General features: G+C 65.0%; 54 protein-coding genes (2 of these 54 cut by a window edge). 25 read left to right on the top strand and 29 right to left on the bottom strand.

Annotated features, from left to right (window positions below; all coding sequences use genetic code 11):
- The 10 genes from ftsA to IEX41_RS03805 form a co-directional block, all read right to left on the bottom strand.
- Positions 1-204: the beginning of a cell division protein FtsA gene (ftsA, locus tag IEX41_RS03850; protein ID WP_188788880.1), read on the bottom strand. It extends 1,128 nt beyond the left edge of the window; the window shows 204 of its 1,332 coding nt (coding positions 1-204); its start codon is at positions 202-204; its stop codon lies off the left edge, out of view.
- A complete protein-coding gene (locus IEX41_RS03845; RefSeq protein WP_188788879.1) occupies positions 201-1,091 on the bottom strand; it encodes a cell division protein FtsQ/DivIB in 891 nt (296 codons plus the stop codon). Before IEX41_RS03845 ends, ftsA begins: the two co-directional genes overlap by 4 nt.
- Positions 1,088-2,002, bottom strand: a complete 915-nt coding sequence (locus tag IEX41_RS03840) for a D-alanine--D-alanine ligase (RefSeq protein WP_188788878.1) — start codon at positions 2,000-2,002, stop codon at positions 1,088-1,090. The genes IEX41_RS03845 and IEX41_RS03840 overlap by 4 nt, the downstream gene beginning before the upstream one ends.
- 194 nt (positions 2,003-2,196) lie before the next feature.
- Complete coding sequence (gene murB, locus IEX41_RS03835) at positions 2,197-3,150, bottom strand: UDP-N-acetylmuramate dehydrogenase (protein ID WP_188788877.1); 954 nt, start codon at positions 3,148-3,150, stop codon at positions 2,197-2,199.
- A 43-nt stretch (positions 3,151-3,193) separates the two neighbouring features.
- Complete coding sequence (locus IEX41_RS03830; protein ID WP_188788876.1) at positions 3,194-3,475, bottom strand: DUF2484 family protein; 282 nt, start codon at positions 3,473-3,475, stop codon at positions 3,194-3,196.
- A 154-nt stretch (positions 3,476-3,629) separates the two neighbouring features.
- Entirely contained in the window at positions 3,630-5,030 is a 1,401-nt protein-coding gene (murC, locus tag IEX41_RS03825; RefSeq protein ID WP_188789245.1) for a UDP-N-acetylmuramate--L-alanine ligase, read from the bottom strand.
- Between the two features lie 116 nt (positions 5,031-5,146).
- Positions 5,147-6,271, bottom strand: a complete 1,125-nt coding sequence (locus IEX41_RS03820) for a UDP-N-acetylglucosamine--N-acetylmuramyl-(pentapeptide) pyrophosphoryl-undecaprenol N-acetylglucosamine transferase (protein WP_188788875.1) — start codon at positions 6,269-6,271, stop codon at positions 5,147-5,149.
- Between the two features lie 108 nt (positions 6,272-6,379).
- Positions 6,380-7,546 carry a putative lipid II flippase FtsW gene (gene ftsW, locus IEX41_RS03815; RefSeq protein ID WP_188788874.1) on the bottom strand — a complete coding sequence of 389 codons (1,167 nt, stop codon included), beginning with the start codon at positions 7,544-7,546 and terminating at the stop codon, positions 6,380-6,382.
- A gap of 175 nt (positions 7,547-7,721) precedes the next feature.
- Positions 7,722-8,801, bottom strand: a complete 1,080-nt coding sequence (locus IEX41_RS03810) for a GT-B fold glycosyltransferase domain-containing protein (RefSeq protein ID WP_229672912.1) — start codon at positions 8,799-8,801, stop codon at positions 7,722-7,724.
- A gap of 68 nt (positions 8,802-8,869) precedes the next feature.
- Positions 8,870-9,562 carry a metal-dependent hydrolase gene (locus tag IEX41_RS03805; protein WP_188788873.1) on the bottom strand — a complete coding sequence of 231 codons (693 nt, stop codon included), beginning with the start codon at positions 9,560-9,562 and terminating at the stop codon, positions 8,870-8,872.
- Between the two features lie 356 nt (positions 9,563-9,918).
- Between IEX41_RS03805 and IEX41_RS03800 the strand changes: the two genes are divergently transcribed.
- The 6 genes from IEX41_RS03800 to IEX41_RS03775 all read left to right on the top strand — a co-directional run bounded on the left by IEX41_RS03800 (position 9,919) and on the right by IEX41_RS03775 (position 17,567).
- Positions 9,919-10,275, top strand: coding sequence for a hypothetical protein (locus tag IEX41_RS03800; protein ID WP_188788872.1), 357 nt, complete (start codon positions 9,919-9,921; stop codon positions 10,273-10,275).
- A 93-nt stretch (positions 10,276-10,368) separates the two neighbouring features.
- Positions 10,369-12,336, top strand: coding sequence for a dynamin family protein (locus IEX41_RS03795; protein ID WP_188788871.1), 1,968 nt, complete (start codon positions 10,369-10,371; stop codon positions 12,334-12,336).
- Positions 12,333-13,580, top strand: a complete 1,248-nt coding sequence (locus tag IEX41_RS03790) for a P-loop NTPase family protein (protein ID WP_188788870.1) — start codon at positions 12,333-12,335, stop codon at positions 13,578-13,580. Before IEX41_RS03795 ends, IEX41_RS03790 begins: the two co-directional genes overlap by 4 nt.
- Entirely contained in the window at positions 13,577-15,697 is a 2,121-nt protein-coding gene (locus tag IEX41_RS03785; RefSeq protein ID WP_188788869.1) for a dynamin family protein, read from the top strand. Before IEX41_RS03790 ends, IEX41_RS03785 begins: the two co-directional genes overlap by 4 nt.
- A 13-nt stretch (positions 15,698-15,710) precedes the next feature.
- On the top strand, positions 15,711-17,141 hold the full coding sequence (locus tag IEX41_RS03780) for a dynamin family protein (RefSeq protein WP_188788868.1): 1,431 nt from the start codon (positions 15,711-15,713) through the stop codon (positions 17,139-17,141).
- Between the two features lie 147 nt (positions 17,142-17,288).
- A complete protein-coding gene (locus tag IEX41_RS03775; protein WP_188788867.1) occupies positions 17,289-17,567 on the top strand; it encodes a hypothetical protein in 279 nt (92 codons plus the stop codon).
- Positions 17,568-17,594: 27 nt separating this feature from the next.
- Here the strand turns inward: IEX41_RS03775 and IEX41_RS03770 are convergent, their stop codons facing one another.
- The 6 genes from IEX41_RS03770 to IEX41_RS03745 all read right to left on the bottom strand — a co-directional run bounded on the left by IEX41_RS03770 (position 17,595) and on the right by IEX41_RS03745 (position 23,742).
- A complete protein-coding gene (locus IEX41_RS03770; protein ID WP_505952485.1) occupies positions 17,595-18,332 on the bottom strand; it encodes an N-acetylmuramoyl-L-alanine amidase in 738 nt (245 codons plus the stop codon).
- Positions 18,293-18,988 carry a hypothetical protein gene (locus IEX41_RS03765; RefSeq protein ID WP_188788865.1) on the bottom strand — a complete coding sequence of 232 codons (696 nt, stop codon included), beginning with the start codon at positions 18,986-18,988 and terminating at the stop codon, positions 18,293-18,295. Before IEX41_RS03765 ends, IEX41_RS03770 begins: the two co-directional genes overlap by 40 nt.
- Before the next feature lie 35 nt (positions 18,989-19,023).
- Positions 19,024-20,511 carry an Asp-tRNA(Asn)/Glu-tRNA(Gln) amidotransferase subunit GatA gene (gatA, locus tag IEX41_RS03760; RefSeq protein WP_188788864.1) on the bottom strand — a complete coding sequence of 496 codons (1,488 nt, stop codon included), beginning with the start codon at positions 20,509-20,511 and terminating at the stop codon, positions 19,024-19,026.
- Complete coding sequence (gene gatC / locus IEX41_RS03755) at positions 20,508-20,795, bottom strand: Asp-tRNA(Asn)/Glu-tRNA(Gln) amidotransferase subunit GatC (RefSeq protein WP_188788863.1); 288 nt, start codon at positions 20,793-20,795, stop codon at positions 20,508-20,510. The genes gatA and gatC overlap by 4 nt, the downstream gene beginning before the upstream one ends.
- Before the next feature lie 220 nt (positions 20,796-21,015).
- On the bottom strand, positions 21,016-22,407 hold the full coding sequence (locus tag IEX41_RS03750; RefSeq protein ID WP_188788862.1) for a helix-turn-helix domain-containing protein: 1,392 nt from the start codon (positions 22,405-22,407) through the stop codon (positions 21,016-21,018).
- Positions 22,408-22,521: 114 nt separating this feature from the next.
- Entirely contained in the window at positions 22,522-23,742 is a 1,221-nt protein-coding gene (locus IEX41_RS03745; protein ID WP_188788861.1) for a multidrug effflux MFS transporter, read from the bottom strand.
- Positions 23,743-23,936: 194 nt separating this feature from the next.
- On the opposite strand from IEX41_RS03745, the gene IEX41_RS03740 reads away from it, so the two are divergent.
- The 8 genes from IEX41_RS03740 to IEX41_RS03705 all read left to right on the top strand — a co-directional run bounded on the left by IEX41_RS03740 (position 23,937) and on the right by IEX41_RS03705 (position 30,531).
- Entirely contained in the window at positions 23,937-25,469 is a 1,533-nt protein-coding gene (locus tag IEX41_RS03740) for an acyl-CoA carboxylase subunit beta (protein WP_188788860.1), read from the top strand.
- A gap of 21 nt (positions 25,470-25,490) precedes the next feature.
- Entirely contained in the window at positions 25,491-25,829 is a 339-nt protein-coding gene (locus IEX41_RS03735) for a hypothetical protein (RefSeq protein ID WP_188788859.1), read from the top strand.
- On the top strand, positions 25,826-26,251 hold the full coding sequence (locus IEX41_RS03730; RefSeq protein ID WP_188788858.1) for a DUF6497 family protein: 426 nt from the start codon (positions 25,826-25,828) through the stop codon (positions 26,249-26,251). Before IEX41_RS03735 ends, IEX41_RS03730 begins: the two co-directional genes overlap by 4 nt.
- A gap of 214 nt (positions 26,252-26,465) precedes the next feature.
- A complete protein-coding gene (locus IEX41_RS03725; RefSeq protein ID WP_188788857.1) occupies positions 26,466-26,606 on the top strand; it encodes a hypothetical protein in 141 nt (46 codons plus the stop codon).
- 162 nt (positions 26,607-26,768) lie between these two features.
- Entirely contained in the window at positions 26,769-27,131 is a 363-nt protein-coding gene (locus IEX41_RS03720; protein WP_188788856.1) for a hypothetical protein, read from the top strand.
- 352 nt (positions 27,132-27,483) lie between these two features.
- Entirely contained in the window at positions 27,484-27,693 is a 210-nt protein-coding gene (locus tag IEX41_RS03715; protein WP_188788855.1) for a hypothetical protein, read from the top strand.
- Between the two features lie 153 nt (positions 27,694-27,846).
- Complete coding sequence (locus IEX41_RS03710) at positions 27,847-29,847, top strand: acetyl-CoA carboxylase biotin carboxylase subunit (protein ID WP_188788854.1); 2,001 nt, start codon at positions 27,847-27,849, stop codon at positions 29,845-29,847.
- Between the two features lie 156 nt (positions 29,848-30,003).
- Complete coding sequence (locus tag IEX41_RS03705) at positions 30,004-30,531, top strand: hypothetical protein (RefSeq protein ID WP_188788853.1); 528 nt, start codon at positions 30,004-30,006, stop codon at positions 30,529-30,531.
- Positions 30,532-30,799: 268 nt separating this feature from the next.
- On the opposite strand, the gene IEX41_RS03700 is transcribed toward IEX41_RS03705, so the two are convergent.
- Entirely contained in the window at positions 30,800-31,294 is a 495-nt protein-coding gene (locus tag IEX41_RS03700; RefSeq protein WP_188788852.1) for a DUF4174 domain-containing protein, read from the bottom strand.
- A gap of 136 nt (positions 31,295-31,430) precedes the next feature.
- Between IEX41_RS03700 and IEX41_RS03695 the strand changes: the two genes are divergently transcribed.
- The 6 genes from IEX41_RS03695 to IEX41_RS03670 all read left to right on the top strand — a co-directional run bounded on the left by IEX41_RS03695 (position 31,431) and on the right by IEX41_RS03670 (position 37,442).
- Positions 31,431-32,351: a hypothetical protein gene (locus IEX41_RS03695; RefSeq protein WP_188788851.1), complete on the top strand. Its 921-nt coding sequence runs from the start codon at positions 31,431-31,433 to the stop codon at positions 32,349-32,351.
- Complete coding sequence (gene scpA, locus IEX41_RS03690; RefSeq protein WP_188788850.1) at positions 32,314-34,443, top strand: methylmalonyl-CoA mutase; 2,130 nt, start codon at positions 32,314-32,316, stop codon at positions 34,441-34,443. The genes IEX41_RS03695 and scpA overlap by 38 nt, the downstream gene beginning before the upstream one ends.
- 141 nt (positions 34,444-34,584) lie before the next feature.
- A complete protein-coding gene (locus IEX41_RS03685; RefSeq protein WP_188788849.1) occupies positions 34,585-35,205 on the top strand; it encodes a VOC family protein in 621 nt (206 codons plus the stop codon).
- 36 nt (positions 35,206-35,241) lie between these two features.
- Complete coding sequence (locus IEX41_RS03680) at positions 35,242-35,748, top strand: GNAT family N-acetyltransferase (protein WP_188788848.1); 507 nt, start codon at positions 35,242-35,244, stop codon at positions 35,746-35,748.
- Between the two features lie 14 nt (positions 35,749-35,762).
- Complete coding sequence (locus IEX41_RS03675) at positions 35,763-36,446, top strand: molecular chaperone DjiA (protein ID WP_188788847.1); 684 nt, start codon at positions 35,763-35,765, stop codon at positions 36,444-36,446.
- Positions 36,447-37,442, top strand: a complete 996-nt coding sequence (locus IEX41_RS03670; RefSeq protein ID WP_188788846.1) for an endonuclease/exonuclease/phosphatase family protein — start codon at positions 36,447-36,449, stop codon at positions 37,440-37,442. It abuts the gene before it with no gap.
- Here the strand turns inward: IEX41_RS03670 and hisA are convergent.
- Positions 37,432-38,154 (bottom strand): 1-(5-phosphoribosyl)-5-[(5-phosphoribosylamino)methylideneamino]imidazole-4-carboxamide isomerase, encoded by a 723-nt coding sequence (gene hisA, locus IEX41_RS03665; protein ID WP_188788845.1) that lies wholly within the window; start codon positions 38,152-38,154, stop codon positions 37,432-37,434. The genes IEX41_RS03670 and hisA overlap by 11 nt on opposite strands.
- Positions 38,155-38,292: 138 nt before the next feature.
- On the opposite strand from hisA, the gene IEX41_RS03660 reads away from it, so the two are divergent.
- Positions 38,293-38,709 (top strand): DUF2147 domain-containing protein, encoded by a 417-nt coding sequence (locus IEX41_RS03660; RefSeq protein WP_308421486.1) that lies wholly within the window; start codon positions 38,293-38,295, stop codon positions 38,707-38,709.
- 10 nt (positions 38,710-38,719) lie between these two features.
- Here IEX41_RS03660 and IEX41_RS03655 read toward each other — a convergent pair whose 3' ends face one another.
- The 9 genes from IEX41_RS03655 to urtA form a co-directional block, all read right to left on the bottom strand.
- A complete protein-coding gene (locus IEX41_RS03655) occupies positions 38,720-39,742 on the bottom strand; it encodes an ABC transporter ATP-binding protein (RefSeq protein WP_188788844.1) in 1,023 nt (340 codons plus the stop codon).
- 29 nt (positions 39,743-39,771) lie between these two features.
- A complete protein-coding gene (locus tag IEX41_RS03650) occupies positions 39,772-40,974 on the bottom strand; it encodes a carbohydrate ABC transporter permease (protein WP_188788843.1) in 1,203 nt (400 codons plus the stop codon).
- Positions 40,975-41,071: 97 nt separating this feature from the next.
- Positions 41,072-42,322, bottom strand: coding sequence for a sugar ABC transporter permease (locus tag IEX41_RS03645; RefSeq protein WP_188788842.1), 1,251 nt, complete (start codon positions 42,320-42,322; stop codon positions 41,072-41,074).
- A gap of 84 nt (positions 42,323-42,406) precedes the next feature.
- Positions 42,407-43,756, bottom strand: a complete 1,350-nt coding sequence (locus IEX41_RS03640; RefSeq protein ID WP_188788841.1) for an ABC transporter substrate-binding protein — start codon at positions 43,754-43,756, stop codon at positions 42,407-42,409.
- A 367-nt stretch (positions 43,757-44,123) separates the two neighbouring features.
- On the bottom strand, positions 44,124-44,819 hold the full coding sequence (urtE, locus tag IEX41_RS03635) for an urea ABC transporter ATP-binding subunit UrtE (protein WP_188788840.1): 696 nt from the start codon (positions 44,817-44,819) through the stop codon (positions 44,124-44,126).
- A gap of 73 nt (positions 44,820-44,892) precedes the next feature.
- Positions 44,893-45,633, bottom strand: coding sequence for an urea ABC transporter ATP-binding protein UrtD (urtD, locus tag IEX41_RS03630; protein ID WP_188788839.1), 741 nt, complete (start codon positions 45,631-45,633; stop codon positions 44,893-44,895).
- Positions 45,630-46,874, bottom strand: coding sequence for an urea ABC transporter permease subunit UrtC (gene urtC / locus IEX41_RS03625; RefSeq protein WP_188788838.1), 1,245 nt, complete (start codon positions 46,872-46,874; stop codon positions 45,630-45,632). Before urtC ends, urtD begins: the two co-directional genes overlap by 4 nt.
- A 196-nt stretch (positions 46,875-47,070) precedes the next feature.
- Complete coding sequence (urtB, locus tag IEX41_RS03620; RefSeq protein ID WP_188788837.1) at positions 47,071-49,032, bottom strand: urea ABC transporter permease subunit UrtB; 1,962 nt, start codon at positions 49,030-49,032, stop codon at positions 47,071-47,073.
- Positions 49,033-49,171: 139 nt separating this feature from the next.
- On the bottom strand, positions 49,172-50,461 hold the full coding sequence (gene urtA, locus IEX41_RS03615) for an urea ABC transporter substrate-binding protein (protein ID WP_188788836.1): 1,290 nt from the start codon (positions 50,459-50,461) through the stop codon (positions 49,172-49,174).
- A gap of 490 nt (positions 50,462-50,951) precedes the next feature.
- Here urtA and IEX41_RS03610 point away from each other — a divergent pair, with 490 nt between their 5' ends.
- From IEX41_RS03610 to IEX41_RS03595, 4 genes are all read left to right on the top strand, one after another.
- Positions 50,952-52,376: a circularly permuted type 2 ATP-grasp protein gene (locus IEX41_RS03610; protein WP_188788835.1), complete on the top strand. Its 1,425-nt coding sequence runs from the start codon at positions 50,952-50,954 to the stop codon at positions 52,374-52,376.
- 18 nt (positions 52,377-52,394) lie between these two features.
- Positions 52,395-53,348, top strand: a complete 954-nt coding sequence (locus IEX41_RS03605) for an alpha-E domain-containing protein (protein WP_188788834.1) — start codon at positions 52,395-52,397, stop codon at positions 53,346-53,348.
- Positions 53,345-54,172, top strand: a complete 828-nt coding sequence (locus tag IEX41_RS03600) for a transglutaminase family protein (RefSeq protein ID WP_188788833.1) — start codon at positions 53,345-53,347, stop codon at positions 54,170-54,172. The genes IEX41_RS03605 and IEX41_RS03600 overlap by 4 nt, the downstream gene beginning before the upstream one ends.
- 93 nt (positions 54,173-54,265) lie before the next feature.
- Positions 54,266-54,988: a proteasome-type protease gene (locus tag IEX41_RS03595; protein WP_188788832.1), complete on the top strand. Its 723-nt coding sequence runs from the start codon at positions 54,266-54,268 to the stop codon at positions 54,986-54,988.
- Between the two features lie 495 nt (positions 54,989-55,483).
- On the opposite strand, the gene IEX41_RS03590 is transcribed toward IEX41_RS03595, so the two are convergent.
- Positions 55,484-56,014 carry a chemotaxis protein CheD gene (locus IEX41_RS03590; protein WP_188788831.1) on the bottom strand — a complete coding sequence of 177 codons (531 nt, stop codon included), beginning with the start codon at positions 56,012-56,014 and terminating at the stop codon, positions 55,484-55,486.
- Positions 56,011-56,248: the 3' portion of a CheB methylesterase domain-containing protein gene (locus tag IEX41_RS03585; RefSeq protein ID WP_188788830.1), read on the bottom strand. The gene runs 830 nt beyond the window's last position; the window shows 238 of its 1,068 coding nt (coding positions 831-1,068); the start codon falls outside the window, past its right edge; its stop codon occupies positions 56,011-56,013. Before IEX41_RS03585 ends, IEX41_RS03590 begins: the two co-directional genes overlap by 4 nt.

Here is a 56,248-nt window from a genome sequence, read left to right as displayed (position 1 = left end):
GGTGGCGGCGCCGATCACCCGGAAGCCGGACTGCCCGGCCAATGAGCCGATGCCGTCGTCGCTCATCTTCTCTGTGCCGTCGAAACGCAGCACGAGGCAGGCGATCTTGGAACTGCCCACGTCGAGGATCGCCACCACACCGCGCTGCATCGCCGCCTTGCGCATGTGACGCATGGTGCGCTGGGATTCATAGAGCTCGATCATCGTTGTGCCTCTCCGGTCTCCAGCGCTTTGATCCGCCAGTAGTTTTCGCTCGCCTTCTCGGTCAGTCTCAGGGTCGGGCGCCAGGACAGCCGCAGGTCGATCGCGGCAATGTCGCGATCGAGCATGTCCACCGCCTCGTCCATGGCGATGGCGCGCTCCAGCGCGCGCACCGCGCCCTCCTCGGGCAGCATGATGCGCTGACCCCGGTCCAGGACCACGTCCCAGCGCCGTTCGCCGATGCGTTCCAGCCCGCGCAGCCGCCCCGCAAGAGGCGCCGCGGCTTTCACGAGGGACACGGCCTCTGACACTTTTTTCTGTGCGCCGATCCCGGCGATCACCGGCAGGGCAGGGCGGTCGGCTCGCGCCGCCACCGGCCCCACGGGGACGCCTTCGGGGTCCAGCATCTCGATCGCGTCGCCCAGGCGCCACAGCACTGCGGGCACGCGTTCGGTGACATCCACCTGCAGCACGCCGCCCTGGCGCACCCGCAGGTCCACCTTCTTGACGGCATCAAGCTGCGACAGCTGCACGCGCAACAGGTCGAGGTCGAGATCGAAGGAACTGATCGGGAAATCGAGGCCGGCCACCTCGCGGATGTCATCCGCGACCGTTGGGCTGGCGCCATCGATAGCCATCAGGCCGACCATGAACTCAGGACGTGATTGAATTTCGTCGCGGATGTTCGCGTAAGTGTCGAACACCATGGCGCGGTTGGATTCATAGGAGAAATACCAGCCTGCACCGCCGGCCACGATCACCGCCGGCAGGCCGACGCGCAGGGCAAAGCGGAAGATCGGGGTGAGCATGAGCCGCTCGATGCGGTATTTCAGCCGGGACGGGGCGGGATCGGCGCGGTGAACCTGCGATGGCGTCTCGGAAATGGTCATGCTCTCTCCAGCGCGTCTTCGACCATCCAGCGGCAGAGCGCGCCAAAGGTCATGCCGCAGGCCATGGCCTGTTCGGGCACCAGCGAGGTGGGCGTCATGCCCGGCTGGGTGTTGGTCTCGAGCAGCACGAGGCCCGCAAGGCCGCGGCTTTCGTCCCATCGGAAATCGGTGCGGCTGACGCCGGCGCAGCCAAGCGCCTCATGGGCGCGCAGGGCGTAATCGAGGCAGGCGTCAAAGATCTCTTGCGGCAGCTCGGCGGGGCACACGTGCCGCGATCCACCGTCGGAATACTTGGCGTCGTAATCGTACCAGCCCGAGGTGATGATGTCGGTGACTGTGAGCGCGCGTCCGTCCATCACCGATGTGGTCAGTTCGCGCCCGGGCACATAGGCCTCGACCATGAGCGTTTCAGGCATCTCGGGGGACAGCTTCGGTGGTGTGTTGGCGCCTTCGGTCACCAGGTAGACGCCGACGGACGAGCCCTCGTTGTAGGGCTTGACCACGTAAGGCGGCGCCATGACGTGGGCGGCCTCGATCTCGGCCTTGGTGGCAAGGTGGCTTTCGACCACCGGCAGTCCCGCCTCGCGGTAGACCTGCTTGGTGCGTTCCTTGTCCATGGCCAGCGCCGAGGACAAAATGCCCGAGTGGGTGTAGGGCAGGCCCAGCCATTCCAGCAGGCCCTGCACACAGCCGTCTTCGCCCCAGCGCCCATGCAGGGCGTTGAACACGACATCCGGCGCGATCTGCGCAAGCTGCTGCGCCAGATCGGGGCCGGCATCGACCTCGGTTACGGTGAATCCTTCTGCCCTCAAAGCGGCGGCACATTCTTTGCCCGAGCTGAGAGACACGTCGCGTTCCGCCGACGGCCCGCCCAGCAATACCACCACTTTCGGGTTTGCCCTGCTCGACATCCCCAAAACTGCCTCGAAATAATGGGGCTTTTTGCCCCTTGTTATAAATTACGGGGCCTGTCCCCGCTTCTTGTTATAGGTGCAAGATCAAGTCTTGCCACACTTTATTCTGTTAGGTCCGCGAAAATCCACCTGCCTGTCCAAGGCTGCCTGCGATGTCTTGCGGATCTCAAAGGCCCGGCGCCTGGACGGCGTCAGGAAGATGCAGGTTCTCCGACCCGCATGATTTCCCAGTGTAGCTCTATTCCGCTGTTTTGAAAAACCCTTTTTCGCACTTCCTCGCCAAGCGCCTCAAGCTCCGCCGCCGTTGCATTTCCGGTGTTCACAAGGAAATTGCTGTGCTTGGGGCTCATCTGCGCACCGCCGATGGTGGCGCCGCGCATTCCGGCGTCGTCAATGACCTTCCACGCCTTGAGCTCGTGGGTGTCGTCGTCGCGCCCGGTAGAGCTGAAGCCTGCAGGGTTGCGGAACGTCGATCCGGCGGTGCGGTCCTTGCTGGGCTGGGTCTCGTCCCGGCGGCGCAGCTGGTCTTCCATGCGCTGCGCCAGCGCGTCTGCGTCGCCCTGCGGCGCGTCGAAGGTGGCGTCGACGATGACATGACCCTCGGTGAGGGCGCTCTGGCGGTAGGCCATGCCAAGATCCGCCTTGGGGATGGTCACGAGATCGCCGCTGCGTGTGACGGCGCGGATCTCCACGAGATGGTCGGCGGTATAGGTGCCGTAGCAGCCCGCATTCATGCGCACGGCCCCGCCGATGGAGCCGGGAATGGTGCGCAGGAAGGTCAGGTCGAGCCCCGCCTGCGCCGCCTTGCGTGCCACGTGTGCATCAAGCGCGGCGGCCCCTGCGGTGACGCGGGTGCCGTCCGTCTCGATTCCGTTGAAGCCGCGCCCAAGGCGGATCACCACGGCCCTGAGGCCACCGTCCCGGACGATGAGGTTCGACCCGACACCCATGGGGAACACATCGTAGGTTCCGGGCAGTCCGCGCAGGAAGTCCTGCAGATCTTCGACGTCGGCGGGCTGGAAGAACAGGTCGGCCGGGCCGCCCACCCGCAGCCAGGTGATCTCCGACAGCGCACGCGCGGCGCTGAGTCGGCCGCGCACCTGCGGCAGGTCGGAGGGAAGAGCGGAAGAGAGCGTGTCGGTCATGGCGTCTTGGGGCCCTGTGGTACGAGAGTGGCGGGAGGGGGCGTCAGGCGCCGGTTCGATTCGCGCGGCTCGGGCGGTTGCGGAAGAGCCGGGCGCGTACCCAGCGCAACAGGTAGCGCACGGGCCAGCGCAGCACGCTGATCCCGGCAATCATCACCACCAGGCCCACCCAGGGGCCGTTCTGCCAGGTGACATAGCCCAGGATCGGGATGCCGATGGCGATGAGGATATAGGCCCGGGTCCATTGGTTGTCCTTCGACGGCAGCATGGCCATGAGATTGGCCGCCACCGCCCAGCCGCAGGCGAGAAAGAGTGAAACTGTCATGTATCTGCCCCTCGGCTTGGCCCCCACACAGGCGTCGTCAGTGTGTCCTGCGCGGGGCCGTCCCGCAAGCCCCGGCCCTCTGGCCGGAACTGCCATGCGGCGCTTGCAGCCGACGCGGGGCCAAGATTTTTACTGAAAAATCTTGGCGTGCGGCTCAGTCCTTCAGCCGCTCGGGCAGATTGTTCGCCCATGCCGAGATGGTGCCCGCCCCGAGGCAGACCACCATGTCGCCGGGCTGCGCCTGTTCGCGCACGAGGCGTTCGAGGTCTTCCTCGCAGGTGATCGCCCGTGCGTGGCGGTGGCCGTGACGGATGAGGCCTGCCACGAGGTCATCGCGCGACGCGCCTTCGATGGGTGTCTCGCCCGCACCGTAGACCTCGGCGATGGCGACCACGTCGGCTTCGTTGAAGCAGGTGCAGAAATCCTCGAAAAGGCTCGACAGGCGCGAATACCTGTGCGGCTGATGCACCGCGATGACCCGGCCCTCAGAGGCCTGCCGCGCAGCCTTGAGCACGGCGGCGATCTCGACCGGGTGGTGGCCGTAATCGTCGATGATGGTCACGCCGTTCACCTCGCCCACGCGGGTGAAGCGCCGGTTGACCCCGCCAAAGGCCGTGAGCGCGCCGCGGATCTCGTCATGGCTCATGCCGAGGTGCAGCGACACCGCCACCGCCGCCAGAGCGTTCGACACGTTGTGATCGCCGGGCATGGGCAGGGTGCAGCCTTCGATCTTCTCGCCTCCGGCCTGGAGGACGATGTCGAAATGCGCCACGCCCTTCTTGTAGGTCAGGTTCACCGCGCGCACGTCGGCCTGCGCGTTGAAGCCATAGGTCATCACGCGGCGGTCGGTGACCCGGCCCACCAGCGCCTGCACCTCGGGGTGGTCGGTGCAGCAGACCGCGAGGCCGTAGAAGGGGATGTTCGACACGAACTGGTAGAACCCGTCGCGCAGCGCCTCGATGCTGCCCCAGTGCTCCATGTGCTCGGGGTCGATGTTGGTGACGATGGCGATGGTGGCGGGCAGGCGGTTGAAGGTGCCGTCGCTCTCGTCGGCCTCGACGACCATCCATTCGCCAAGGCCGACGCGCGCGTTGGAGCCATATGCGTGGATGATGCCGCCGTTCACGACGGTGGGGTCCAGCTTGCCCGCGTCCAGAAGCGTCGCGACCATGGTGGTCGTGGTGGTCTTGCCATGGGTGCCGCCGACGGCGACATTGGACTTGAGGCGCATGAGCTCGGCCAGCATCTCGGCCCGGCGCACCACGGGCATGCCGCGGCGGCGCGCCTCGTCGAGCTCGGGGTTGCCCGGCTTGATCGCGGACGAGATCACCACCACCTCGGCGTCGGCAAGGTTGTCGGCGCTCTGGCCCTCGAAGATCGTGGCGCCCATGCCCTCGAGCCGGTCGGTGATCTTGGACCGCTTCAGGTCCGAGCCCTGCACGGTGTAGCCATGGTTGAGAAGAACCTCGGCGATGCCCGACATGCCGATGCCACCGATGCCCACGAAATGGATGGCGCCCACGTCGCCCGGAAGTTTGGTTGCCGCCATCTTCATGCCTTTCCCGGCTGCCAGTCCATCTTTCATGCTTTGCCCGTCCCCATCGTTCTTGGTGTTGTATTCGGTCGTGATGATATGTCGATCTGCGGCTTTGTCCTGCCTTTTGGGCAAGACTATTGTTCTTCGCCGGTCGGGGGCGACATGCCCGCAAGTTCTTCGACCAGCGCTGCAAGGTGCTCCGCTGCATCTGGACGGCCCACCGTGAGCGCGGCGCGGGACATCTGCGCGGCGCCCTGCGGATGGGTGAGGACCGAGGTGATGGCCTCGGCCATGTTGTCGACGCTGAGCTTGATTTCGGGGATGCGGATCGCCGCACCCGCATCCACCAGCCCTTGCGCGTTGACCGTCTGGTGATCACCCGCCGCCACCGCGTAGGGGATCAGGATCGAAGGCCGCCCGATGACCGAGATGTCCGCCACGCTGGACGCGCCTGAGCGCGAGATCACCAGTTGCGCCTCGGACATGAGGGACGGGATGTCGTGGAAGAACGGCTGCACGTCGGCGTCAATGCCGTGTTCGTAGTAGTATTTCGCTACCCGCTCGCCATCCTCGTCGCGGGCCTGGTGGCTGATGCGCAGGTTGCGCAGCAGCTCCATGGGCAGGCGTTCGATGGCGGGGGGCACGATGTCCGACAGGATGCGCGCGCCTTGGCTGCCGCCGATGACAAGCACCGACATGGGGTAATCCCCGGGCGGGATGTAGCCCGCACCCGCCCGTTCATGCACCGCGCCGCGCACCGGGTTGCCCACGTGGATGCCCTCAATCCCTTCAGGCAGCTTGGTAGGCCATGTGCCGCAGGCGAAGATGTCTACCTTGCTTGCGAATTTCTCGTTCACCCGCCCCGGTACACCATTCTGTTCATGGATCATGCGCGGCAGCTTCATCATCCACGCAGCCCCGATCGCGGGGATGGACGGGTAGCCGCCAAAGCCCACCACCACGTCGGGCCGGTCGCGGCGAAAGTCGAGCATGCTCGAGATCACGCCGCCGAGGATGCGGAAGGGGGCTGCCATCTTGGCGAAAATGCCGCCGCGCGCGAAGGTAGCGCTGCTGACCTGTTCGATCTCGGTGGTGTGGGGGAAGCCCCCGGTGTAGCGCGCGCCACGCGCGTCGGTGGACAGCTTCACGCGCCAGCCACGCCGCAGCATGATCTCGGCCAGGGCCTGGGCTGGGAACATGTGTCCGCCGGTGCCGCCTGCAGCGATGACTAGGAGGGGGCGCCGGTAGCGTTCTGACATGTGTTCCTAAACTCCCTTGGGCCGGGTCGATCACGGTCTCGTGGTCGATCCGGCGCCTGTTAACGCAGGCGGGGCAGGGGCGAAAGCCCTGCCGCCCCGCGCGTCGGCTCAGCGGCCTCGGGCGCGCAGGATCTCGCCGATCTCGCCTTGCGGACGGCTGCGGGTCAGCGCCAGCAGCATGCCCACCGCCAGCCCGCCGGCGATCAGCGACGAGCCGCCGTAGCTCACGAAGGGCAGGGTCATGCCCTTGGCGGGCAGCAGGCGCACGGCAACGCCCATGTTGATCATCGCCTGCACGCCGAACATCGCCGCAAGGCCGGTGCCCGCAAGCCGGATGAAGGGATCGCGCTCGCGCATCAGGCGCAGGAAGGACCGCACCACCACCACGGTGTAAAGTGCGATGATCACAAGCACGAGGATGAGGCCGTATTCCTCGGCCGCGACGGCGATGATGAAGTCAGTATGCGCGTCCGGCAGGGACCATTTCACCTGGCCTTCACCGACGCCCACGCCGAAGAAGCCGCCTTCCTGGATGGCGTTGGTGGCATAGCCCAGCTGGGTGCGGGGATCGACCTCCGGGGTGAGGAAGCCGTCAATGCGGCGGGCGAAGTGCTCGGAGCCGTTGTAGGCGACCATGCCGCCCATCACCACGAGGCCCGCAAGCCCTACCAGCAGCATCATCGGCGCGCCCGCGACGAACCACATCACACCCCAGCCGAAGAGCACGAGGCAGGCCTGTCCGAAGTCCGGTTGCAGGGCGAGGATCAGCACGATGGTCACCGTAAGGCCGAAGGACCAGAGCTTGCCCGGGGGGCCTCCGATCTCTTGGCTGGCGGCCATCATCCACGCAGCGACCACGACGAAGACCGGCTTGAGGAATTCCGACGGCTGCACCGAGGCGAAGCCGAGTGAATACCAGCGCACCGCGCCCTTGCCGAAATCCGTGCCGAGGAACGGCAAGCCAAGCAGCGCAAGAAATGCCCCGGCAAAGGCGATGACCGCGATGCGGCGCACCACCGTGGGGCTGAGCGTGGAGGTAAACAGCATCACAGTCAGCGCCAGCGCGCCGAAGAACGCCTGTCGCTGCACGTAGTGGAAATGCGCCAGCCCGTTGCGTTCCGCCAAGGGGGGGGAAGCGGCGAGGCCCAGCAGGATGCCCACGCCAAACAGCATCAGGATGCAGGACAACGCCCAGCGATCGACCGTACGCCACCATTTGGGCAATACGGGTTCGCCCTCGCGCACGGGGGCCGTGCCGTAAACCATTTCCGTCATGGGATCACCGCTCTCTGGTCGCCGGGTGGTCCGGCGTTTTTGGCCGGACTGCTCCGGCGACTGCCTCAGGTTGTCCGGATTTGTCCGGATCTTGCGCGAATGGTAGCAAAGAGGGAACGACTTGGGAAGCGCCTTGCCGGGCGTGTGACGCAAACGTGGGCATCTGGCGCCGTAGTCAGCGCATCCATAAGCCTTCGCGTTTCAACCGGTTGCGAAAGCCCTGCTCGCGGCGCGGCAGATCCTCGCGGTCGAACAGGGCGCGGGCCTTCTGGCCACGGCCCTGGTAGACCATGCGCTTGATGGGATCGTACTGCTTAAGCACCGTCTTGATGCGGTTGGGCGCGGCCAACTCTTCAAGAACCCGGATGACATGGTCGTCCTCGCGGGCATACAGCAAGGGCAGGGTGCGATAATGGCAGGTGACCTGCCCATCCAGCACGCCCTCGGGCAGGGTGCTGCGCCCACCGCCCAGCGAATGGATCACCAGGGGCAGTGCCACCTGATCGAGCCATGGATCAAGGCTTTGGCACACCAGCTCTTCGGGAGCGTCGTCGCGGATGGTCAGGGCGTAGTCGAGGAACCGCTGACCGAAGATGCGCGGGCAGCGGTAGAAGAAAAATCCAGCGTTGAAATAGAGATAGCGCTGCCAGTAGCCGTCGGGCCATGCCGTATCGAGCGAGCTGTCAAAGTCTAGCGCGAAGCGGTCATAGAGCGCGCGCCATGTCTGCGTCATCGTCGGGCCGTAAAGCTCCACCAGCGGCCATGTCCCTTCGCGGCGCAGAGAGGCGGTGGGGCGGGCGAAGTCGAAGGGCACGCGCGCGAGGTCGTCCAGCACCAGCGTGTCGGTGTCGAAGAACACGAACGGCTCGCCCTCGGGCAGGGCGGCCAGCGCCTCGATCTTGTTGCCATAAGGGTAGGCGGCGCCAAAATGGCGGCTCTCGAAGGGCAGGATTGTCGCGCCGTGCTCGGCCAGAAGCTCCAGCACCGCACCATCGGTGATGCGCGGATCGCCGGGCCAGAGGGGGCCGGGCTGAGGTTCGGCCACGAAGAGGCGCGGGGGGATCTGTCTGCCTGCTTGTCCGCCAACGGAGGCGCCTGATCGGGCCCCAGCCTTTCCGCATGCCTGCGCCATGGAGATGGCAAAGATCAGTGCTTCGTATTGCAGCCGCCCGGACTGTCCAACGATCATCACGTTGAAGGGCGGCTGTCCGCCTGCGGTTTCGATCATCGCCTTGCCTGCCGGTCTGCGGGGCATGGCTGCGATGCCCTGATGCGGACTATAGGGTGCGCCGCCGCCAAGCGAAAGGCGGCGGCGCGGGGGGATCAGATCTTGATCGGCTCAAGCACCTGCGGCTCGATCACCGTCACGCCGGGCAGGCCAGCGGCGAGATCCTCGGCGGATTGCTCCAGCGCAGGGAAGGTGCGGTAATGCATGGGGATGACGGTCTTGAAGTCGAAGTATGTCTTCGCCGCGTAGGCCGCCATCTTCATGTCCATGGTGTAATAGCCGCCCGCGCAAAGCATGCCGATGTCGGGTTTGTAGTAATCCCCGATCCACGCCATGTCGGCCATCAGCGTGGTGTCGCCCGAGAAGTAGATGCAATGCCCATCGCCGCGGATGACAAGGCCGCATTCCGTCCCGGCATAAACCGCCCGGTCGCCAACCTTCATGCCCGCGCTGTGCGAAGCGGGCACCAGCGACACCTCGACACCCCCGAGCGCAATCGTGCCGCCCTTGTTGAAGGCATGGCCCGCCGGCGCTCCTTGCGCCTCGAGCAGGTTGATGAGTTCGAACATGCCCGACACCGGGAGATCGTGTTTCGCGGCCAGCTCGGCCACGCCGGTGACGTGGTCGAAGTGGCCATGGGTCATCAGGAAGTGCGTCGCGCCCTCGAGCGCTTCGGCCTGTCGATCGTTGGGCATCATGGGATTACCCTCAAGCCAGGGGTCGATCAGCAAGACCTGATCCTCGATCTCGAGCCGGAAGGAGCCGTGGCCAAGCCAGATGATGTTCATGGAAGATCTCCGCATTTGCTTCATTCTGTGAATCACCGGAAACAGTAATGCGGCCCTGTTGCCAGTAAAGGAACGATGCGGTGCTTACGCAGCATTAACCTGATGGGCGGCTTTGCGGCGAAAACGACTTGCAAAACCGGGGCTGCAGGTGCGCAAACGCTTAATATCGTTGGTATGTAAGCGGTCTTCCCCGAAAAATTCCAGTCAGAACAATGGGGTCGATGTCCTTTGAATTGTGGCGATACCGCCGCAATTGGGAGGCAAAAGGCCCTAATGTTTCGCTAACGCATCCCATTTTGACCATATGAGCCTAGGAAAAGAGCTTAACAGAAAATACACGAATAAGGCTTTCCCCAATGTCCACCAACCTCTCCGAACTCAAGGAACTGTCCGGCTTTATCGGCGCATGCCTCGTCGATTCCGACACCGGCCTGATGCTTGCCAGCCAGACCAGCAACACCCCCTTCGACCTGGAGGCAGCCGGCGCCTACAATACCGAAGTGGTGCGGGCCAAGTCGGCAGCCATGAAGGCGCTGGGTCTTGACGACGGAATCGAGGATATCCTCATTACCCTCGGCAAGCAGATGCACCTAATCCGCCCGCTGGCCCACAACCCTGCAGTGTTCGTCTATGTCGCGCTTGATCGCGGCTCGTCCAACCTCGGTATGGCGCGCCTCAAGGTGAAAAGCGTCGAAGGCACGCTCAAGGTCTGATCCCAATTTGCCAGCCCGGCACGCCGGTGTCATCCGGTGTGCGGGGAGGCCGTACCGTACCCAGTGAACCCGCAAGCGACAAAGCGAGACGTCATGGCTCCTGCCAACCCTGTCCGACTGAAACACCGTGAAGGCTTCGAGGAACTGAACGCCTTCTGGGATACGCTCGACAAGATGGAACACTCCGTCGAGGACTACGCGGAGGTCGGGCTCGATTTTGTCGAGGAGCCCGTCGACCGGGTTCTCGAAAAGATCCGGTCGTTCGAGCCGCAGGTCAGCATCATCGGACAGGTCAAGTCGGGCAAGAGTACGCTGCTGAATGCGCTGATCGGTGAAACCGACCTGCTGCCGTCTGACGTCAATCCCTGGACCTCGGTGATCACCGGGATCCATGTGAACAGCCGCCAGAGGCCGCCGCACACCCGCGCGCTGTTCCGCTTTTTCGATGCGCATGAATGGGACCGGCTCGTGGCGACCGGTGGCCGGCTGGGCGAAATGGCCGCGCGCGCCGGTTTTTCCGGAGAGGCCAAGGAAGTGCGCGCGCAGGTCAACGAGATGCGCCAGACCACCGAAGAGCGCCTTGGTGACGCCTTCGATGAGCTGCTGGGCACCAGCCACGCCTTCCCGGAAATCGACAAGGACGTGATCGACCGCTACGTCTGCTACGGTGATCCTGACGAGCTGGACGCAGGCGCCAGCGACGGTGTGTTCGCCGATGTCACCAAGGCTGCGGATCTTTATATCGACCTGCCCGGGTTGCCGCGCGGGCTTTGCCTGCGCGACACGCCCGGGGTCAACGACACCTTCATGATGCGCGAGCAGATCACGCTCAACGCCATTTCCGACAGCCGGGTCTGCGTTGTCGTGCTGTCCGCGCACCAGGCGTTGTCGACCATGGACCTGGCCTTGCTGCGCATCATCTGCAGCGTCGAGGCGCGCGAGGTGCTGATTTTCGTGAACCGGATGGACGAGCTGGCCGATCCGCTGGGCGAGGCCGAGCGCATCGAGGTCTCGATCCGCCGCACTCTCGGGCGCATGGGCCTTGCGCAGGACGTGGAGATCCTGTTCGGCAGCGGAGCCTGGGCCAATGCGGCGCTCAGCCCCGGTGAGTTCACTCTCGGCCCCGCCAGCGCTGCTGCCCTGGGGCGGATGGCCAAGGGCAAGCATCTCGACACCGAAGAGGGCATGCGCCTTGCGGCCATGGACGCATCGGGGGTGCCGGCGCTGCACCGTGCCATCGCCGCGCGCGTCGTCGACGGGCCGTGCCGTGCGCTGCTGGCCGACGTGCGTTCGGACATCGACGCCATCATCGAGATGAGCGAGACGGTCGAAAACATCGCGGCGCAGGATGGCACCACCAACATCCGGGAAGGCTTTGGCTCTCGTGAGCTCTCGCTGAGCGTGGCCGAGGTGCGCGAGGCCGCGCTCGAGGCCTTTGACGAACGCGCCGCCGTGGTTCGCGGTCAGTTGCGGGAACGGCTGGAGCGCGGGCAGGAAACCTTTGTGGAATCCGCAATCGAGGCGTTGCAGGCCCATATCAACCTCTACGGTGAATTCAGCTCGTGGAAGCATGACCCCAGCTCGCTGCGCATGGCGATGAAGGCGGCCTTCACCTCGGCCACGGTGCGCCTGCGCCGTGAGGGAGAAGCGGGGCTGGACATGGTGATGGACGGTATGGATGATATCTTTCACGATGATCTGGGCGTCACCCGTGACAGCGGCAGCGTCGATTTCCCCGAACAGCCGCAGCACAAGGCGCCGACGGTGCTGGCGCGCACGCTCAGCCTCGATCTCGAGGGGCCGTGGTGGCGCCGCTTCTGGAAATTCGGACACCGCAAGGCCGCCGCAAAGCGCTATCGCGCGCTCATCGAGGCCGAGATCGCACCGCTGATCGACGACCTTCTGACCCAGGTTTTCGACCCGGCGGTGCAGGCCACCCGCGAGGTCATCGAAACTTTTGCCATGGATCAGGGCGCCTTTGCCCGCGCGGTGCTCGACTGCGCCCATGATATGACCGGAGACCGTGACGGCTCCGACGAACCCCGGAGGCTGATCGCATGACAGACGCCAACCGCGCCGCCCGCCGCCCTGCCGCACCGCGCCCTGCGCGCCTGCCACGCATCCTCGTGGCGGGTGAATTCAGCTCGGGCAAGACGCAACTGATCTCGGGCCTGCTGGGCGAGGCGGTGCTGCCGTCGAACGTGGTCTCCACGGCACTGCCGCCGATCTGGCTGGTGTCCGGCTCGGGGCTGCGCGTGGCCATCGCCCATGACGGCACCGAACGCGAGGTGGACGGCATCGAGGCCTTCGATCTCGCGACCACCGCCTTCGGTGTGGTGGCCCATGGTGCGCCGATCCTCGACAGTTTCGAGATCATCGACACGCCCGGAAATTCCGACCCCAACATCCCACCCGAAACATGGCAGCGCATGGTGGATTACGCCGACGCCGTCGTGTGGTGCACCAACGCCACCCAGGCCTGGCGGCAGAGCGAGAAAGCCGTGTGGCAGGACATGCCGCAGGTGCTGCGCGACAATGCCACCCTGCTGGTCACCCATGCCGACCGCCTTCAGGACCAGCGTTCGGTCGAACGCGTGATGCGGCGTGTCACCCGCGAGGCAAAGCCGTTCTTTTCCAGCATCCTGCTGGGCTCGACCCTCAGTGATCGTGACGTTGCTCGGGTGCTGTCGCATCTGCGTGATCTGGTGCCCACGCTGCCCACACTGCCAGGCGTCGACGCGCCGCAGGTCCGGCGGGCCGTCGCCATCGCGGCGCGCCGTCAGGCTGCGGCGCAGGCGGACGGGACATCGAAGCCCGCGCCACGCCGGGTGTCCGTTCCGGCGGCGCGCGACCTGATGCGCCTGCAGCGGCACGCCGCGGCGTCTGGCGCCTCTGCCGATGCCAAGCCTGTGGCGGACTCCAAGCCCGCGACCAAGGCTTCGGCCGCACCCACGCCCGCACCGAAGGCTGCGCCCCGGACGGCACCCGCTGCCACCCCGGCGGCCCCGGCCTGCGCCATGAGCGCGCCGGTCGCACCGCCGCCGCTTGCGCCGGGTATGGGGCGCGCCCGGGCGCTCTGGCGCGAACTGGGAGGCAGCGCGGGCCTCGTGAACACGGGTCAGATCCTCAATCGTATCGAGCGCTTCATCGACCTGCTCGACCATCAGCTGGCCGTTGAGGCTGCCGCCTCCGCTTCCGCTGCCGCACGAGACGATACGCTGCCCGCGAGATCCGAGACGGACCGGGATGAAATTGCCAGGCTGTTGCAGGCCACGGGCCAAGCCTCCATCGGGAGACAAAAATGAAGATCGCTCCGAACCAGCGCAAGGAACTGGACTTCCTCGCAGAAACTCTCGACACGCTTGTAAAGGTCGGCGGTCGTGAGACCCGAGACACGTTCCGCGATCTCAAGACCAAGGTCGATGCCTGGGCGGCACGGGTGGCCGTGATCGGGCAGGTGAAGGCCGGCAAGTCGACTTTCGTCAACGCCTTGTTGCACCAGCATGATTTCCTGCCGTCGGATGTCAATCCGTGGACCTCGGTGGTGACGAACATCCGCATCAACGTGCCCGGTGATCCGCTGTCCGGCGCCCGATTCGAGTTCTTCGAGGAACAGGACTGGGACGAGATCGTCAACGGCGGTTCGAAGATCCGCGAGCTTACCGAAAAGCTGCTGCCGGGCTTCGACACCGACCTGCTGCGCCGACAGAGCGACGAGATGCGTGACCGGGCGCAGCGCCGCCTGGGAAAGCACTATCACACGCTGCTTGGCAGCCATCATGATTACGACTACCTCACGCCCGACATGCTCAAGCGCTATGTCTGTGCCGGTCCCGGTTCGGACGACGGGCTTGGCCGTGATGCGCTCGGCCGCTACGCGTCACTGACCAAGGTGGCGAATGTCTACATGAAGGTGCCGGGCTTCGAGGTGCCGACGATCATCACCGACACCCCCGGCGTAAACGATCCGTTCCTGGTGCGGGACGAGTTCACCTGCCGCAGCCTCGACAAGTCGGACGTTTTCGTCATGGTCCTGTCGGCGCACCAGCCGCTGACCGACGTGGACATTGCCCTGATCCGCATCCTCGCGGAACAGGACGGCAAGGAAGTGGTGATCTTCGTCAACCGCATCGACGAGCTTGACGATTACGCCTCCGAGGTGCCGCGGGTCATGGCCGACGTGTCCACCCGCCTGCGGCAGGCGATCCCGGACATCGAGTTCCGCATCACTGCTGGCAGCGCCTACATGGCCGACCTCGTATTGCGTGAGGACGAGCGTGCCGAGGCGGCGCGCGCCCGGCTCGACACCGAGGAACTGGCCGCTTACCTGCGCGCCACCATCGGCACCGTGCCGTCGCACCGTGACGACCGGCTGGCGCTGGCATCAGGCATGGACCGGCTGCGAGCGACCCTGTCGGAGGTGATCGACGGCGGTAATGGCGGGCGCTACCTGCGCCGCCTGCGCGAGGACATCCGTGCCGAGATCAGCGGCGCCCAGTTCGCTGCCAAGCGTGAACGCGACTCGCTGCAGCTGCAGATCGAAAGCGTGCGCTTCGATGTCGCCCATGATGCTGTCAACGAACTGCAGGCCGAAATCGATGGAATCGATGCGCTGCACAACAGGCTTCAGTCACATATCGAAGCGGCCGAGGTGCAGATCGACAAGGTCATCAGCAAGTCCTGGTCCAAGCTCGAGGGCCAGCTGGTGACCGGCATCGAAACCTTCGTGACCGACCAGAAGCCTTTGCTCGAAGAGCGCATGTTCCGTGACAGCATGCGCAACGGGTCGGACAAAGTGATCGAATTCGATGTCTCCGAACTTCAGTCCACGGTCGAGGGCCATGTTCGCCGGGCCTTCGACAAGTCCCGTGCCGGAACCGATGTGGCACTGACCAACTGCCTGCATGCCTGCCGCCAGACTCTGGAGGACATGTTCGACGACATCGCCGAGAACGTGACGCTGGACCAGCTGCCCTACGACAGCTTCGCCTCGACCCTGACCCTGTCGCGGCGCACGCTGCGGGTGGACATGATCTCGGACCGGGGCTGGTCGTTCTGGAAACGCCCCAGCATCGACATCGATGCTTCGCTCACCGCATTGCGCACCATCGCCGCCGCAGAAATGCGCCCGGCGGTGGAAAAGATCCTCGCCGCCTTCAATGAGGCACAGGTGGAGCGTGCCTCTGCCGGGCTCTCGCGGCTCCAAGTGTTGCTGCGGATGGTCGACGCGGGTCTGTCCGAACGCCGACACCGCCTCAAGAAAAGCAAGGCCGAAATGGAGCGCGTCGCAAATGATGTTGATTTGCAACGCAGTATTGCGCAGAGGCTGCAAGGCCAGATGGATATTCTCGAACGCAGGCTTTTGAATTATGGGTCGATAGACGGCGCGCTTCGGCGGGCTGATCTTGCCGAGGCCGCCTGAGGAGAACCCTTGAATGCAGCGTCAATCGCTGAATGGCAACATCACCGCGACCAAGACCGCGCCGCGCCCATTGCAGGTCGCGATCTGCGGTGAAGTCAGCAGTGGGAAATCGACGCTACTCAACGCTTTGTTCCGAGGTCGGCATTTGCCTGACAACATGGGGCAGACCACGCGTCCGCGCATCGTGGCAGGCGTACGCGACTGCCCGGGGATCGAGGCTGAATACCCCGACGGTTCGCTGGTGCAGCTTGATATCGGGGCCGATCCCGAGACGCTGCGCGGTGCATCGCAGATCAGGTTGTGGTTGGACGCCCCCGAGCTGCGCCGGTTCGAGTTCATCGAGGTGCCGCTGAGCACCGCCGAAGAGATCGATTCTTCGCACATCGAGCGCATGCGCAACATCGATATGCTGATCTGGGTCACCATCGCCTCACAGGCCTGGCGCCTGACCGAAAAGACCATGCTGGAGCGCTTCGGAGATGCGCTGCCCAAGCAGACGATGATCGTGATCTCGCGCGGGGACAAGCTGCGGTCGATCGAGGATCGCGACAAGCTGATGGGCCGGGTGCGCCGTGAAACCGACGGAATCTTCGGTGACTGCCGGTTCCTGATGGGGGCCAAGTCGGTCATCGACGCTGCTGCACAGTCCAACGAGGCTTGGGCCGAATCCGGCGCCGAAGCCATCCGCAAATCGCTGTGCACCCTTGCCGGGGTGCCGCTGACCGAGCCTGAGCCGCGTTCCCTTTCCGAGGAGGAGGGGCGGAAGCTGGTGGATCTCGCCACCTTCCGCAAGAGCGCCGATACCACCTCGCGGCGCGAGCCTCCCGCCGAGCCCGACACAAGCGCGCGCGCTGCCGACCTCGGAGCTCCCGCCGATGCGGCCCCCGAACTCTCCAAGCCCGCCGAGCCGTCCGCGGCCTCCGAGTCCCGGCCCGAGAACCACGAGGCGAAGGCACGGAACGAGGCGCCTGTCACAAGGTTGAAACCGAAGCCCTCCGCCTCACCTACCGTCGCCAATGACACGCAGCCTGCCAAGCGCAAGGATGCAGGGCAGGGGGCAGAAAACGCCTCCCGTACGGTCGTTACGCCAGAGATCCTCGCAAATCTTGCCGGTGCCACGGAGATCCTCCCGGCGGGTGCATGCTCGGGGGTGATCCAGGATGACATCTGTTCGGTCATTTGCGGCTGCCCGGCGCGCGTTTCTGCGCTGGGAGAGGTGCTGAGCTCCATGATGGTCAACCTCGATGACCTGCTGGAACGCCAAGGGCAGGAAGACACGGTCGAAGCGCTGTCGATTGCAAGTTCGGGCACACGCATCGCCTGCGAGCTGGTGCCGGGCTTCGGGCTTGTTTTCCTCCTGGGCGATTCCGGCCGGATGAGCGCGGGGACGGCGTCGGCTGTGCTGACACGGATGGCCAGCCTAGCCAACAATGCGCCTGCCTAAACTGCAGATAGCCTGGAAACAGATTGTTTCTGTTTACCTGGATCAGTTTCGAAACCGCATAGGTTGATTGCTCTTTCGCTTTGCTTAAATCTCCATGGTCAGAGAGCCGCAGAGTCGCGCCTCTCGGCATGGGGTTCGATGAGGGCAATGCGACACGACATCAGCGAAGACTGGAGCGTCTGGAGGCTGCATGACGGCAAGGGCTGTCCCCTGCCTCCCGGTACCATCGCCGAAGTGGTGAGCGAAGACGGTTTCGGGTACACCGCGCGACAGGTCGCCAGGGTCACCGGGGGCGGCTATTCATCGTGGAACTGGGATCATTACCCCGAGCTCAAGCGTATCACGCGTTATCGCGTCCGCAAGCCACGAGGTCTGTACCTGCTGGAAGAGCGGATGCGTGACGTCAAAGATCCAGCCCTTACCTGACCTGAGCTCCGTTGCGGTGGCGGCCAGTCAGACGGGCACCGCGGCGGTGTCTGCGGGATAGACGCTGGCCAGAGCCGTCATGATTGCCACGTCTTGCGCAGCAAGCGGTCCGTGACCTTCCGGGCGAAAACGGTCGCGCACCGCTTGAAGCAGAGCCTCGTGCTGTTGCTCATCAAAATGATAGCCGAAGCGTCGCGCCGCATCGTGAAAGACCGCGCGGTCCGGAACAGCGTCGGTGTCCCGGGCCGGTGTCGGTGCGGCGATTGCCAGCCCACGTCGGGCCAGCCGCGCCCAGTCAAACCTACGACCCGGGTCGATCTTGCGTCCCACCGCCAGGTCCGAATGACCGATCACCCGCGCGGGGCTGATGTCCCAGCGCGCCATGATACCGGGCATGAGACGCTCAAGCGCCGCCATCTGCGGTTCTGGGAAGGGCTCGGCGCCGGTGTTGACGATCTCGATTCCGATGGAACGGGAATTGACCTCGGGCACGTGGCCCCAGGCGCCAAGTCCGGCATGCCAGGCGCGCATGTCCTCGCGCACCAGCTGCCAGCAGGTACCGTCACGGTCGATCACGTAGTGGGCTGAAACGTTGGACGCGGGATCACATAGCCAATCGAGCACCCCGCGCGCGTCCGGCATCGCGGTGTAGTGCAGCACGACCATATCTGGCACCGCGCCGAGGCGGCGCGGGCCGAAGTTGTCTGACGGGTGCCAGAGCAGCGTCAGCCGCCCCTGGCCGCACGGAAGGGCGCGGGGTTCCAGGTGCAGGCAAAGCCGTCGCCGTCCGCGTCTAGGTTGTCACGGTCCCGCTCGGGTCCGCCCTTCTCGAGGAAAGCTTCCTGCGCAAGGTCGGCCGAGTTGTACTCGTTGCATGCCGGGGTCAGGCGCTGGCCCGCGTAGCGACCGCGGCGCTCGTAGAGCGACACGCCCACGGGGTTCGTGGTCTGCAGGGCGTAGGCCACGATATTGGGCCGGCTGCTGCCCGGACGGGGCGGCAGCTGGGTCGGGGTGACGATCTGGTACTGGCTGCGGTTCTGCGCAATGAGCGCCGCGTCTGCCTGGATGTCACGCTCGGCGCTGACCGCCTCGAAGCTGTTCTCGTTCGAGATGCCGGCAGAGTTGCTGACCACCTGCGGGGCAGGGTTCGACGGCGACGCGTTCACCGGTGCCTGACCGGAATTCGCGGCGCTGGCCCGTGCCGCCGCCTCGTCCTCGATGGGAGTGCCGTCGAGGGTCGAGCTGGTGACGGCACTCGGCGCCTGAACGGTCATCGTGCCTTGTCCCTGGGCTTGCTGGGCCTGCTGCGCGTTGTAGCTGTCGTAGTCGCCAAAGCCCACGCCTGCACCGCTGTCGGGCACGGAATGGGTGCAAGCTGCGATGGTCAGAGTGGCAGCGCCGCAAAGGAGGAGCTTCTTCATGATGATCGTCCGTCTTCCTTGTCAGACCGGTGGATTTACCACCATTTCGCCGGCTTGGCCGCGAAGCCCGCCGCCTGTTCCAGTGCGTAGGCGGTGTTCAGCAGATCGCCTTCTTCCCACGGGCGGCCGATCAGCTGCAGCCCAAGCGGAAGGCCTTTCGAATCCAGCCCCGTCGGTACCGTAACACCCGGAAGCCCGGCAAGGTTCACCGTGACGGTAAACACATCGTTAAGATACATCTGCACCGGGTCTGCGTCTTTCATTTCGCCCAGACCGAAGGCGGGCGAGGGGGTCGCCGGCGTCAGGATCGCGTCGACCCCTGCGGCGAAGGCATCCTCGAAGTCCTTCTTGATGAGCGTGCGGACCTTGCGGGCCTTGTTGTAGTAGGCGTCGTAGAAGCCGGCGGACAGCACGTAGGTGCCGACCATGACGCGGCGCTGCACCTCGGGGCCGAAGCCCTCGGCGCGGGTCTTTTCATACATGTCGTTGATGCCCTCGCCAGAGGCGAGCGTGGCGCGGTGGCCATAGCGCACCCCGTCGTAGCGGGCGAGGTTCGACGACGCCTCGGCCGGGGCGATGACGTAATAGGTGGGCAGCGCGTATTTGGTGTGTGGCAGCGAGATGTCGACGATCTTCGCGCCCGCGTCGCGCAGCATGTCGACGCCTTGCGTCCACAGCGCGTCGATCTCGGCGGACATGCCGTCCATGCGGTATTCGCGGGGAATGCCGATCGTCTTGCCGCGGATGTCGCCGGTCAGCATGGCCTCGAAGTCCGGCACCGGCAGGTCTGCCGAGGTGCTGTCCTTGGGGTCGTGGCCGCACATGGCCTGCAGCAGGATGGCGGCGTCGCGCACGTCCTTGGTCATCGGGCCGGCCTGGTCGAGCGAGCTGGCGAAGGCCACGATGCCCCAGCGCGAGCAGCGCCCGTAGGTCGGCTTGATGCCGGTGATGCCGGTGAAGGCCGCCGGCTGGCGGATCGAGCCGCCGGTGTCGGTGCCGGTTGCTGCAAGGCACAGGTCCGCCGCCACGGCAGAGGCCGAGCCGCCAGACGAGCCGCCGGGCGTCAGCGCGGTGTCGTCGCCATCGCGGCGCCACGGGTTGACCGCGTTGCCATAGGTGCTGGTCTCGTTCGACGAGCCCATGGCGAATTCGTCCATGTTGAGCTTGCCCAGCATCACCGCGCCCGCGTCGAACAGCTGCGAGGTGACGGTGGATTCGTACTCGGGCTTGAAGCCCTCGAGAATGCGGCTGGCGGACTGGCTCGGCACGCCCTTGGTGCAGAACAGGTCCTTGATGCCCATCGGGATACCGCAGAGCGACGGCGCGTCACCGGCCTTGATCCGGGCATCGGCAGCAGCCGCCTGGGCGCGCGCGATCTCGGGCGTCTTGTGTACGAAGGCCCCAAGTGCGCCCGCACCCTCGATGGCCGAAAGGCAGGCCTCGGTCAGCTCGAGGCTGGTGACATCTCCGGCGCGCAGCGCATCGCGCGCCTCGGCCACTTTCATCTTGCTCAGATCGCTCATTCCACCACCTTCGGCACGGCAAAGAACCCTTCGCGGGCATCGGGGGCATTGGCGAGGACCTTGTCCTGCTGGTTGCCGTCGGTCACGCCGTCGACCCGGCGCTTGAGGCGCATGGGCGTCACGGAGACCATGGGCTCCACGCCGTCAACGTCGACCTCGCCGAGCTGTTCGATGAAATCGAGGATGTTGGAAAATTCCTGCGCCAGCTCGGGCAGGCGCTCGGGCTCCACGCGGATCCGCGCGAGCTTGGCCACCTTGGCGGCGGTCTGGGTGTCGATCGACATCGGTTGGGTCTCCGTTGTCCGTGAATGCGTCCGGTCCGCTTTACCCCCGCGACCGGAAAGCCGCAAGCGCCGCGCGGGCAGAACCGGCGCGCCTGCCTCCGGCGGGGATATTTGAGGTCAAAGGAAATCCAAAGGCCCATGTTTCCTTTGACCTCAAATATCCCGGGGGAGGTCGCCGCAGGCGGGCGGGGGCAGCGCCCCCTCCGTCGCTGTCTTGGGATCAGTCGAGGCTGTAGGGCACGATGTCACGGCGGTCAGCAGGGATGGTGAGACGCTTTTCCAGCGGCGGGACAGAGCGCTGGTGGCAATTCGTGCGCTCGCAGATGCGGCAGGAGATGCCGATGGGCTCGAACGCCCCGTCGCGCCCGAGGTCGAGCCCATCGGCGTAGACCAGCGCCCCCGCGTGTCGTACCTCGCAGCCCACCGCCATGGCGTAGCGCCGCACCGGGGCCCCGAAATGCCCCCCGCGCTTGGTGACATCACGAGCGAGCAGCACGTAGCGCACGCCGTCCGGTGTCTCGGCCAGCTGGCGCAGGAAATGGCCGGGGGTCTCGAAGGCGCGGTGCACGTTCCACAGGGGGCAGGCGCCGCCGAAGCGGGCGAATTGCAGCCGCGTGGCCGAGTGGCGCTTGGTGATCGTACCGGCCTGGTCGACCCGGGCAAAGAAGAAGGGGATACCCTTGGCGCCGGGCCGTTGCAGGGTCGACAGCCGGTGCGCCACCTGTTCGATCGAAGCGCCGAAGCGTGTCGCCAGCAGCTCAAGATCGTGGCGCACTTCCTGCGCCGAGGCAAGAAAGCGCGTGTAGGGCATCATCGCTGCCCCGGCAAAGTAGTTGGCCAGCCCCAGCTTGGCGATGCTGCGCGCCGCGTCCGACTGGAAGCGCGCAAGATCCAGCGTTGCCTCGAGAAGCTCGTCCTGTCGCAGCAGCGCCACCTGCACCAGCAGCTGGAAGACCTGCGTTTCGGGCGCCGCCAGTGCCGACAGGGTGATCTGCCGCGCCTCCTTGTCCCAGGCGCGCAGGGTGGAGCCGTTGTCGTAGGTGACCGAGATTCCCATACCCGACAGACGCGACACCAGCCCCGCCCTCAGGTCCGGGCCGAGACCGGTGGAGAAATGTTCGGCGGCGCGGTCCACTGCGTCGATGTAGTTGTCGCAGTAGTGGAAGAAATCGCGCACCTCCTCCCATGGCGACGCCTGCATCTGGGTGCCCTCGCGCCCCAGCGCCTCGTCGAGCGAGGCGAGCCGTTCGTGGGTTTGGCGGTAGGCGCGGTGCAGCTCGAGGAAGGCGCGGGCGAGGGCGGGGGCGTTGGAGGCGGTAAGCCGCAGGTCCGCCAGCGGCGGGGCCTCTGCAAAGATCGGGTCGGCCAGCGCCTCGCGCATGTCCGTCACCAGCCGTTCGCTATCGCCCTGTCCCAGCTCGGTCACGTCAAAGCCGAATTCCTGCGCCAGCGCCAGCACCACCGTGGTCGAGACCGGGCGGTTGTTGTTCTCCATCTGGTTCAGGTAGGGCAGCGAAATCCCCAGCTTGCCCGAGAATTCCTTTTGCGTGATGCCAAGGCGGCCACGAAGGTCGCGCAGCTTGGCACCGGCATAGAGTTTGCGCGTGGGCATGGTTGCCGTCTCCCCCGAAAAGCGGTCAGCACCCGTGTTTGCAGGTTAGCGCGGCGGGTAGGGGTGATTTGCAAATTTTCCGCGCGCCGTCCAGCCCTGTGTCGTTCGGGGGACTCAGCCGAGGCCGGACAGGCGCCGTTCGCGGCGGATCACCAGAAGGATCGAGATCATCCCTGCGATCCCTGTGATCAGCATCAGCCACAGTAGCGGCCACGCGCCGGTACCGGGTTTCAGCAGCGCGCCCGCCAGTGCCGACAGGGCCGCGCCACCGCCGATCATGATGGCCCCCGACAGCCCCGAGGCAGTTCCCGCAAGGTGAGGGCGCACCGACAGCGATCCCGCAGTGGAGTTGGGGATGGTCATGCCGTTGCCGAGACCCACGAAGGTCATTGATCCGAAGAAGATCCATTCCGACTGGAAGCCCATGTAAAACAGCACCAGCGCAAGGGTCAGCCCTCCGGCGTTGATGCAGCAGCCCGTGAGGATCATTTGGTTGATCCCCACCCGCACCGAGAACTTTCCCGACAGTCCGTTGCCGACCATGTAGCCCACCGCCGGCGCGCCGAAGAAAAAGCCCAGCACCGCCGGCCCGAGGCCGAAGACCTCGGAACCAACGAAGGGCGCGCCCCCGAGGTAGGCGAAGAACGCCCCCGAGGTGAAGGCGCAGGTCAGGGCGTAGCCCCAGAACCGGGGGCTGCGCAGCAGCTCGGGATACTGGCGGAACTGCGCGCCGATGCTGAGGCCGGAACTGGTTGATGTCTCGCCAAGGTCACGCCAGCTGAGCCAGAACACCGCAGCGCCCAGCACGAAGAGCAACCAGAAGGTGGATTGCCAGCCAAACGCCTCGTCCAGCACGCCGCCGATCACCGGGCCGACCATGGGCACCACGGCGACCCCCATGGTGACATAGCCGATCATCGACGCCGCCTGATCCTGCGGGACGATGTCGCGCACCACCGCGCGGCTCAGCACCATGGCCGACACGATCACCGCCTGGCACATGCGGAAGGCCAGGAATAGGGTGATGTCGGGCGCAAAGATGCAGCCCAGCGTCGCCACCAGGAACAGCCCCACGCCCCAAAGGATCACCGGACGGCGGCCCAGCTTGTCCGACAGTGGGCCGATGAACACCTGCAACAGCGCGTTTACCCCGAGGTAGATTGCCACCGACAGCTGCATGAGCCGGTATTCGGTATCGAAGTGCTCGGTCATGCGGGGCAGGGACGGCAGGAACACGTTCATCGCCAGTGCTGAAATTCCGGCCAGCAGGATGAGTGTGACGATATGTGGCGGGGTGCTGCGGTCAAGAAACCGGACGCGGGGCGGGTTTTCCATGCCCCGAGGAGTAGGCGGCGCAGCGGGCCTTGTCCATCGAGGAAACCCGCAGGTTCGGTTGTGCGCAAATGCAGGTAATTTGCGAATTCGCAATTTTCAAAATCGGCGATATGCAGGGTTTGCAAATTTGCCCGATTTGACTTGAGTGGCAAGTGGCCCTCTGTATTGTCTGGTCAAATCCAAGGGGGACGGCCATGAAAGATATCCTGCACGAACTCGAAGAGCGCCGCAGCGGCGCGCGGCTTGGCGGTGGTCAGAAACGCATTGACGCGCAGCATGCCAAGGGCAAGCTGACCGCGCGCGAGCGCATCGAGCTGCTGCTCGATGAAGGCAGCTTCGAAGAATACGACATGTTCGTCGCCCACCGCTGCACCGACTTCGGCATGGAGAAAAACCGCCCCTATGGCGATGGTGTCATTACCGGCTGGGGCACCATCAACGGCCGCATGGTCTATGTCTTCTCCCAGGATTTCACCGTGCTGGGCGGGTCTGTGTCCGCCACCCACGCGCAGAAGATTTGCAAGGTCATGGACATGGCGATGCAGAACGGCGCGCCGGTCATCGGCCTTAACGACAGCGGCGGCGCGCGCATCCAGGAAGGCGTCGACAGCCTTGCCGGCTATGCCGAGATCTTCCAGCGCAACATCATGGCCTCGGGCGTGATCCCGCAGATTTCCGTCATTATGGGGCCTTGCGCGGGCGGCGCGGTCTATTCCCCCGCGATGACCGACTTCATCTTCATGGTGAAGGACACCTCCTACATGTTCGTGACCGGCCCCGACGTGGTCAAGACCGTCACCAACGAAGTGGTCACCGCCGAGGAACTGGGCGGTGCGTCCACCCACACCAAGAAATCCTCGGTCGCCGATGGCGCCTTCGAGAATGACGTGGAGGCGCTCGCCGAAGTGCGCCGGCTGGTGGATTACCTGCCGCTGAGCAACCGCGAGAAGCCCCCGGTGCGGCCCTTCTTCGACGATGTGGCGCGGGTGGAAACCTCGCTCGACACGATCATCCCGGAGAACGCCAACCAGCCCTATGACATGAAGGAGCTGATCCTGAAGGTCGCCGACGAGGGTGATTTCTACGAGATTCAGGAAGAGCACGCCAAGAACATCATCACCGGTTTCATCCGTCTCGAGGGGCAGACCGTGGGCGTCGTGGCGAACCAGCCGATGGTTCTGGCCGGGTGCCTCGACATCGACAGCTCGAAGAAGGCCGCGCGGTTCGTGCGCTTCTGCGATGCGTTCGAGATCCCGCTGCTGACCTTCGTGGACGTGCCGGGCTTCCTGCCGGGCACCAGCCAGGAATACGGCGGCGTCATCAAGCATGGCGCGAAACTGCTCTTTGCCTATGGCGAGGCGACGGTGCCCAAGGTCACGGTCATCACCCGCAAGGCCTATGGCGGTGCTTATGACGTGATGAGCTCCAAGCACCTGCGCGGCGACGTGAACTACGCCTGGCCTACCGCCGAGATCGCGGTCATGGGCGCCAAGGGCGCAACCGAGATCATTCACCGCGCCGACCTTGGGGATGCGGACAAGATCGCCAAGTATACGCAGGATTACGAGGCCCGCTTTGCCAACCCGTTCGTGGCGGCGGAGCGCGGCTTCATCGACGAGGTGATCCAGCCCCGGTCCACCCGGCGGCGGGTGAGTCGCGCCTTCGCCCAGCTTCGCAACAAGAAGCTGACGAATCCGTGGAAGAAGCACGACAACATCCCGCTCTGATCGGTGCGGACAGGAGGGGGCATGGGGCGCAGGCCTTGGCATATGCATGAAAGCGGTGGTGAGCTTGTGCTCGCCCGACGCTGGCCTGCGCGCTTCGATCTTTCGGTCCAGACGCGCCTGCCGCCGCTGGCGCGTCCCGCGCGGCTCGCCCACCAGGTCCGGCAGGACCTGTGGCGGGCGCTGCGGGATCTGCGCGGCTTCAGCCCCTGCGTCGCTGTGCGCTCCGGGCCGGACGGCATCACCTTGCGTGCGGGCGGTCAGCTTGACGGCGCGCGCCCCACGCCGCGCGATGCCGAGCGCATTGCCCAGGTGCTCGACGATCCCGCCAACCGGGCGCGCTGGGCGAGGTGGTCCGCATGACGTTTCTGCTGTCTCTTCTGTTGGCCGGGGCCGGGGTGCTGCCCGAGACGGGGACACCCGTGCCGCTGCCTTCTGGGCACGCGGTGATCTTCCACGACATGATCGAGGATGCGCCGAGGGACGGCAGTTCTACCAGCACCGTGCGATTCCGTTTCGTCGCCCCGCAGATTGGCGGGGACACCCCGCTGCCCTATGAAGATGTCGCCGCGGACATGGACCTGCTGTGCCGGAAAGTGGCCGCTCCGAGACTCGAGTCGCGGGCCATTGTGCATGACGCAGGGGCAGGGAACGCAAAAGATCTGCGCATCGTCATTTCGATGATGGAACAACCGGTGGCTTTCGGCGAAACAACGCCCGGAATCCGGCAGTACTTCGAGGCTTACAGCCTCGAGGACGGCCGCTGCATCTGGGAAGCTTTCTGATGAATCCACAATATTTTGCGAGAAACAGTTCAACCGCGAGGTCGACTGAGGCTTTGCCGCCACACCGCCAAAAAGCGATGCGGGATAGATATTGCCCGCCGAAAACTTGGGCTATGTTGAGGGCTGATTGCGCCCAAGCAATCGTTACCTCGGAACGAGGACCGGCACTGCCACATGGCTTTGTCGGTTACGTGGAACCTGACAGGAGATACAGATGTCCAAGAGCATCAAAGTGCTTGCAATGCTCGGCCTCTTCGGCCTCGCCGCTTGCGGTGGCCAGCAGGAAGAAGAATTCGTCGTTGTCGACCCCGAGCCGATCAGCGTCGAGCCGACCTACACCGGCAAGTACAAGTAATGACGGCGGGCGGACCGCAAGGTCCGCCCACGTTACCCGCCGCCGCGCTCATGTCGCGGCGTGCGGCATGGCGCTGAGCGCGCGGGCCACCGGCCCCGTTCAGCCCTCCGGCCTCGAATCGGCCTTCATCATCACGCAGCTTTTCAACCAGGAGGGCGCGGTATGCTGAAGCACCGAGGCTTCCCGGGCCGTCTTCCAGGCTCCGACTACCAGTTCACCATCCGCCGGGCCAATCCCAAGGGCGCCACGCCGCTGATCAAGCGCGAGCGTTATCGCGACCGTCGGGCACCGGATAAGCGTGCCGACACGGCCTTCATGGCCTCGCTCTGGGCGCATTTCGGCACGGAGCCGTTCGAACGGGGCAACCTCGATTCGGGCCGCCTGTCGTGGCTCTTTGGTCGAGAGGTGCTGCCCTACGACGATCCGTTCGATCCCGAAAGCTACGAGGCGCTGCTGATCATCAACGAGGACGTGGCCCGCGCCAGCTTCCCCGAAGCCTTCGAAGAGAACGAGGACTGGGCGTGATCCGGCCTGTCCCCGCCATTCCTGCGCGAGAGCGCGCCGATGCAGGCCTCGCGGCATTGCCGCGCTTGGTCCGGCGTCGGGGGCGGGGCAGGCTTTGTGTATCGTCCGTGGGCCGTATCGCGGCTACCGGCCGATCGCTCCCTTGCGGGTGGGCTGCCGCGTCCCCGGTCGGCCTGCCCGCATTCCACCGCGTTATAGTGCGCCCCGGCAGGCAAGGCCTTGCCGCTGCGGCGCGGCACGGGCGGTATCTTGCCGGCTCATATTCCAAGTTTATTAAATTGCCTTGGAACTTCCGCGCCAATGGTGTCGTTGTAAGCACGATTGCTTTTACGGAACACAGGGAGTTTCCATCATGGGTAAGACCATCATCCGCACCGTCGCCGTCCTCGGCCTGTTCACCGTCGCAGCTTGCGAAACGTCGGACCTGCCGCGTGCCGGCATGGGCGCAGGCGCGGGCTACCTCGTGGACCGTGCAACCGGTGGTGACGGCACCGTCGGCGCAGCAGTGGGCGCAACCGCAGGCATCGTCTGCGACGACGTCACCCCGCAGTACTGCAACTGATATTCCGGCCCGCCCCGCGTCTGAGGCGCGGGCGGTTCGTGACATCGAAGCCACCGTGGCCCTGCCGGGCCACGGTGGCTTTTTTCGTGACCAGAGGGGGCGGCCGGGCCAGAGCGCTTCGGCCGATCGTGAGAAGATAGGAAAGGGACAGCCATGTTCGACAAGATCCTGATCGCCAACCGGGGCGAGATCGCCTGCCGGGTGATCAAGTCGGCGCAGAAGATGGGCATCAAGACCGTCGCGGTCTATTCGGACGCGGACAAGCACGCGCTGCATGTCAGCATGGCCGACGAAGCGGTGCACATCGGCCCGCCGCCCGCGAACCAGTCCTATATCGTGATCGACAAGATCATGGACGCCATCAAGCAGACCGGCGCGCAGGCGGTGCACCCGGGGTATGGCTTCCTGTCCGAGAACCCCAAGTTTGCCGAGGCGCTCGAGGCCGCCGGCGTCGCCTTCATCGGGCCGCCCAAGGGCGCCATCGAGGCGATGGGCGACAAGATCACCTCGAAGAAGATCGCCCAGGAGGCCGGTGTGAACACCGTTCCCGGCTACATGGGCCTGATCGAGGACGCCGAAGAGGCGGTGAAGATCTCGAACGAGATCGGCTACCCGGTGATGATCAAGGCTTCCGCCGGCGGCGGCGGCAAGGGCATGCGCATCGCGTGGAATGACGAGGAATGCCGCGAAGGCTTCCAGTCATCCAAGAACGAGGCTGCCAGCAGCTTTGGCGACGACCGCATCTTCATCGAGAAGTTCGTCACCCAGCCGCGCCACATCGAGATCCAGGTGCTGTGCGACGCCCACGGCAACGGCCTGTGGCTGAACGAGCGTGAATGTTCGATCCAGCGCCGCAACCAGAAGGTCGTCGAAGAGGCTCCGTCACCCTTCCTCGATGCTGAGACCCGAAAGGCCATGGGCGAGCAGTCCGTCGCGCTGGCCAAGGCGGTGGGCTACACCTCTGCCGGGACCGTGGAGTTCATCGTCGATGGCGACAAGAACTTCTACTTCCTCGAGATGAACACCCGCCTGCAGGTGGAACACCCGGTGACCGAGCTCATCACCGGCATCGACCTCGTGGAACAGATGATCCGCATTGCCAACGGCGAGCCGCTGTCGATCACCCAGGACGATGTGAAGATCAACGGCTGGGCCATCGAGAACCGCCTTTACGCCGAAGACCCATACCGCGGCTTCCTGCCGTCCATCGGCCGTCTGACCCGCTATCGTCCGCCCGAAGAGGGCGAGCTGCATGGCGGCATCGTGCGCAACGACACCGGCGTCTACGAGGGCGGCGAGATCTCGATGTACTACGATCCGATGATCGCCAAGCTCTGCACCTGGGCCGAAACCCGCGAGCAGGCGATCGAGGTCATGCGCAACGCGCTCGACAGTTTCGAGGTCGAGGGCATCGGCCACAACCTGCCCTTCGTCGCTGCCGTGATGGACCATGAACGGTTCACCTCGGGCAATATCACCACGGCCTTCATCGCCGAGGAATACCCCGAGGGCTTCGAGGGCGTGACCCTGCCCGAGGACAAGCTGCGCCAGCTGGCTGCCGCTTGCGCCGCCATGAACCGCGTGGCCGAGATCCGGCGCACGCGCATTTCGGGCACGCTCGACAACCATGAGCGCAAGGTCGGGGATCACTGGAACGTGGCGCTTCAGGGCACCCATTTCGACGTCACCGTCGCCGCCGAAAAGGGTGCAGCCGCGGTGACCTTCGCCGACGGGCAGGTGGTTCACGTTAAGGGCGACTGGACCCCTGGTCATTCGCTGGCCCACATGACCGTGGATGGCGCGCCGCTGGTGCTCAAGGTCGGCAAGATCTCGGGCGGCTTCCGCATCCGGTCGCGGGGCGCTGATCTCAAGGTGCACGTGCGCACCCCGCGCCAGGCGGAACTGGCCCGGCAGATGCCCGAGAAGCAGGCTCCGGATACCTCCAAGATGCTGCTCTGCCCGATGCCCGGCCTCATCGTCACGATGAACGTGGCCGAGGGTGACGAGGTGCAGGAGGGGCAGGCGCTCTGTTCCGTCGAAGCCATGAAGATGGAGAACATCCTACGCGCCGAACGCAAGGGCGTGGTCTCCAAGATCAACGCCGGCCCCGGTGACAGCCTTGCCGTGGACGACGTGATCATGGAATTCGAATAGGGCACGCCATGGGGGGAGGTCGTGACATAGCGCAGATGCCGGGCAATGCCCTGCATTCGCGGGGCATGTCACGGCATCGCCCCCATTTCCTAAGCTGCGGTAAATATTACGGGGCCAGTCTGCTCCCGTGGGGGCGTCCTGTCACAGGCGGGCGTCATGGGATTTGTGAAACGGCTCTGGGCCGGGCTGCGCTGGCGCGTGGCGGTGCTGCTGGTGCCGCTGCTGCTGGCGGCCTGCGTCTTCGAGACCGAGGCCAAGCTGCGCAAGCAGCTGGAGGGAACGCTGTTCCTGCGCGATACGGTCTATTACGAGGATCACCTCGGCTGCACGGCTGCGTTGTTCACGCTCTATTCGCGCTACACCAAGCCGCGGGTAATGCGTGCAGGGGACCTGACAGGGGCGCTCTACCTGATCGACCGGGGGCGCACGGTGGCCTTCGACGTGGGCCTCAGTCCCAACGAGCTTTCCAAAGAGATTCGCGCGCTGGAGCATCCGGTTTCCTTCGGGATCAACTCCGCCGGAGTGACCGGCGCGCTGCATTGCCTGACGAAGGACCTTCAGACGCCGCTCTACCAAGCCATGACCGACCCCGAGGTGGTGACGGTCTACGACCCCGAGGCACGGACCCTGTCGCTGGTGGACTGGGGCGAGAAACGCGCCTGGGTGCTGCGCGGCTACGACTAGGGCCCGCTGAGGCGCGACGTCGGTGCCTGCAACTGCGGTCGGTGCATGGTGCCGGGGTCTGGAATGCCGCGTTGAGCAGCCCGTTGGCCCTGTGGCAGCACTTCTGCCTTGATGGGCTGCAGGGCCGGCGGTTTGTGGCAGTGCTGCATGACCCCGGACGGCTTATTGCAGAGCCGCAGGACAAGCGATCGGCTTGCCAGCGCCTGCCGGGCGGTAGGCTGCAATGCCAACGCCAGCGCGACAGCGGAGCGCGCGGCGAACCCTTGCCTTACTGGGTCACCGGGGCATTCGCATCACGCCGGTCGCGCACCTCCTGCTGGCGCAGAGGCTGCTTGTCGATCGACCGCGAGATTTCCCGCACGTCCCAGGGCGCAGGCTTGCGCAGCAGGACGGTGCCGTCTTTCGCGATGAGGTTCAGGGCAAATCCGCGCGGGCGCAACTCGCGCCGGATGGCGCTGCGCGCGCTCGGGTCCGTATCGGTGAGCACCACCACGTCGCGATCCGCCAGCGCATCGAGCCGCTGGGTGATCAGCTGCATCTGCTGCACGTATCGCGGATCCGCCGGGTTGTCCGCAAACACGACGAGAGGCCGCGCGATCCACAGAAAATCCTCCAGCGTCTGGTCGGTGACCGGCTGGATGATGCTCACCGGATCATCCGCGGCTTCGGTCTGGGCCATGCCGCCCGATGGCAGGACGGCCACACCCGCTGCGGGCAGAAGGGCGAGGGCGGCAAGCAGGGCGGGGATCACGGATCTGGTCATGCTTCCAGATATAAGCATCACGGTGGCGCCTGCACAGGCTATGCGACGGAGTGAGATGAATTTTCCTTGTCTTAACCGGTTTCTCACGGAGCAGGGGGCATGATGCAGCCTGACCTTCCCAGCATGAGAGCCAGCCATGGACATCATCTTGCATCTCGGGGCCCATCGCACCGGGGCCGCCAGTTTCCACTGCTACCTGCGCAGCGTGGACGCAGAACTTGCGGGGCTTGGGATCGGCTTCTGGGGGCCGCAGCGCACCCGGCAGGGGCTGTTCCACGGCCTTTACGATGCGCAGCCGAACCGGGCACCGGGCCGTGTGCGCCTCGCGGTCGAGGCGTCGCGGCGGCGGGGGCTGTCGCAGCTTCTGGTCACGGACGTGAACATGCTTGGCACGCCGCGTGCCTGCCTCCGGGCACGGGCGCTCTACCCCGGGGCCGGAGACCGGCTGGCACGGGTGGCGCTGGCCTTCCCGCAGGTGACGCGCATCGTGCTGCAGATTCGCTCACCCGAGATGTGGTGGGCCTCGCTGCTGGCCTATCTCATGCCGCGCGGCCTGCCGCTTCCGGAGCCGGCGCTGCTCGACGAGATCTGTGCCCATCAGCGCTCGTGGCGTCAGGTGATCCCCGAGATCGCCGCTGCCTGGCCCGGCGCGGACATCGTGGTGACGCCCTTCGAACGCTTTACCTCGCGGCCCGACCAGCTGCTGCGGGTGGCCACCGGGCTGCGACGGGCGCCGCCGCTGCCCATGGGCGGGATCTGGGCGCATCGCAGCCCGGACCTTGCCGCGCTGGCCGATCTTCTGCGCGAGCGGGGGGGCAACCCCGCCGCGCTGCCACAGGGGGAGGGGCGGTTCATGCCCTTCGCCCCGCACCAGCTCGCGCCCCTGCGCGAGCGCTATGCCGACGACCTGTTCTGGCTCCATTCAGGGGCGGGCGGGCTGGCTCGACTGACAGAGGACCCGGAGTCCGGCACGGAGAGGCCACGCTGGCCGCCGGCTCCTACAGAGAGAGGACAGGACGATGACAGCCAAACTGGACGATTGGCGCACTCTGGCTGAAAAGGAACTGCGGGGGCGCCCGCTGGAGGCTCTCAACTGGGACACGCTCGAGGGGATCGAGGTCAAGCCGGTCTATACCGCTGCCGATCTCGATGGGCTGCCCCAGATGGGAGAGTTGCCGGGGATGGAGCCCTTCACCCGCGGCGTGAAGGCGACGATGTACGCCGGCCGCCCGTGGACCATTCGGCAATACGCGGGTTTCTCCACGGCGGAGGAATCCAACGCCTTCTACCGCAAGGCGCTTGCCGCCGGGCAGCAGGGCGTGTCGGTGGCCTTCGACCTGGCCACGCACCGCGGCTATGACAGCGACCACCCCCGCGTGGTCGGCGACGTGGGCAAGGCCGGTGTCGCCATCGACAGCGTGGAGGACATGAAGGTGCTCTTCGGGGGCATCCCGCTCGACAAGGTGTCCGTGTCGATGACCATGAACGGCGCGGTGATCCCGGTGCTGGCCAACTTCATCGTCACCGGCGAGGAACAGGGCCACGACAAGGCGCTGCTTTCGGGGACCATCCAGAATGACATCCTCAAGGAGTTCATGGTCCGCAACACCTACATCTATCCGCCCGAGCCATCGATGCGGATCATCTCGGACATCATCGAATACACCAGCGCCGAGATGCCCAAGTTCAACTCCATCTCGATCTCCGGCTACCACATGCAGGAGGCGGGGGCGAACCTCGTACAGGAGCTGGCCTTCACCCTCGCGGACGGCAAGGAATACGTGAAGACGGCAATGGATGCGGGCATGGACATCGACAAGTTCGCTGGCCGGCTGTCGTTCTTCTTTGCCATCGGCAAGAACTTTTTCATGGAGATCGCGAAGCTGCGCGCCGCCCGGATGCTCTGGTCGCGCATCATGACCGAGCTAGGAGCGCAATCGCCCCGCTCCAAGATGCTGCGGACCCATTGCCAGACCTCGGGCGTCTCGCTGGCCGAGCAGGACCCCTACAATAACGTCATCCGCACCGCCTACGAGGCAATGAGCGCCGTGCTGGGCGGCACCCAGTCGCTGCACACCAACGCGCTGGACGAAGCCATTGCCCTGCCGACGGAATTCTCGGCGCGCATCGCGCGCAACACGCAGCTGGTGCTGCAGGAGGAAACCGGCGTCACCAAGGTGGTCGATCCCATGGCCGGTTCCTACTACGTCGAAAAGCTGACCGCCGATCTGGCCGAGGCCGCGTGGAAGCTGATCGAGGAAGTGGACGAGATGGGCGGCATGACCAAGGCCGTCGCCTCGGGCATGCCCAAGCTGCGCATCGAGGAAACCGCCGCCCGCAGGCAGGCGGACATCGACCGGGGCACCGACGTGATCGTCGGGGTCAACAAGTACCGGCTCGAGAAGGAGGACGAGCTCGACATCCTCGACATCGACAACGCCAAGGTCCGTGAGGGGCAGGTCGCCTCGCTGGAGAAGATCCGCAGGACCCGCGACGAGGCGGCCTGCGATGCGGCGCTCGCGGAACTGGAGCGGCGTGCGAAGGACGGCGGCAACCTGCTCGAGGCAGCGGTCGAGGCCGCCCGCACCCGGGCCACGGTCGGAGAGATCAGCATGGCAATGGAGAAGGTGTTCGGTCGTCACCGGGCCGAGGTCAAGACGCTGGCCGGGGTCTATGGCGCCGCTTACGAGGGCGACGAGGGCTTTGCCGCCATCCAGAAGGCGGTTGAGGATTTCGCTGAGGCCGAGGGGCGCCGCCCGCGCATGCTCGTGGTCAAGATGGGCCAGGACGGCCATGATCGCGGCGCCAAGGTGATCGCCACCGCCTTTGCCGACATCGGCTTCGACGTGGACGTGGGCCCGCTGTTCCAGACCCCAGAAGAGGCGGCGCAGGATGCCATCGACAACGACGTGCACATCATCGGCATCTCGAGCCAGGCGGCGGGGCACAAGACCCTCGCGCCGCAGCTGGTGCAGGCCCTCAAGGATCAGGGCGCAGAGGACATCATCGTGATCTGCGGCGGGGTGATTCCCCACCAGGATTACAAGTTTCTCTATGATGCCGGGGTGAAGGCGATCTTTGGGCCGGGCACCAATATCCCGGATGCGGCCAAGGACATCCTTGGCCTGATCGGGGAGGCGAAGGGCTAGGTCAGCTTCCTCGAAGGCAACATTTTGGCAACGGTTCTGCGGGCCGGGGGCACAGCCTTCGGCCCGCATTGCGTTTTTTGCGTTTTCTTGGCTTGCGCGCTGCCCTATCTTTTCTCGGATATTCAGAACAATGGGCATCGGATGACCCTTACGCTCGATCACATTGCGGTGCTTGGCGAGACGCTGGAAGAAGCGGCCGCCCACGCCGAGGCCGCCGTGGGCATGCCCATGGAACCGGGGGGAAGCCACCCCATCTATGGCACGCACAACCAGCTTCTGGGGCTGGGCGGAGGGCTTTATCTCGAGGCGATCGCCATCGACCCGGGTGCCGAGCCTCCGGGCAAGCCGCGCTGGTTCGGGCTCGATGCCTTCAAGGGGCCGGCCCGGCTCGATAAATGGGTGTGCCGGGTGCCGGACATGGAGGCGGCACTGCAGGCCCTGCCCATGGCGGGCCAGGTGGTCGAGCTGTCGCGTGGGCGGCTGCAGTGGCTGATGACGGTCCCCGAGGACGGGCTGCTGCCCTATGATGGCTTGTTCCCGGCGCTGATCCAGTGGCTCAGCCCGGTGCCCGCAGGGGCGATGCTGTCCGCCTCCGGCACGCGGCTGACACGGCTTGAGGTGACGCATCCCGAGGCGGCCGCGCTCGAGGCGCTGCTGGCCCCGCATCTCGACGCACCGCTGGTGCGGTTCGTCACCGGCGATGTGCCGGGCCTGCGCGGTTCGGTTCACACGGCGCAGGGACATGACCGGATCCTGACGTGATTGGGGCCTGATGTGACGGGCGGCCCGGCAGGGGGCATGATCATCCGGCCCGCAGGGGTCGGTGATGCCGCCGCGATCTGTGCCTTCTGGAACCCGTGGATCGAAACCACGTCGATTACCTTCTCGACCGATCTGCGCACCCCCGAGGGCGTCGCCGCCGACATCGCCGCGCGGGGCGAGGCCTTCCTCGTGGCCGAGGCAGCGGGGCAGATCATCGGTTTCGCCAGCTTTTTCGCCTTCCGCAGCGGGCCGGGCTATGCCCACACCCGCGAGCATACGGTGATCCTCGCGCCCGAGGCCCGCGGCAAGGGCGCAGGCCGGGCGCTGATGGCCGCGCTCGAGAACGTGGCGCGGGCAGGCGGCGTGCATTCGCTCATTGCGGGCGTGTCGTCCGAGAACCCCGAGGGCATCGCCTTTCACGGCGCAATCGGTTTTGCCGAGGTCGCACGTCTGCCTGAGGTGGGGCGCAAGTTCGGACGCTGGATAGACCTTGTGCTCATGCAGAAATTTATCGATGCGCCGCTGACAGTTCCCGGCCACTGAACTATCATGCCTCCATGTCGATCTGGACCCGCATCACCGAAGCCCTCTCAGCTCTTGCCAATGGCGAGGGCATCGGTGCGGTGTTCGACCGCCTGCGCCAGTCGCCAGAGCGCACCGTCGCTTTCACCATCGCGGTGATCGCCTTGTCGGCCAAGATGGCCAAGGCCGATGGCGTCGTGACCCGCAACGAGGTGACCGCCTTCCGCGAGGTGTTCCAGATCGCCCCCGAGGACGAAGCCGCCGCCGCGCGGGTGTTCAACCTCGCGAGGCAGGACGTTGCGGGGTTCGAGGAATACGCCCGGCGCATCCGGCGCATGTTCCTCGAGACACCCGAGCCGCTGCAGGATCTCATGGAGGGGCTGTTCCACATCGCCGTGGCCGACGGGCATTACCACGAGGACGAGGACCGCTTTCTTGAACGGGTGTCCGAGATCTTCGGCTTTACCGAGCGTGAATTCCAGCAGCTGCGCTGCCGTTTCGTCGAAGGGGCCGAGCCCGATCCCTACTCGGTGCTTGGCGTATCGCCCGATGCCCCCATGGACGAGATCCGCCGCCGGTGGCGCAAGCTGGTTCGCGACAGCCACCCGGACGTGATGATCGCCCGCGGCGTGCCTGAAGAGGCGGTGAAACTGTCCGAGACCCGCCTCATCGATATCAACCGCGCCTGGGAAGAGATCTCGGCGCAGCGGGCTGCCTGATTGCGCATTGCCACTTGGAATATCGAATGGTTCGATGCGCTGTTCGATGATTCCGGTCACCTGCTGCGCCATGACGGTGGACGGTCCGGCCGCTATGGCATCACCCGCGCCATGCAGGCCGAGGCGCTGGGCACGGTCTTTGCGGCCATGGATGCCGATGCCATCATGGTGGTTGAGGCCCCCGACACCGGCTCGCGCCGGTCCACAGCGCGGGCGCTGTCGCAATTCGCCGCCGCGTTCGGTCTCAGGACCACCGGCGTGCTCACGGGCTTCGTCAACGACACCCAGCAGGAAATCGCGCTGATGTACGACCCGGCGGTGATCCATGCCCGCCATGCGCCCATGGGCAGCGATGCCGCGCCGCGCTTCGATGGCACGTTCGACATCGACCTCGATGTGGATGCCACCATGGATCGGGTGAGCTTTTCGAAACCACCGCTCGAGGTGTCGCTGTCCGTCCACGGCAAGGTGCTGCACCTCATCGGCGCGCATCTGAAATCCAAGGCTCCCCACGGCGCACGCACCCGCGACGAGGTGATGCGCCTGTCCATCGCCAACCGGCGCAAGCAGCTGGCTCAGGCGATATGGCTGCGTCGCCGGGTGGATGCCCTTCTGGATGACGGGCACAGCGTCATCGTGCTGGGTGATCTCAACGACGGGCCGGGCCTCGACGAGTACGAGAACCTCTTCGGGCGCAGCTCGGTCGAGATCATCGCGGGGGAGGGGGACCGGGCGCTGTTCGATCCCCATGCGCAGGATGCCGAAGGGGCCGGCGGCCCCAGCTCAGCGCGTTTCGTGCATGAGGATGGCGGCGTGCTCGAGGCGATGCTCGACTACATCATGGTGTCGCCGGACCTTGCCGCGCTCGGCCCGCATTGGCTGATCTGGCACCCGCTGCGGGACCCCGACATAAAAGAGGCGCCCCGCTTGCGGGACGCCCTTTTGACAGCGTCAGACCATTTCCCGGTCACGCTGGACCTTGCAATCACCCCTTGAGCAGCTTGAGCGCCTCGGCGAGGTCAATGGCCCCATCGTAAAGCGCCCGCCCCGAGATCGCACCGTTGAGCGACGCGCCGCAATCGCGCAGCGCCTTGAGGTCGCGCAGGGACGACACGCCGCCCGAAGCGATCACCGGGATGGTCACGGCGCGCGCCATGGCGGCGGTGTATTCGATGTTCGGCCCCTGCATGGCGCCGTCGCGGTTGATGTCCGTGTAGATGATCGCCGCGACGCCATCGTCCTCGAAGCTTTTCGCCAACTCGACCGCGTCCACGTCCGTCACCTCGGCCCAGCCCTTGGTGGCGACCATGCCGTCACGGGCGTCGATGCCCACGGCGATCTTGCCGGGGAATGCCTTGGCCGCCTCGCGCACCAGCGCCGGGTTCTCCACCGCCACGGTGCCAAGGATGACACGGGCAAGGCCGCGTTCGATCCAGCGCTCGATGGTGGCCATGTCGCGGATTCCCCCCCCAAGCTGCGCCGGGGTGTTGGTGGTCTTGAGGATGGTTTCGACCGCGTCTCCGTTCACCGGCTCGCCCGCGAAGGCGCCGTTGAGGTCGACGAGGTGCAGCCATTCGCAGCCCGCGGCCACGAACTCCAGCGCCTGCGCGGCGGGGTCGTCATTGAACACGGTTGCTTTGTCCATGTCACCGCGAAGCAGCCGCACGGCCTTGCCGTCCTTGAGGTCGATTGCGGGATAAAGGATCATTGTCTCACCACACATAGCCGTTTTTTTCATCCTTTCATGACGGAAGGTCAGGCGCAATCGGCCCTTGCGTCACCATTGAACGGTCGGGGACATTTGCGCGACGCTGTTCGCATGGTTTCAAAGGGGAGGAAAGGGACCGTGACACTGAACATCATGAAGGCGCTCGCAACGGCCTGCGCGGCTGGCGGGATCGCGTTGTGCGCGTCGGCGGGAGTGGCTGCGGCCGATCCGGTCGAGGGGCTGTGGCGTACCCAATCGGGGGACAACGGCTATTCCACAGAGGTGCGCATCGGCACCTGCGGGCCGACGATCTGCGGCACCATGGGCCGGGCCTTCGCGCCCGACGGCACGGTGGTGGAGAGCGACCATACCGGCAAGCGGATGATCTGGGACATGCAGCCGGGGCAGGGCGGACGTTACACCGGCGGCAAGATCTGGGTCCCTGATCAGGACAGGACCTACAATTCGAAGATGACCCTGTCTGGCAACCGTCTGAAGGTCGAGGGCTGCGTTCTCGGCATCTGCCGAGGTCAGACATGGTCGCGGATGCAGTGACGCAGGCGCCCTAGCGTATCGCCAGCCCCGCCTTGTCGAAAAGGTGGGTCTGGCCGTCCTCGAACCGCAGCCCCACCGCCGCGCCGGGGCGCATTCCGGTGTCGCCCTGCGCCCGCACGGTCAGCTTGCCGGCATCGCCGCAATCCACGATGACATAGGTATCCGCCCCGAGGTACTCGAGCACGTCCACCGTGCCGTCCATGTGCCCCTCCCCGGGCGCAACCAGCGCGATGTGCTCGGGCCGGATGCCGAAGCTGTCCGCCTCGCCGGGCAGGCCGCCGACCCGAAGGCCGTCCGTCGCCACGGCAAAGACGTTCATCTTGGGGCTGCCGATGAACTGCGCCACGAAAAGGTTGCCGGGACGCTCATAAAGCTCGCGCGGGCTGCCCACCTGGCTCACCCGCCCCGCCTCGAGCACCACGATCCGGTCGGCCAGCGTCATCGCCTCAACCTGGTCGTGGGTGACGTAGATCATCGTGGATTTCAGCGACTGGTGGAGTTTGGCGATCTCGTAGCGCATCTCGACCCGCAGTGCGGCATCGAGGTTCGACAAAGGCTCGTCAAAGAGGAACGCGGTGGGGTCGCGCACGATGGACCGCCCGATGGCGACCCTCTGGCGCTGCCCGCCGCTCAGATCCTTGGGCCGCCGGTCCAGTAGCGGCTCGAGCTTCAGCACCCGCGCCGCCTCGTCCACCTTGGCGTCCATCTCGGGCTTCGGCACGCCCGCCGCCTTGAGCGAGAACCCCATGTTGTCGCGAACCGACATGTGCGGATAAAGCGCGTAGCTCTGGAACACCATGGCCAGCCCGCGCCGGGCGGGCGGCTCGGCAGTGGCGTCGCGGCCGCCGATCAGGATCTGCCCGCGCGAGGTTTCCTCGAGCCCCGCGATCATCCGCAGAAGCGTCGATTTCCCGCAGCCAGAGGGGCCGACGAAGATGACGAACTCACCTTCCTCGATGACAAGGTCGACGCCCTTGATGACCTGCGCCTCGCCGAACCATTTCTCGACGGATTTCAATTCTATGCTTGCCATGTCTTAACCCTTCTCAAAGCCTCTCGGCCTTATCCCTTGACCGAGCCTGCGGTCAGCCCCTTGGTCATGAACCGCTCCAGCCCGAGGAAGATCGCCATGATCGGCACTGTGGCGATCACCGCCCCCGCCATCAGATGCTGCCGGGGCACCTCCGAGCTGTTGAGCGACGCGATCCCCCGCGTCAGGGTGAACTTGCCCGGATCGTCCAGCAGCATGAAGGCCAGCAGGAACTCGTTCCAGGCGATCATGAAGACGTAAAGCGACACGCTCGCCAGCGCCGGAAGGCTCAGCGGCAGGGTGATCTTCCAGATCACCTTGAGCCGGCTCAGCCCGTCCATGAGCCCCGCCTCCTCGATTTCGGCGGGCAGGCCCCGGAAATAGCCCTGCAGCATGTAAAGTGCGACGGGAATGGTGGTCACCGGATAGATCAGGACGATCCCGAAGATGGTGTTGCGCAGCCCCGCCATGGAGAACGCGATGTAGATCGGCAGCGCGAGCACGATCATCGGCACCATGTAGATCAGCAGCACCGAGCGCGACATCAGCGCCTGCCCCCGGAACCGCAGCCGCGCCACGGCATAGGCGCCGGGGATGGCGAAGGCCAGCGTGATGACCACAGTCAGCACCGACACATAGAAGCTGGTCCACAGGTAGCTGCCGAAATTATACTGCGTGAGCAGTTCCACGTAGCTGTCGAACAGATGCCAGCGCCGCGTGAGGTCCAGCGAGAAATCCAGCGGGTTCGCCATCAGCGCCGCCTGGTTCTTCAGGCTGGTCATCACCATGACATAGAAAGGAATGACCACAATGGCGGTAAAAAAGATGTAGCCAAATCCGGTGAGGAACCGGATCACCGCCTCCTCGAACTCGTGGCGCGTCGCAGGTCCGGGTCGCAGCTCCTCGCACATCTTGGCAAGCCCCAGCGCGGTGAACAGGGCAACGCCCCCATGCCCCACCAGCTGCGCGGCCAGCCCCGCGCCGTCCCCCGACAGCATTGGCCCAAAGCCCAAGAGCCCCGCCACCAGCAAGGCCGCCGCCGCGCCCCAAAGCACCAGCGCGCCATAAAGCGCCGAAAACCCCGCCGCCGCCCCCCAAGACAGCGCCAGCCAGGACGGTCGGAACGGCGCCCCTGTGGCAAAGCTCATGGCCACCGCCACGGTCACCGCGATCACCGCGCACCAGAGCGCCCCGATCACCGGCGCGGTCACATACCCGTTCCATGCCGCCTTCATCGCGCGCCCCCCTGTTTCCTTTGACCGAAAATATCCCGGGGGAGTCCCACAGGGACGGGGGCAGAGCCCCCTCCGACCCGTCCGCGAACCACCACGCTCACAGCCCCTCCTCCCGGCTCATCACCTTGAAGAAGAAGGCCGAGAACACCAACAGGCAGCAGAAGATCACCACCGCCACCGCCGCCCCTGCGCCGATGTTCGAGAGCGCAAAGGCCTGCTCATAGACGTTCACGGTCAGCACCCTCGTGCCCGCGTTGCCGCCCGTCAGCAGGAAGATGTCGTCGAACTTGTTGAAGGTCCAGATGAAGCGCAGCAGGAACAGCACCGACAGGATGCCCAGCAGCTGTGGCAGCGACAGGAAGCGGAACTTCTGAAAGGGCGATGCCCCGTCCATGTCCGCCGCCTCGTACATGTCCGTGTCGATCGACTGCATGCGCGCAAGGATGAACAGGAAGGACAGCGGGAAGTAGCGCCAAATCTCGAACAGCGTCACCATGATGAGCGCAAGCGGGCGCTCCCCGAAGAAGTTGATCGCCTCCGAGGTCACCCCCATCTGGATCAGCAGCGCGTTCATCGACCCCGAGAACGGATCGAACAGCAGGACCCACGCAAACGCCACGGCAATCACCGGCGCCACGTAAGGGAAAAGGTAGAGCCCCCGCAAAACGCCCTGTCCCCGGAACGACTTGTTGAGCAGTAGCGCCGCGAACAGCCCCATCACCAGCGCGCCCAGCGTGCCAAAGACCGTGTAGAACAGCGTCACGCCCAGCACGCCCCAGAACTCCGAGCCGTTGAAGATCTGCGCGAAGTTCTCGAAGGTGAACTCAAGGTTGGTCAGCACGTTGTCGCCATCTCCGGTGATGACCGGCGCGCTGTCAGAAGGATCAGGGGCGTCGAGGAACGCCTGATCCACGGTCACGTCGATAGCAAGCGTCTCGCGCGCGCCGCCCTCCCAGTCGCCGAAGTCGCACATCAGGCGGCCATCGGTGATCTCGCAGGCCGGGTTCAGAGCGCCTGGATCGACGAGCGTCACCCCCTCGGGCCAGGCGTCGGTCAGCGTCACGCCCCGGATCTGCTGATCCTGAGAGGAATTGCGCAGCCGGTAGCGCAGGGTGGCCTCGTCGCCGGGGGCTTCGGGGCCGCCGCGCACGTCCTCGCGGGCCATGATCGTGGGCGGGCGCAGCTCGGCCAGCCCCACGGGCTTGAACGCGATCCAGAACACCGCAAGCAGCGGCAGGATCACCACCAGAGACACCGCCGTCAGGGTCGGGAGAAGAAGACCCCAAGCCAGCCGCGCCTCGCGCCGGGCAAGGGGGCCTCTGCCGGTGGGGGGAATGGCTGTGCTCATGGGGTGGTCCTCAGGTGTCGTGGTGCCCCTCCGCCGCGCGGCGAAGGGGAGGGCGCTCATGTCTGGACGCTTGGGCAAGGGCGCTTATTGCAGCGCGCCCAGTTCCTCGTTCATCTGCGCCACGGCCTCGGAGGCGTCGATCCCGCCGTCGATGTATTCGCGCACGATGCGGTTGACCGCCTGGCTGTTGATCATCTTGGACGCCAGCGCGAGCTGACCTTCCTCGGCGCCCCAGCGCTGGGCCACGTCAAGGCCGGCGACGATCTCGTCGATCATCTCCTGCGGGTAGAGATCGCCCAAGGGGGCGGTGCGGTCGACGCCCACAGGCAGCTTGGCCCATTCGGTGACGAACATCTCGGGGTCCTCATCGGTGCCCCGGCGCACCGGAAACTTGCCCTCGGGCGCAATGGCCAGCGTCTCGAGATAGCCCTGGTCCATGGAATACTCGACGAACTCGATGGCCGCATCGGTTGAGGCATCGCCGGTGATGCCCAGCATGTTGATCGCCGCCCATGCCGCGCCATCGGGGTTCGACGGGCCCGCGAAGTTGGTCACGATCCCGGTCATCGACGCCAGCTCTGCCGAGGTGGGATCGTCGTTGATGGTGGGCGGCGCGCTGTCCCGCAGTCCCGCAAGCTCATCGAGGATGAAGGGTGACCAGATCACCATCGCCGCGTTCCCCGAGAAATAGAGCGTGCGCGACTGGTCCCAGTAGAGATCCCCGGGAGGCGAGGCATCGGCCAGGGTCTTGTAGAACTCGAGCACCTCGGTGGTGGCGGCCTCGTCCAGCTCGGCAAAGCCGTCAGGCCCCACGGGGGAGACGCCATTGGCAAGGAAGACATGCTCCAGCACCTGGCTCATGAACGACTCGTCCACCTTGGTGGCGGCGACGAAACCGTACATGTCCGGTGGGTTGTGCAGCGCCTCGATGGCCGCTTCCACGTTGGCGTAGGAGGTCGGCGGCTCGAGCCCCGCCTCGTCGAAGAGGTCCGAACGGTAAAGGATCATCTGCGTCCAGCCATCAGCGGGCACCGACGCATAGCCGCCGTCGAACTCGGCCATGGCAAGGGCACCGGGGGCGAAGGTGGCACCGCCCAGATCCTCGATCACATCCATGGCAGCGTCAGGGTCAAGGATGCCCGCCTCGGCCCAGGGCAGGGCGTAGGACAGCGGATGGTAGATCACGTCGGGCATGTCACCGGCGGCATAGGCGGCGGTGGCGCGGGTGCCGAGCTCGGATTCGGTGACGGGGATGACCTCGACGGTGTGGCCGCTTTCCTCTTCGAAGGCGTCGGCCATCGCCTGCTGGCGGGCCAGCCGCTCGGGCTGTTCCTCGATGGTCCAGAAACGGATGGTCTCGGCGCTGGCGGCAGAGGCGGTGAGCGCCAGCCCCATGGCCACCGTGCCAAGCAGTGGTGTGCGGATCGTCTTCATCGTGGTCTCCTGTCGGTACGTGGGTTCAATGACTGTGGGCGCGGCCTGAAGCGGCCGGGCGTCGAATACCGGTGGGAGGGGTGCAAGTGCTGCAGCGCGGAGCGCGCGGGCCGGATCATGTGCCGGGCTGTGCCCCGCCACCGGGCCCTCGCCTGCGCTTGAGATTGGGCTGGCGCTTGAGAATGGGCCAGCGCTTGAAAATGGGCCTGTGCAAGGCAAGACCGATCGGCGGTTCGCGCCTGCGCGCGAGCTGTCATCTGTACCGATAGTGCCATGCCGTAACTTCCCCCCTAACGGGAGAATTGGGCCTGCCGCCCAGCATGGCAAGAAAAAGTTGGGCCGCTGCGGAGCTTTATCCGCCGTCTGCCTAGATCGAGACCTTGGCGAGCAGGGCCTCGCGGTCGATCTCGCCGGCGCGGCCTTCCATGGCGACCGACCCGCGCTGCACGGCGACGAAATTGTCCGCAAGCTCCCACATGAAGTCGAAATACTGCTCCACGAGGATGATCGCCATGTCGCCATCGGCGCGCAGCTGGGCAATCACCCGGCCAATCTGCTGGATGATGTTTGGCTGGATGCCCTCGGTCGGCTCGTCGAGCAGAAGCACGCGGGGGCGCATGATGAGCGCGCGTGCGATGGCCAGCTGCTGCTGTTGCCCGCCCGAAAGATCACCGCCCCTGCGGTGCAGGAAATCCTTGAGGATGGGGAACAGATCAAAGATGTGCTCGGGCACCTTGTGATCCGATTTCGGCAGGCAGGCAAAGCCGGTCTCGAGGTTTTCCTGCACGGTCATCAAGGGGAAGACCTCGCGGCCCTGCGGCACGTAGGCGATGCCCGCGCGGCCCGCCTGGTAGGCGTTGAGGTGATCGAGCGGCCGGTCGTCGAGGCTGATGGTGCCGCCCGAATAGGGGTGACGCCCAGCGATGGCCTTGAGCAACGAGGTCTTGCCCACACCGTTGGTGCCGGTCACGGCGGTGACCTCTCCAGGCTTCGCGGTCAGCGAGATGCCGTTCAGGATCTGGCTCTGGCCGTAATGAAGGGTAAGGTTGTCTACGCGCAGCATCGGCGGTCTCCTTGGGCAAATTCCTTGCAAGGAATTTGCATATCTTTCCCGAAAGATTTGGCGGGCACCACGCTCAGCGCCCGAGATATACTTCGATCACCTGTGGATCCGAGGTGACATGATCGAGCGAGCCTTCCGCCAGCACCGAACCTTCGCAGAGTACGGTCACCCGGCAATCAAGCCTTCGTATGAACTCCATGTCATGCTCGACCACCACCACGGCGTGCTTCTTGGCGGCGCGTTTCAGCAGATCCGTGGTGTGTTCGCGCTCGGCCGGGGTCATGCCTGCGGCGGGCTCGTCCACCAGCAGAAGACGCGGGTCCTGCGCCAGCAGCATGCCAATCTCGAGCCATTGCTTCTGGCCATGGCTGAGCTCGCCCGCGATGCGGGGCAGGGCGTCGGTCAGGCCGATGGTCTCGGCCAGCTCCTCGATGCGCTTGGCGCCGCGGCTGGTCTTGCGGTAGAGCAGCACGTCGAACGGCCCGCGCCTGTTCTTGAGCGCCATGGCGAGGTTCTCGCGCACGGTCTGGGCCTCGAAGACGGTAGGCTTCTGGAACTTGCGCCCGACACCGGCCATGGCGATCTGGCTTTCGCTCATCTTCAGCAGCGAGATGGATTTCTCACCGTAGATCACCGTGCCGCTGTCGGGCCGCGTCTTGCCGGTGATGATGTCCATGAAGGTGGTCTTGCCCGCGCCGTTGGGGCCGATGATGGCCCGCAGTTCGGGCTCGCCGATCTGGAAGGAGAGGTTGTTGATCGCCTTGAACCCGTCGAAGCTGACGGAGACGCCGGACATCTCGAGAAGGGTCTTCATTTCTCTTCCTCTCCTTCGACGGTGCGGCGCGCGCCCAGATCGGGTCCTGCGGCGGTGCTGCTGGTGGCGGGCACGGGGTGGCGGTTTCCGATAAGGTCGAACAGCCCGCCGATGCCCTTGGGTGCCAGAAGCGTGACCGCCACGAAGCTGAGCCCCAGCAGGACCAGCCACCAGTCGGTCCATTGGATGGTGTAGATGCCGAGGTTCACGTCGGGCGCGCTGCCCCCGGTGAACCAGCTCGACAGAAGCGAGACCACGGCGGCGCCGATGGCCGCCCCGTAAAGCCGTCCGCGTCCGCCGATGGCGACCCAGACCGCGAGGTAGATCGAGGCGATGGGCGCGATCTCGTTCGGGTTGATGATGCCAGCCTGCGGGTAGTAGAGCGCGCCGGCGATGCCCGACACGATGCCCGTGAGGGTGAAGATGAAAAGCTTGTAGCTTTCCACATGGTATCCGAGGAACCGCACGCGGCTTTCATTGTCGCGCACGCCGCGGATGACCGAACCCATCTTGCCTGAGACCACCCAGGCAAACAGCACGTAGCCCGCCCCCAGCGCCACGGCCGAGGCCCAGAAAAAGGCGATGGACAGGTGCGATTGCGGCACGTCCCCGAGACCGGGAATGTTCTGCAGGCCCGATAGGCCGTTGTTGCCACGCAGGCCACTGTCGTTCTGGAAGAGGTAGAGCGACAGGGCGAGGGTCATGGCCTGCGTGAGGATCGACAGGTACACGCCGGTGACCCGGCTGCGGAAGGCAAGCCAGCCAAAGACCAGTGCCAGCACTCCGGGCACCAGCACCACCAGCGCGAGCTGCGCCGGAAGGCTCGGGGCAAAATACCAGATGGCGGGAAACTCGGAACTGCCCACGAGGCCAAAGATCTGGCTGCCGATGGCGTCGTGTATCTCTTCGGGTGTGGGAGGAATGGGCGCGGCATTGAGCGAGGCCGTGAGCACGATCTCGGTGCGGGCATACATAAGCCACATGCCGATCATGTAGCCACCAAGCCCGAAGAAGGCCATGTGCCCGAGGCTGAGGATTCCGGTGTAGCCCCAGACCACGTCCATGGCGATGGCCACCAGCATGAGGCAAAGCGTGCGGCCCAGCGTCTTGACAAAGCTGGTGGAAATCATCCCGTTGCCGCTGCCGTCGGCCAGAACGGTGATGATCAGCGCGAAGACGCCAAGGGACAGGAGAAACCAGAAGACGGAGCGGTTCTCGGTGAGGAAGGTCTTGCGGGTCATGCGGTTCTCCTGGTGGCGGGCAGGGAGGGGGCGCTGCCCCCTTCGCGAGCCGGGGCTCGCTTACCCCCGGGATATTTGCGGTCAAAGGAAACGGAGCGGTGTGCCTGTGTTTTCCTTTGACCCGAAATATCCCCGCCGGAGGCAGTTGAAGCGGTGGGGCCGGGGGCCGGGGTCGGTGCTTTGGCGTGCAGCATGATCAATCCCCCGCAGCGCGGCCCTTGAGGGCGACGATGCCCTTGGGACGGACCTGGATGAAGAGGATGATGAAGAGGATCATGTAGGTCTGCGCCGCGAGCGTGTTGGATGGGTTCATCCATTCGATGCCCTTCTGCAGCACGCCGATGAGGCTGGCTCCCGCGAGGGTGCCCCAGACGTTCCCGACGCCGCCCACGACCACGGTCATGAAGCTTTGAACGATGTAGTTGGCGCCCATTTCCGAGGTGACCTGCGCGTAGAGGCCGATCGCTACGCCGGCGATGCCCGCGATGCCCGAGCCGAGGCCGAAGGTCAGCATGTTGATGCGCTCTGGGTTGATGCCCATGGAGGCGGCCATGCCGGGGTTCTGGGTGACCGCGCGAACCTCTAGCCCCACGCGGGTGCGCTTGAGGATGAATAGGATCAGCGCGAGGAAGATCAGCGCCAGCACGAAGATCGCGATGCGGATGTTGGCGATACCGATCACGTCGTTTACCACCCATGCCCCTTCGAGCCACGAGGGCGAGGTGAGGGGACGCGCCTGTGTGCCGAAGATGTTCTTGGCCAGCTGTTGCAGGGCGATGGAGATGCCGAAGGTTGCCAGCAGGGTTTCCAGCGGGCGATGGTAGAGCCAGCGGATCACCAGCCGCTCCATCGCGACGCCTGCGGCGAAGGTCACCGCGAAGGCCAGCGGCAGGGCGACGATCAGAGACACCGTGTAATCGGGGATGATCTGCTGTACAACGTAGCCGGTGTAGGCGCCCATCATGATGAATTCGCCGTGGGCCATGTTGATGACACCCATCACGCCAAAGGTGATGGCAAGTCCAATGGCCGCGAGGAAGTAGATCGACGCCAGCGACACCGCGTCCAGCGCTAGGTCTGCCACCTGGTGAACGGCAACGCGGGTCTCCACCTCGTTCAGGGCGGCGCGGGCGGCGTCGGTGATGGCGGGGTCGTCCTCGTCGTAGGCCTCGAAGAAGACGTGGCTGGCGAGCGCCGCGTCTACGTCTTCCTCGGTGACAAGCCGCGGTATGGTGCCAGCGGCGGCCAGCGTCTCGTAGGCGCGGGCGCGGGCCTCTTCGGTATCAAGCGCGCCGATGGGCACGCCGCCCACGGTGCCGCCGTCGATGTTGGCGGTGAGGGCGGCCTTGAGCTGATCGCGGGACTGGATCTCGGGGGCGAGATCCTCGGACACGAGGCGGGCGTAGGCGTCGTCGCGGGTCAGATCGTCGCCCGGGGTCAGTTCGCGGGCGATGTTGGTGCCTTCGGGGATCTCGGTGCCGACTTCGGATCGAGTGGACAGGATCTGGTTCAATACCGCACGGATCTGCACCGACACACCGTCCGACAGGGCCGAGATCGCCGCGATGCGCTCTTCGGGGGTGTCGCCGAAGGTGGCGGCAAGCATCCCCGCAAGTTCTTCCTTGCGGGCGCGGATGCGGGGGCTGGGTTCGTCCTCGATCGAGGCAAGCAGCGGCTCGAGCTGGTCGGCGGAGGGGTTGCGGGCGATGGAGTCCAGCGCCTCTATGCGCCGCGCCTCAATCGGGTCCGACAGCTGGAACTGCACCAGCGCCGAGGCGATCACCCGGCGGACACCACCGTTGGGACGGATTTCCTCGATCTCGGAGGCAGGCGCGCTGCCCGCCGGTTCACCGGTGGACAGGTCGGTCAGCGCGTAGCTGTCGCCCTCGCGGGTGCCGTAGAAGAACAGCCCGTCGGTGGTGCGCTGCAGCACCTCGCGTTCGGACCAGCGTTGCAGGAATTCCGGCGCCTGAGGCAGCTCGGAGGCGACCAGCGCGTCAATCACCGACCCCACGCTGCGGCGGCCGGGACTGGCCACCTCTTCGGCTTCGGTTTGCAGGATCGACTGGAGGTCTCGCTGATCCTGTGCCGCCGCCTTGCCGGAAGGCAGGCAGAGACACAAGGTCAGCGCGAGGGCCGGAAATAGCGCACGCAGCATGGCTAGCCTTGTCTGAAAGTCTTGAGGAGGGGAGGACGCCGCGGGCACGGCAAAGGTGTCCGCGGCGATGCACTCGATGGGCTTGGTGATGGACTGGAGTGGAACCGGGGAGGTCACGCCCCGGTCCCGGTAGGTCCGATCAATAGTTGGACTTGATCTGCACGCAGGTCGAGGTCTCGGTGTTGTACATGCCGCACTCAAGCTCCTGCCAGTCCGAGGTCAGGACGGCGGAATCCGGCAGGAAGTCGGTCCATGCATCTCCGGGAACCGGATCAGTTTCTGAGATGATGTCGAACATGCCGTCTTCGCGGATCTCACCAATCAGAACCGGCTTGCTGAGGTGGTGGTTGGTGCCCATGACCGCGGTGCCGCCGGTGAGGTTCGGGAACTCCTGGCCCCACATGGCTTCACGCACGGCGTCCACGTCGGTGGTGCCCGCGTCGGTCACGGCGTTCACCCACATGTTGAAGCCGATGTAATGCGCTTCCATCGGGTCGTTTGTGACGCGCGCGTCGTCGCCGATGAACGCGTGCCATGCAGCGATGAATTCGTCGTTGGCTTCGGATTCCGCGGTCATGAAGTAGTTCCAGGCCGCGAGGTGGCCCACGAGGTTCGAGGTGTCGAGCCCCGAAAGTTCCTCTTCACCCACCGAAAACGCCACGACAGGGATGTCGTCCGCCGATACGCCCTGCGCGGCGAGTTCCTTGTAGAAGCCGATGTTGGCGTCGCCGTTGATGGTCGAGATGACGCCAACCTGCTTGCCGTCCTCACCCAGCGCCACGACGTCCGACACGATGGTCGACCAGTCGGAGTGACCGAAGGGGGTGTAGTTGACGAAGATGTCTTCCTTGGCGATGCCCTTGGACTCAAGATAGCTTTCGAGGATGTTGTTCGTGGTGCGCGGGTACACGTAGTCGGTGCCCAGAAGCGCGAACTTCTCGACGCCCAGTTCCTCTAGGAAATAGTCGGTGGCCGGGATCGCCTGCTGGTTCGGCGCGGCGCCGGTGTAGAAGACGTTCTTGGACGACTCCTCGCCCTCGTACTGTACGGGGTAGAAATAGAGCGCGTTCAGCTCTTCCAGAACCGGCAGCACCGCTTTGCGCGACGCCGAGGTCCAGCTGCCGAAGGTCACGTCGACCTCGTCGTTCGAGACCAGCTCGCGCGCTTTCTCCGCAAACATCGGCCAGTCGGAGGCCGGGTCCTTGACCACTGCCTCGAGCTCGCAGCCCAGAAGGCCGCCTGCCTCGTTCTGCGTTTCGATCAACATCAGCATGGTATCTTTCAGAGTGGTCTCGGAAATTGCCATGGTGCCGGAGAGCGAATGCAGCACGCCCACCTTGATCGGGCAGTCGGCGTCCTGTGCCTGCGCGGCACCGGCCGCGACGAGGGCAATGGCAGCAACGCCCGAAAGCTTGAGTGTCTTGATCATGTCGGATCGCTTCCCTTGTTTGAGCCGCTCTATTTCATCGGCGCACACCGATGCAGTCGTCCCGATGACCGGGGCGTCAGGAATTGAGCCGCTCTTTTTTTCTTGTTGTGCCGCGCTAGACTTTTCTTCTGAAAGCCGAAAACGCGGCGTCCCCTGGTTCGTGTGTCATGCCGTTCCGTGACGGCATGTTCGGATTGATACTGACGGGGCAGGGAGGGGAAAGACCTCAGAGCCGCGTCGGCCTATCAGAAAATAGAGAATGCCTAATTATTGTGCATAAACTTAGAGGTTAGAACGGTTTAATGACGATATCTTGCGCAAGATGCCCAAAACTGCGACCTTTCTTGTGTTGAAACCGACGCTTTGGATTCGGTGGAGGGGATTGCTGTAAAAATGTGCGTGCCCTTGCACATTGGGGCGAATTCAAGGCGCAGGGCTTTCCCTTCGCGAATGGTTCGTGAAATTTGAGGGCAAGAGCGAAGGGAATACGATGAACGCAAATCCTGCCCAGATCTTTAACGAGATGATGAATGGCGCGGAGGTCCGGCCCTCCTACGCCAACTTGGAGCAATGGTACCGCTCGATGCCGGACGAGTTCCGAACGCTCAAGCAATCCGAGGCCGAAGAGCTTTTCCGCCGGGTGGGCATCACTTTCGCGGTCTATGGCGAAGGCGGCGACCCCGAACGGCTGATCCCATTCGACATGTTCCCACGGGTGCTGACTGCCTCTGAATGGCGACGGCTCGACAAGGGCATCCGCCAGCGGGCCGCGGCGCTCAATGCCTTCCTGTGCGACATGTACGGGCGCCGCGAGATGATCCGCGCGGGCAAGATCCCCGAACACCTCGTCACCAACAACGCAGCCTACGAGAAGGCCGCCATTGGTTTCATGCCCCCCAAGGGCGTGTTCAGCCACATTGTCGGCGTCGATCTGGTGCGCACCGGGCCAGACCAGTTCTACGTGCTCGAGGACAATTGCCGCACCCCGTCCGGTGTCAGCTATATGCTTCAGAACCGCGAGATCATGATGCGCATGTTCCCGCAGCTGTTCATGGAAAACCGCATCGCGCCGGTGGATGGCTATGCCGGCCTGCTGCGCAAGACGCTGGCGTCGGTTGCGCCCAAGAAATGCACTGGCGAGCCCAAGATCGTCATCCTGACGCCGGGGCAGTTCAACTCGGCCTATTACGAACACAGCTTCCTTGCGGACCTCATGGGGGTCGAGCTGGTGGAAGGACAGGACCTTTTCGTCGAGGGGGATTTCGTCTGGATGAAGACCACAGAAGGCCCCAAGAAGGTCGACGTGATCTACCGCCGCATCGACGACACCTTCCTCGATCCGCTGTGCTTCCGCCCCGACAGCATGCTGGGCGTGCCGGGGCTGATGAATGTCTACCGGTCCGGCGGAGTGTCCATCTGCTCCGCGCCCGGCGCGGGTGTGGCCGATGACAAGGCGATCTACACTTACGTGCCTGAGATGGTGCGCTTCTACCTTGGCGAAGAGCCGGTGCTTGAAAACGTGCCCACCTGGCAATGCGCCAAGGCGGATGACTGCAGGTACGTGCTTGAGAACCTGCCCGAACTGGTGGTCAAAGAAGTGCACGGCTCGGGCGGCTACGGCATGCTCGTGGGGCCCAAGTCCGACAAGTCCACCATCGAGGCCTTCGCCGCGAAGATCCGCGAGAAGCCCGAGAACTACATCGCCCAGCCGACGCTGGCCCTGTCGGCCTGTCCGACCTTCGTGGACGAGGGCATCGCGCCGCGCCACGTGGACCTGCGGCCTTACTGCCTTGTCGGGGAAAAGATCGAGCTGGTGCCCGGTGGCCTGACGCGCGTGGCGCTGACCGAAGGGTCGCTGGTGGTGAACTCGTCGCAGGGCGGGGGTGTCAAGGACACCTGGGTTCTGGCGGAATAAGGGCGAAGGAAGACAAAGATGCTGAGCCGTACCGCAGATCACCTCTATTGGCTGGCCCGCTACATGGAGCGCGCTGAAACCACTGCCCGCCTGCTCGAGGTCGGGGCGCGCACCGCGCTGCTGCCTGACCCGTCGGGCGGATACCGCAACGACTGGGAAGCGGTGCTTCGGGCCAAGGGCACCTACCAGCAGTTCCACGACAAGTATGGCGAGCTGAACCAGCGCGACATCGAGACGTGGCTGTTCTTCGACGCCGAGAACCCGGCGTCTGTGCTGTCGTGCATCAACGCCGCGCGGGAAAACGCACGGGTGGTGCGCACGGCGCTGACCTCTCCGGTGTGGGACGCGATCAACACCGCTTATCAGGAGCTCAAACAGTTCCAGCGTACCGAGCGCAGCAAGCTCATGACCTCCGAGCTGACGGAATGGACGCTGCGCACCTGTTTTCTCGTGCGAGGCTGCATACTTGCCACGCAGCTGCGCAACGACGGGTACGATTTCATGGGGCTTGGCACCTCGATCGAGCGGGCGGACAACACCGCGCGGCTCATCGACGTGAAGTACTACGTGCTGTTGCCATCGCTGAGCTACGTCGGCTCCGGGCTCGACCAGTCGCAATGGGCGCTGCTGCTTCAATCGATGACCGCGCAGCGCGCCTTCAACTGGACCTACACCGGCGAGATCACGGCGCAGAAGATCGCGCACCTGCTGATCCTCAACCGCAAGTTCCCGCGCTCGCTTCTGTCCTGCGTGCAATGGGCCTGCGATCACCTCGACAACATCGCGGACATCTATGGCACCGGCACCCGGGCGCAAGAGAGCGCACACCAGCTGCTGACTGATCTCAGCCGCGCCGAGGTGGACGACATCTTCGAAGAGGGGCTGCACGAGTTCCTTGGCCGTTTCATGGCGCGCAACGCAGGGCTCGCCAACACGATCCACGATGTCTACCTGCACGGGATCCCGGCATGAAGCTCAACGTCACCCACACCACCCGCTACAAGTTTGACCACCCGGTGCGCAGCGTGGTCCAGTCCCTGCGGCTCTGGCCGGCGGACTGCGCCTCGCAGAAGCTGCTGTCCTGGGATGTGACCACCGATGGCGCCTTGCGCGGCGCGGAATTCACCGACGGGGCAGGGGATCGCACGGCATTGGCCTCGTGGCGTGGACCGGTCGAGGATGTCACCGTGATGGTCACCGGCTCGGTCGAGACCACGGACCTGTTCGGCGTGCTGCGCGATCACCGCGAGAAGGGGCCGGCTTCGCTTTACCTGCGCTCCACTCGCCATACCCGAGCCGACCAGGCGCTCAAGGATCTGTCGGGCGATACTCTGGAGGGCCTTCAGAGCGCGACCTGCCTCGAGCAGGCCCACGCGCTAAGCTCGGCCGTGTCCGCCGAGATCGCCTACCTGCCCGGCGAAACCCGCGCCCACACCACCGCCGCCGAAGCGCTGGCGGGGGGCAAGGGGGTCTGCCAGGATCACACCCACGCGCTGATCGCCCTCGCCCATGTGGCGGGGATCCCTGCGCGCTACGTCACCGGCTACCTGCACGCGGACGAGGCCGGTGCCGGCCATGAGGCCAGCCACGCCTGGGCCGAGCTTTACGTCCCCGATCTCGGCTGGGTCGGCTTTGACGCGGCCAACAAGTGCTGCCCGGACGAGCGGTACATTCGCCTTGGCTCCGGCTATGACGCCCAGGACGCGGCACCGATCCGTGGCGTGGTGCAGGACAGCAGTCCCGAAGAGCATCTCGAAGTGTCTGTCACGGTCACTGCTGGGCAGCAGCAGCAATAACGTGATACCCCTGTCCCAAGGGCAATGTTGCGAGCTGAGGCGGCCGACAGTATAGCCGAGCCGACCTTGGCTGCGCCTTCAGGAGATTCGCAGATGACCTATTGCGTGGGCTTGATGCTGGATGCCGGCATTGTGTTGCTGTCCGACACCCGCACCAACGCGGGACTGGACAACATTTCGACCTACCGCAAGATGTTTCTGTTCGAGACCCCGGGCGACCGGGTGATCGGCATCATGACCGCCGGATCGCTGTCTGTGACTCAGACAGTGATGGCGCGCCTGTCGGATGCCAACGAGGACCTCGACAGCGACAAGTCGATCCTTCGCGCACCAACCATGCTGCAGGTTGCCGAGATCGTCGGTGGCATGCTGTCCGATGTGACCTCCGAAGTGTCGGCCAAGATGGAACGGATGAGCCAGAAGGCGACCGCCTCGATGATCGTGGCGGGGCAGCGCAAGGGTGGGCCCATGCGCATGTTCCTGATCTACCCCGAGGGCAACTTCATTGAGGCCACCTCCGACACGCCCTTCCTGCAGATCGGGGAACATAAGTACGGCAAGCCCATCCTCGACCGGGTGATCACGCCATCCACCTCTCTGGAGGATGCTGAAAAGGCTGTGCTGCTGTCGATGGACTCCACGCTCCGTTCGAACCTGAGCGTCGGGATGCCGCTGGATATGGCGGTGATCGAAGCCGAAGGGTTCTGCATCAGCCGCAAGCGCCGTATCGAGCCGGATGACGAGGCGTTCGCCACCATGAGCGCCGCCTGGTCCGAAGCGCTCCGAGACGCGTTCCAACAGATCTCATCGGAGTAGCGCCTCGAGGTCTGGCGCGGCAGGCGAAGGCCATTTGGCAGACTGAGGTCAGAACCCAGTTCGGAGCGGCAGATCGGTCTGGTCACTGATCGTGTCGTCGGCTTCGTCTCTTTCACTGTTGCAAGCTGTTCCTCTCAGTGGCTCTTGGTATCTGGCTATTGGCTATTGGCTCTTGGTCGCTGGCTCCTTTCACTTACCGAATTGCCCTGCGGTTCTTAGACGCTTTCGTGACTAGACTTCTGCCGCTGCTCAAAGAGGGCCACAGGCTTGAACCGCCCGTGAACCTTGAGCCCGGCGCGCTTGCCGGAGCGACAGTCCGGGATACTGACCTCGGATCCGCAGGCATCTCAAAATGCAATTGGTGCCCAGAGAGAGGGCTCGCCTCCTGTGTGTCGATCGCTGTTGCCTGCTAGCAACTTTCTTCGCATTGGAAAACGCGCTCTGTCGCTTTGAATTCCCCATCTATTCCAACGCGGCCAGGAACATGGCTGCCGCTCAGAAAAGGTCGATTTCGCCGTGCGTGGGTGGCGGAGGGGTAATTTTCGGAGGCGCAACCTTCTCCACTTCTCCGGGTACGATGAATTGCTTTACCCGCCCATCACAGGGCCAGAAACGTATCCTTCGCGCCGCGTTGCCCCCTGTGCTTTCTGATGCGATGGGGATGCCTTCTGCCTGCAGGAACTCGCGTGCGAAAGCGATGTTGGAAACACCGATATCACGCAGCTGGCTCAGCATCTTCGCGCCGCCGAACAGCTTGGCAATCAGGCGGTTCTTCTGGGCACCCTGTTTGAGCAGCCCGTTGATGAGAAGTTCCATCGAATATGCGCCGTAGCGGACATCTTCCCCCCCTGCGCCGCTGCGGCTGGGGAGAAGAAAATGGTTCATGCCGCCGACCCGCACTTCCGGATCCGTGAGGCAAACGGCCGCGCATGATCCCAGCACGGTGGACATCACACACCGGGGGTCTTGGGAGATCTTGTATTCGCCTTGGATCACGTTCACGAGTTTTTCTGTACCCTCAATCATGACTGGATGACCCTCTGGTTTGGACCCGAGCTAGCGGCAGCGCAGGCTTCGAGAAGTGCTGGACCGATCTTGTGAAGGGGAAGCACACGCTGAACGGCACCTAGTTCGGCCGCGGCCCGGGGCATGCCGTAGACCGTACTCGTTGCCTCGTCCTGAGCGATTGTTACGGCTCCGGACTCATGCAGGGCTTTCAACCCCACAGCACCGTCACGACCCATGCCCGTCAACAATGCC

Origin of the sequence: Salipiger pallidus (assembly GCF_014643635.1) — a bacterium.
Taxonomy (GTDB): domain Bacteria; phylum Pseudomonadota; class Alphaproteobacteria; order Rhodobacterales; family Rhodobacteraceae; genus Salipiger; species Salipiger pallidus.
This window is presented reverse-complemented; position numbering and strand designations above follow the sequence as displayed.

Bases quoted from the DNA above. Each gene is read 5' to 3' on its own strand.
- urtA (WP_188788836.1), bottom strand. From the start codon at position 50,461: ATGATCAAGACACTCAAGCTTTCGGGCGTTGCTGCCATTGCCCTCGTC.
- IEX41_RS03765 (WP_188788865.1), bottom strand. From the start codon at position 18,988: ATGAAGAAGCTCCTCCTTTGCGGCGCTGCCACTCTGACCATCGCAGCT.
- urtD (WP_188788839.1), bottom strand. From the start codon at position 45,633: ATGAAGACCCTTCTCGAGATGTCCGGCGTCTCCGTCAGCTTCGACGGG.
- IEX41_RS03650 (WP_188788843.1), bottom strand. From the start codon at position 40,974: ATGAAGGCGGCATGGAACGGGTATGTGACCGCGCCGGTGATCGGGGCG.
- murB (WP_188788877.1), bottom strand. From the start codon at position 3,150: ATGACCGACACGCTCTCTTCCGCTCTTCCCTCCGACCTGCCGCAGGTG.
- urtE (WP_188788840.1), bottom strand. From the start codon at position 44,819: ATGCTGCGCGTAGACAACCTTACCCTTCATTACGGCCAGAGCCAGATC.
- IEX41_RS03820 (WP_188788875.1), bottom strand. From the start codon at position 6,271: ATGTCAGAACGCTACCGGCGCCCCCTCCTAGTCATCGCTGCAGGCGGC.
- IEX41_RS03735 (WP_188788859.1), top strand. From the start codon at position 25,491: ATGGGGCGCAGGCCTTGGCATATGCATGAAAGCGGTGGTGAGCTTGTG.
- IEX41_RS03840 (WP_188788878.1), bottom strand. From the start codon at position 2,002: ATGTCGAGCAGGGCAAACCCGAAAGTGGTGGTATTGCTGGGCGGGCCG.
- IEX41_RS03695 (WP_188788851.1), top strand. From the start codon at position 31,431: ATGGACATCATCTTGCATCTCGGGGCCCATCGCACCGGGGCCGCCAGT.
- IEX41_RS03805 (WP_188788873.1), bottom strand. From the start codon at position 9,562: ATGAACATCATCTGGCTTGGCCACGGCTCCTTCCGGCTCGAGATCGAG.
- IEX41_RS03675 (WP_188788847.1), top strand. From the start codon at position 35,763: ATGTCGATCTGGACCCGCATCACCGAAGCCCTCTCAGCTCTTGCCAAT.
- IEX41_RS03705 (WP_188788853.1), top strand. From the start codon at position 30,004: ATGGGATTTGTGAAACGGCTCTGGGCCGGGCTGCGCTGGCGCGTGGCG.
- IEX41_RS03715 (WP_188788855.1), top strand. From the start codon at position 27,484: ATGGGTAAGACCATCATCCGCACCGTCGCCGTCCTCGGCCTGTTCACC.
- IEX41_RS03730 (WP_188788858.1), top strand. From the start codon at position 25,826: ATGACGTTTCTGCTGTCTCTTCTGTTGGCCGGGGCCGGGGTGCTGCCC.
- scpA (WP_188788850.1), top strand. From the start codon at position 32,314: ATGACAGCCAAACTGGACGATTGGCGCACTCTGGCTGAAAAGGAACTG.
- IEX41_RS03775 (WP_188788867.1), top strand. From the start codon at position 17,289: ATGCGACACGACATCAGCGAAGACTGGAGCGTCTGGAGGCTGCATGAC.
- IEX41_RS03600 (WP_188788833.1), top strand. From the start codon at position 53,345: ATGAAGCTCAACGTCACCCACACCACCCGCTACAAGTTTGACCACCCG.
- urtB (WP_188788837.1), bottom strand. From the start codon at position 49,032: ATGCTGCGTGCGCTATTTCCGGCCCTCGCGCTGACCTTGTGTCTCTGC.
- gatA (WP_188788864.1), bottom strand. From the start codon at position 20,511: ATGAGCGATCTGAGCAAGATGAAAGTGGCCGAGGCGCGCGATGCGCTG.
- gatC (WP_188788863.1), bottom strand. From the start codon at position 20,795: ATGTCGATCGACACCCAGACCGCCGCCAAGGTGGCCAAGCTCGCGCGG.
- IEX41_RS03680 (WP_188788848.1), top strand. From the start codon at position 35,242: ATGATCATCCGGCCCGCAGGGGTCGGTGATGCCGCCGCGATCTGTGCC.
- IEX41_RS03740 (WP_188788860.1), top strand. From the start codon at position 23,937: ATGAAAGATATCCTGCACGAACTCGAAGAGCGCCGCAGCGGCGCGCGG.
- IEX41_RS03595 (WP_188788832.1), top strand. From the start codon at position 54,266: ATGACCTATTGCGTGGGCTTGATGCTGGATGCCGGCATTGTGTTGCTG.
- IEX41_RS03750 (WP_188788862.1), bottom strand. From the start codon at position 22,407: ATGCCCACGCGCAAACTCTATGCCGGTGCCAAGCTGCGCGACCTTCGT.
- IEX41_RS03790 (WP_188788870.1), top strand. From the start codon at position 12,333: ATGACAGACGCCAACCGCGCCGCCCGCCGCCCTGCCGCACCGCGCCCT.
- IEX41_RS03830 (WP_188788876.1), bottom strand. From the start codon at position 3,475: ATGACAGTTTCACTCTTTCTCGCCTGCGGCTGGGCGGTGGCGGCCAAT.
- urtC (WP_188788838.1), bottom strand. From the start codon at position 46,874: ATGACCCGCAAGACCTTCCTCACCGAGAACCGCTCCGTCTTCTGGTTT.
- IEX41_RS03645 (WP_188788842.1), bottom strand. From the start codon at position 42,322: ATGAGCACAGCCATTCCCCCCACCGGCAGAGGCCCCCTTGCCCGGCGC.
- ftsW (WP_188788874.1), bottom strand. From the start codon at position 7,546: ATGACGGAAATGGTTTACGGCACGGCCCCCGTGCGCGAGGGCGAACCC.
- IEX41_RS03655 (WP_188788844.1), bottom strand. From the start codon at position 39,742: ATGGCAAGCATAGAATTGAAATCCGTCGAGAAATGGTTCGGCGAGGCG.
- IEX41_RS03800 (WP_188788872.1), top strand. From the start codon at position 9,919: ATGTCCACCAACCTCTCCGAACTCAAGGAACTGTCCGGCTTTATCGGC.
- hisA (WP_188788845.1), bottom strand. From the start codon at position 38,154: ATGATCCTTTATCCCGCAATCGACCTCAAGGACGGCAAGGCCGTGCGG.
- IEX41_RS03745 (WP_188788861.1), bottom strand. From the start codon at position 23,742: ATGGAAAACCCGCCCCGCGTCCGGTTTCTTGACCGCAGCACCCCGCCA.
- IEX41_RS03610 (WP_188788835.1), top strand. From the start codon at position 50,952: ATGAACGCAAATCCTGCCCAGATCTTTAACGAGATGATGAATGGCGCG.
- IEX41_RS03845 (WP_188788879.1), bottom strand. From the start codon at position 1,091: ATGACCATTTCCGAGACGCCATCGCAGGTTCACCGCGCCGATCCCGCC.
- IEX41_RS03700 (WP_188788852.1), bottom strand. From the start codon at position 31,294: ATGACCAGATCCGTGATCCCCGCCCTGCTTGCCGCCCTCGCCCTTCTG.
- IEX41_RS03590 (WP_188788831.1), bottom strand. From the start codon at position 56,014: ATGATTGAGGGTACAGAAAAACTCGTGAACGTGATCCAAGGCGAATAC.
- IEX41_RS03810 (WP_229672912.1), bottom strand. From the start codon at position 8,801: ATGCCCCGCAGACCGGCAGGCAAGGCGATGATCGAAACCGCAGGCGGA.
- IEX41_RS03780 (WP_188788868.1), top strand. From the start codon at position 15,711: ATGCAGCGTCAATCGCTGAATGGCAACATCACCGCGACCAAGACCGCG.
- IEX41_RS03720 (WP_188788856.1), top strand. From the start codon at position 26,769: ATGCTGAAGCACCGAGGCTTCCCGGGCCGTCTTCCAGGCTCCGACTAC.
- murC (WP_188789245.1), bottom strand. From the start codon at position 5,030: ATGAAGATGGCGGCAACCAAACTTCCGGGCGACGTGGGCGCCATCCAT.
- IEX41_RS03795 (WP_188788871.1), top strand. From the start codon at position 10,369: ATGGCTCCTGCCAACCCTGTCCGACTGAAACACCGTGAAGGCTTCGAG.
- IEX41_RS03685 (WP_188788849.1), top strand. From the start codon at position 34,585: ATGACCCTTACGCTCGATCACATTGCGGTGCTTGGCGAGACGCTGGAA.
- IEX41_RS03725 (WP_188788857.1), top strand. From the start codon at position 26,466: ATGTCCAAGAGCATCAAAGTGCTTGCAATGCTCGGCCTCTTCGGCCTC.
- IEX41_RS03785 (WP_188788869.1), top strand. From the start codon at position 13,577: ATGAAGATCGCTCCGAACCAGCGCAAGGAACTGGACTTCCTCGCAGAA.
- IEX41_RS03640 (WP_188788841.1), bottom strand. From the start codon at position 43,756: ATGAAGACGATCCGCACACCACTGCTTGGCACGGTGGCCATGGGGCTG.
- IEX41_RS03605 (WP_188788834.1), top strand. From the start codon at position 52,395: ATGCTGAGCCGTACCGCAGATCACCTCTATTGGCTGGCCCGCTACATG.
- IEX41_RS03710 (WP_188788854.1), top strand. From the start codon at position 27,847: ATGTTCGACAAGATCCTGATCGCCAACCGGGGCGAGATCGCCTGCCGG.